Here is a 42,772-nt window from a genome sequence, read left to right on the forward strand (position 1 = left end):
CGGGCCCCGGCGCCAAAGCGGCTGGCGGGAGCGGTGCGTTGGCCGGCTTCGAGGCCCTGCTCGGCGCGCTGTTTCCGCAGGCCGACCCCGGCGCCGCTGGAACGCTGAATGCGCCGGCGACCGGCATGCCCGCCAACCCGGACGCCCTGGCCGCCGTCGTCGACAGCGACGACGAGGCGGATCCCACGCCGGAAGCGGCGCCGGAGGCCTCCGACGGCCAGCCCACCGTGGGCGACGCCGCCGTCGCGCTCGCCGCCAGCCTGTTGGCGGCCCAGCCGGCCACCGCAGAGACCCAGGTCACCGCGCCCAAGGACAACACCGCCGCTACCCCCCCGGCCTGGGGCCGCGACAAGGCGAAGGGCGCCCCCGCCGCGCCCGCGATCGTCAACGCCAACCCCAAGGCCGGACTGGCGGAGAAGGCCGAACTCGCAGCGGACGCCGGCGAGGAAGCCCAGGCCGCCGTCGAGACCACGTCGCCGCCCGCCCCGCCGGAACCCGCGCCCACACCGAGCGCGAAGCCAGCCGCGCCGGCGCCGGCCGCCACAAGCGCCGCGCCTCCGACGCCCGCCACCCAAGCTATCGAGACGCCGGACGCGCCGCCCGCCCCGGTCCTCGCTCACGCGCCCGTCGAACCCGCGCCGCTCGAGCCGATCCCGCCCGCGATCACGGCCGCGACGCTCCCCGCGCGGGCCGAGGTCGCGCCGGCCACGGCGGCGCCCGCCAAGCCGACCAAGGCCGAGCGCGCGAGGTCGGCGGCCGAAGCGTCCGCGCCGGCCTCCGACGTGAACAAGCCGCTCGAGGCCTCCGACAAGCCTGCGGGCGTGAAGCCCGCGCAGGGGGCCGCCAAGCCGTCCGACGCCGCGGTCGAGGCCGCCGACGCGAAACCCGAAGACACCAAGGCCGCGCCGGAGTCTCCCGACGCCGCCGTCCAGGGTGAAACCCGGGCCGCGAGCCAAGCCGCGACACCGGCCGCCGCTCAGGCCGCGCACGTCGTGCGCGGATCGCCTGAGACGGTGGCCAACCTCGCCGCCCAGATCCTCAAGAAGCTGGAAGGCAAGACCACCCGTTTCGACGTCGAACTCGACCCGCATGGCCTCGGCAAGGTGGACGTGCGTATCGAGATCGGCGCCCAGGGACGGATCACCGCCGGCATGGTGTTCGACAACCCGCAAGCCGCCGCCGACGTGAAGGCGCGGGCTGCGGACCTGCAGCGGGCCCTCGAGCAGGCGGGCTTCGACATCACGGGCGGGATGTCGTTCGACGTCGCGCAGGATCGCGGCCAGCAACAGCAGCAGCAGAACCAAGCCTGGCAGGACCAGGGCGAGACGAGCCGGGCCTTCCGGGGCCAGGCCTTCCGCGCCGCGCTCGAGACCGCAGGCGACGCGGCCGACGCCGCCAACCAGGGCGCCCTGCGCCTACGCCGGGGTGTGAACGCCGGCCTCGACGTGAGGATCTGACGCCATGGCCGTCGACGCAATCAATGGCACCAATGCCGGCGCCGCCAACGCGGGCCGCACCCGCCTGGCTGAGAACTTCGACACGTTCCTGACGCTGCTCACCACGCAGCTGAAGAACCAGGATCCGCTGTCGCCCATGGACTCGACCCAGTTCACCCAGCAGCTGGTGCAGATGACGGGCGTGGAGCAGCAACTCCTCACCAACGACCTGCTGACCAAGCTCGTGTCGAACACGGGCTCGGGCGTCTCCACCGCCGTCAGCCTGATCGGCAAGGACGTCCGCGCCGAGACCGACGTCGCCACGCTCAAGGGCGGCAAGGCCGAGTGGACCTACAAGCTCGACCGGGACGCCTCCGACGTGAAGATGGAGATCCTGGACGAGAAGGGCCGCGTGGTCCGCACGATGACGCCCTCCGAGAACAACAAAGCGGGCGAACACAAGCTGACCTGGGACGGCAAGGCCACCGGCGGCGCCGACGTGGCGGACGGGACCTACACCCTGAAGATCACCGCCAAGGACAGTCAGGGCTCCGCCGTCACCTCGTCGATCTACATGGACGGCAAGGTCACCGGGGTCGAACAGCAGGACGGCTCGACCTTCCTCACCATCAACGGCGCGCTCGTCTCCTGGGACAAGCTCGTCAGCATCCGCCAGCCGGAAGAACCCACCGAGACCGCAGACGCGGACAAGACGGGTGACGGCTCAACCAACAACTCGGACGACAAAACGTCGTCTCCAGCGGCGGCCTAAGGGGCCGGCCCGGCGCAGCACGCGCATCCGCTTCAGGAGAACGGAACTCAGTCATGTCCATCAATTCAGCCCTGCTCGCCGGCGTCTCTGGCCTCGTCGCCAACTCGTCGGCCCTCGCGGCCATCTCGGACAACATCGCGAACGTCAACACGGTCGCCTACAAGCGCAACCAGGTGAACTTCGCCAACGTGGTCACCGCCCAGGCGGTTTCCGGCAAGTATTCGGCCGGCGGCGTGCAGGGGGTGACGCGGCAGTTCGTCAGCACCCAGGGCCTGATCCAGGCGTCGGGCTCGTCCACCGACCTCGCCATCTCGGGCGACGGCTTCTTCGTGGTGACCAGCAAGGGCGCGCCCTTGACGGCCGCCGACGCGCGAGCGTTCACCCGCCAAGGCTCGTTCAGCGTCGACGCCGACGGATACCTGGTGAACGACAGCAAGCTCTACCTGCAGGGCTGGCCCGTCCAGTCGAATGGCACCTTCGTCACGCCCCCGTCCGACCTCACCGCCATGCAGTCGATCAACGTGAAGAACCTGGGCGCGGCGGTCTCGCCGACCACCACGATCGGCATCACGGCCAACCTCGACAAGGTCAACGCAACCGCGCCCGACCCGATCGACGTGAACATCGTCGACGCGGCCGGCGGCCGCCACACCCTGCGGCTGACCTTCACCCAGACGACGGTCAACAACTGGACCATGAACGTGGCCACCGTGCCCGCGGCCGACTCCACCGTGACGCCGATGGCGACGGTGCCGGTGACGTTCAACACCGACGGCTCGATCAACCAGATCAACGGCGGCTCGGCCAGCGCCTACAACGCGACCCTCACCTGGGCCGCGGCCCTGGGTCTGCCGGCCCAGACCATCGCGCTCGATCTCAGCAAGACCACCCAGTACGACGAGCCGAGTTCCACGACCCAGATCACCCAGAACGGCGCGGGCGCCGGCAACGTGGTGGCGATCGAGGTGGACGAGGACGGCATCGTTTCGGCCGTCTACGACAACAACCAGATCCGCAAGGTGGCCAAGGTCGGCATCGGCACGTTCTCGAACCCGGACGGCCTGGCCACGGTCAGCGGCAACGCCTACCGGCCGACGCGCGAAGCCGGTGAGCTGGTGATCAAGAACGCCGGCGTGGGCGGCGCGGGGAAGATCTCGCCCTCGAGCCTCGAAGCTTCGACGGTCGACCTGTCCGCTGAGTTCACGGGCCTGATCCAAACCCAGAAAGCCTATTCAGCTTCTTCGAAGATCATCACGACTGCAGACCAGATGCTGGAAGAACTTATCAACATCAAGCGCTAAACCTGACGGTTAACCGAACTGGAAACTTCTGCCTCAACTCAACTGTATTAAAATGGTACACGGGGGAGACGATGGTTAGTGGTTTCTTTACTAAGGCGATTCAGCGGCTGGTAAGAGCCGCTGGGTATGCTTCCCGTCGAACAGTGATGGTGAGGCGCTAGAAAGCCCATGCTTCAACAACAACAAACGCGCACGAACAGCCGCGGCGAGGCCTATGTGATCGGGCCGACGGGTGCGCCCCTGACCAAGAACGATCTTCCGCCGCCGAACACCGGCCGGTGGGTGATCCGCCGCAAGGCCGAGGTGGTCGCCGCTGTTCGCGGCGGGCTGATCACCCTGGAGGAGGCGCTCGAACGCTACTCGCTGACCAACGACGAGTTCCTGTCCTGGCAGCGCTCGATCGAGCGCCACGGCATGGCCGGCCTCCGCACCACGCGGCTGCAGCAGTACCGCTGACCGCCCTCTCCCGAAGAGGTCGGCATGAAACGCCGGCCGCGCCCACCTCCCCGGGCGCGGCCGGCTTTTCATTTTTCGGAACACGTTCGGCGAACCTGTCGTCCGCGCTCTAGGATAGCTTCCGCACCTGGATGGTGATGCGCTCGCGCTCGCCCGGCTTTCGCTCGACGAGCAGCCGCGCCACCTGGGCGTCGTCGTGGAAGGCGTAGCCCTTGATCGCGTCCAGCAGCGCCTTGGCCAGGTTGTCGAGGTCGAGCCACGGCGGCTCGCCAACATATTCCATGGCGATCTCCACCGCGTATTCGCCCCAGGCTGGACGCGACCCGCGCCAGGCCTTGCGGAAGAACTCGTAGATCAGCGGCTTGTAGTACTTCGCCTGGGTTGTGAGGCCGTCGACGCTCACCTCAAGCAGGCCATCGGCCTCGCGGGCGCGCACCTTGCCGTGCTGGGTCCAGTCGCTCATCGCCGCCCTCATAGCGGCGCGCGGCCTTGCAGTCTCGCGCCGCGGCGGTAAACGGTGGGCCGCCTTTCAGCCCTGGGGACTTTCGATGAGCGCGACCCGCACCGAGACCGACACCTTCGGCCCGATCGAGGTGGCCTCCGACCGTTACTGGGGCGCTCAGACCCAGCGCAGCTTGGGCAACTTCAAGATCGGCTGGGAAAAGCAGCCCAAGCCGGTGATCCGCGCCCTGGGCGTGGTCAAGCGCGCCGCTGCAGAGGCCAACCTGGAGCTCGGCAAGCTCGACCCTGAGATCGCCAGGTACATCGTCGCCGCCGCCCAGGAGGTGATCGACGGCAAGCTCGACGATCACTTCCCGCTGGTGGTCTGGCAGACCGGGTCCGGCACCCAGTCGAACATGAACGCCAACGAGGTGATCTCGAACCGCGCCATCGAGATGATGGGCGGCGTGATGGGGTCGAAGAAGCCCGTCCACCCGAACGACCACGTCAACATGAGCCAATCGTCGAACGACACCTATCCGACGGCCATGCACATCGCCGCCGCCGAGGAGGTGGCCCGCTCGGTGATGCCGGCGCTGGAGCATCTGCATGCGGCCCTGAAGAAGAAGTCCGACGAGTTCGCCCACATCATCAAGATCGGACGAACCCACACCCAGGACGCCACGCCGCTCACGCTAGGCCAGGAGTTCGGCGGCTATTCGCACCAGGTCGCCATGTCGGTGCGCCGGATCAAGGAGACGCTCTACGGCCTCTATGAACTGGCCCAGGGCGGCACCGCCGTCGGCACCGGCCTGAACGCGCCGATAGGCTTCGCCGAGAAGGTGGCCGAGAAGATCGCCGGCATCACCAAGCTGCCGTTCGTGACCGCGCCCAACAAGTTCGAGGCGCTGGCGGCCCATGACGCCATGGTCTTCAGCCACGGCGCCCTGACGGCCGCGGCCGGCGCCCTGTTCAAGATCGCCAACGACCTGCGCTTCCTGGGCTCGGGCCCGCGCGCCGGCCTGGGCGAACTGGCCCTGCCCGAGAACGAGCCCGGCTCCTCGATCATGCCCGGCAAGGTGAACCCCACCCAGGCCGAGGCCCTGACCATGGTCTGCGCCCACATCATGGGCAACCAGACGGCGATGGCGTTCGCCGGCAGCCAGGGCCACTTCGAGCTGAACGTCTTCAACCCGGTGATGGCCTACAACTTCCTGCAGTCGTGCCGTCTGCTCGCGGACGGCGCGGTCAGCTTCACCGACAACATGGTGGCCGGGACCGAGGCCCGCGAGGACAACATCAAGGCCAACCTCGAACGTTCGCTGATGCTGGTCACCGCCCTCAACGGCAAGCTGGGCTACGACAACTGCGCCAAGATCGCCAAGGCGGCCCACAAGAACGGCACCACGCTCCGCGAAGAAGCGGTCGGCGGCGGCTACCTCACGAACGAGGAGTTCGACGAGTGGGTGCGGCCGGAGAAGATGATCAGCCCGGGCTGAGCCCTTGGATCTCACGGCGTTCGCGCGTGACGGGGCCTTGCACCTCCCAGGGCTGTTCGACGCGACAGGCCTGGAACGCCTTCGCGCCCTGGCGGTCGTATGCCTGGCCGAGCCGGGCGACGTCTGGGCCTATTCGACGCCGATCCTTCACGCGTCCGACCGGGCCGCGCGGCCCGGCCGCCGCAGAGTCCTGCAAGTGGATTTCGCTGTGGATGACCTGCCCCACGGGCTGGCGTGGAGGGGCGTGGCCTGACGACTGACATTGACCCTGCCACCGAACCGGCGCGTGAAGGTACATGGCCAAGGAAACAGTCTACATCATCCAGTCCTACGTCGCCGGCCGGGGCAAGTCGCTGAAGGCGGAGCAACAGGTTGGCTGCAAGACCGCCGAGGAGGCGCGGCGCAAGGCCGAACGTCTGGGCCCGCTGCGCCCGGCCGTGGTCGCGTTCTCGGCCACCGCCGACACCGAACTGGGGGACTACGACGAGAACCCGGTCATCCTCTTCCGGTCCGGACCCCTCCCCTTCCCGTTCAACGAGGCCTGACTACTCCGCCGCGTAGACCACCGGATGGGCGTGCGCCCAGAGGTGCGCGCGATAGGCCTCGAAGCACTGTTCACCGCAGATCAGGCGCATCATGGCGCCCTCAGCGATGAACCGGGCGCAGGACGGGTCGGCTTCCACCAGCGGGATCAGCGCCTCGGCGTTCCAGGCCTTCGAGTGCTCGACGTCGAGGTGCGCATGGAGGGCGAAGTACTTGCGCTGCTCGGGCGCGACGCCGAGCCGCTTCAGGCCCTCGTCGACGCAGGCCACACGGGTCGGAGCGGTCAGCTCGACCACGCCCAGCGCGCCGATCGAATGGTAGACATAGCGTCGCGTGGTCGCGAAGGCCGTCATGGTGTTGGCCAGCGCGAGAGATTGCCACAGGGTGCCGTCGATGCTGGGGGTGAGCCCCAGACCCTCGACGGTGCGGTCCAGCATTGGGCCGTGCATCCCGCCTTCCTTGCCGCGCCCCATCTCGTCCCAGTAGTTGCGGGCCAGTTCCAGCTTGGGTCGGGCGGGCAGCTTCACCTGGGTCATGGCGACCAGATCGTCGAAACCCGCCTCGCCGGCGGCCTCCTGAGTTAGGAACCACTTGATCTGCTCCAGGCTCGCCCCGGTTTCCAGCCAGGCGAAAAGCTGGTCGTACTGGCCGGGTCCGGACAGCTTCAGATCCTCGAACCAGGCGATGAAGCCTTCCGGGTGCGTCGGGACGTCGGCGACCAGCGGCGCAAGGTCGGCGCGGAAGCCTTCGATGAAGGCGCCCTCGATCCGCATCATCCGGAAGTCGTTGTTCAGGTTGACCGACCAGTCGGGCGACGGGGTTTGGATCGCCAGGCGGCGATGGTTCCAGTGCGCGAGGCCCCGGTGCATGGCTTCGGCATCGGGAAACTCGGGCGAGAAGAGGCCCACACGGGCCAGGCGTTGCGCAGCAAACATCAAATGGCTCCCTCGGACGCGAAGGAGCGCGCGGCGGCCGGAGGGGTTCCCAGCCCTTAGCTAGGTTAAGCCCGCCGCATCACCGCGAAGTCGGCGAGATCCTGCAACGCCGGTCGCCAGCTGTTCGAGCCGTAGTCAGCGATGGCGGCCTTGGCGGTGTCCGCATAGCGCGCGGCCAGCGCCAGGGTGTCATCCAGGGCCCCTGTCTCGCGCATCAGGTCGCGGGCGTGATCGAGGTCGCCCTCCTCCTGCTCGCGCCGATCCACCGTGCGGACCCAGAAATCGCGTTCCGAGGCGCTGGTGCGGCGCATGGCCAGCAGGAGCGGCAGGGTGACCTTGCCTTCCCGGAAGTCGTCGCCCGGATTCTTGCCCAGGGTCTCGGCGTCGCCGGAATAGTCCAGGGCGTCGTCGATGAGCTGGAAGGCGAGGCCCAGATCCTGGCCGAACTTGCGCAGCGCCCGGCAGCGTTCCGGCGGCGCGCCAGCCGAAATAGCGCCGGCCTCGGCGGCGGCGGCGAACAGCTCAGCCGTCTTGGCCTTGATGATCTCGATGTAGACGTCTTGGGAGAGGTCGAGATCGTGGCTGCGCGTGAGCTGCAGCACCTCGCCCTCGGAGATCACCCGGCTGGCGCGGGCCAGGACCTCCAGCGCCGGCATCGAGCCTGCGCCGACCATCAACTCGAACGAGCGGGCGAACAGGAAGTCGCCGACCAGCACGCTGGCCGGGGCGCCCCAGATCAGGTGGGCGGCCACCCGGCCGCGGCGCAGCTGGGACGAGTCCACCACGTCGTCGTGCAACAGAGTGGCCGTGTGGATGAACTCCACCGCGGCCGCCAGCTTGAGGCAGGCGTCGTCCCGCGCGCCGCAGAGCCGGGCCGCCGCGATGGTCAAGAGCGGCCGCAGGCGCTTGGCCGAGCCCGCGATGAGGTGGTCGGCCAGCGCCGGGATCACCGGCACCGGGCTGTCCATGTGCTCGCGGATCAGGGCGTCCACCGCGCGCATGTCGGGCCCCGCGAGCTTCAGCAGCAGGTCCAGGGACGGGGGAGCGGCGATAGCCTGAGCGGCTTCCAAGGGAGGACTATTCCTGTATCAACCAAGCGGTCGGCCCCCGACCGTCCGCCATTCGCCGGGACAATGGTGACGCGACAGGGCACGGTCAAGCGAGACGACCGAACTCGTTCAGTCTCCTTCTACACCAAGGCCCGCCGGATGGATGCCCCCACTGAAGACCGCTTGCTGAACGGCCGTATCCGTTTGCGGCAACCGGCGCGGGGCTATCGGGCGGGTCTGGACGCGGCGCTGCTGGCGGCGGCCTGCGACGCGAAGCCGGGCGAACGGGTGATCGAAGCCGGCTGCGGACCGGGCGCGGCGATGCTGGCCGCCGCCACGCGACGGCCGGATACGACCTTCGTAGGGGTCGAACGCGAGGCCCAGGCCTTGGCCCTGGCCCAGGAGAACATCCTGCTGAACGGACTGTCGGCGCGGGTGACGGCCGTGGCGGGCGACGTGGCGCAGCGCTTCAAGGCCCTCGGACTGCCGACCTTCGACGCCGCCCTCGCCAACCCGCCCTTCTTCGATGATCCGGCCGCACTCCGCGGCCCCGCGCCGGAGAAGGCGGCGGCCTGGATGGCCGACGAAGGGCTGATGGCCTGGACCGAGTTCCTAGGCAAGGCGGTGCGCGAAGGCGGGACCATCACGGTGATCCATCGCGCAGACCGGCTGGCCGATCTCTTGGGGCTGTTGGCGCCCAAGGCGGGATCGTTCCAGATCCGGCCGATCCATCCGTTCGCCGACGCGCCGGCCAAGCGGGTCCTGGTCAGAGCCATCAAGACCGGCAAGGCCCCGTTGAAGCTGCTGCCGGCGCTCGTGCTGCACGACCGGGACGGCGGGAAGCATCGCCCCGAGGTCGAGGCCATCCTGCGCGGCGAAACGGCGCTGGGGTGGGACTAGCGCAGTTTGCCGGCGACCACCGGCGAGAGGGCGGAGCTGTCGGCCAGCAGGCGATCGACGAGGTCGAGCGGGATCTGGTCCGGTTTGCGGAAGCGGATGCAGCTCTTGCCGGCGTCCAACTTCGCCAGGGCCTCGGCGTGCATCGGATGCACCCGCGTCGAGAAGTAGAGCGAGACGTAGTGCTTCTGGCTGTTGAAGGCGAAGACCGGAGCCTGGTCGCCCGGCCGGACATAGGCGGGCATGCCGTAGCTCATCCGCTCGGCCTCGGCGCCGAAGTGCTTCACGGCGCAGGCGCGGACCGCCTCCAGCGCCGGTTTGCGGACCGGGTCGGTCTCGGCCATCCAGTCGTCGACGCTCGCGGCCGTGGACTGCACCATGGTCAGATCCCGAGGGTTTCCCGGCAGGACGGATCGACGATGTCCTGCTGCTCGGGATGCTTCTTCACCCAGGCCGACATGAAGGGGCAGGTGGGGATCACGGTCAGCCCGTTTTGTCGCGCGTAACCGAACGCCGCCACGGCCAGCGCGCCGGCGATGCCCTTCCCTGCGAAGGCGTCCGGCACCACCGTATGCGGCAGGATGATGTGGCCGGGCTTCAGCCGGTATTCGGCGAAGGCCGTCTCGCCGTCCAGGTTCACCTCGAAGCGGCTGGCGGCGGTGTTGTTGGTGACGGTGACGTCGGCCATGCGGAACTCCCTGCTCACCTCTTCTTGACGCGACGCAGGCCGCCCGCCAAGGTCCGCCGCGTTCCGGCGAGGCATTTCAGCAGAGGAGAGGTTCGTAATGTCGCCCATTGCCCGCGCAGCCGCTCGCTGCGCCGCCCCGCTGGCTGGCTAAACGCCAACATCCCCGACGATGGGGATGGTCCGCGGTCGGCGCCCACAGGGCCTCAAGGCCCACGGCTCCCGACACCAAGGACATCTCCGTTGCTGACCACAGCACTCACCGACTACGGCTGGAACGACCGGTTCCAGGCCGCCTTCGAACCTTTCGCCGCCCAGGGCCTGATCCCCGGCCGCATCGTCGTCCAGCAACGCGGCGGCTACCGTCTCGTGACCCCGGATGGCGAGATCGACGCCCGCGCCTCGGGCGTGCTCATGAAGACCGCCGCCGACGAGGACCGGCCGACCGCCGGCGACTGGGTGGCCGTCGAGGCGCGCCCCGGCGAGACCATGGGCCTGGTCCACCACGTCCTGCCACGTAGCACCGCCTTCATCCGCAAGGCTTCCGGCCCCCGCGGCGGCGCCCAGGTGGTGGCGGCCAATGTCGACGTCGCCTTCCTGGTCGCCTCGATGAACGCCGATCTCAACCTGCGCCGCCTCGAACGATACCTGGCCACGGCCTACGAGAGCGGCGCCGATCCGGTCATCGTGCTCACCAAGGCCGACCTGACCCCGGACCCGCACGCCGTCGCGGCCGAGGTCCAGACCATCGCGTTCGGCGCGCCGGTGCTGGCGATCTCGTCCAAGACCGGCCACGGCCTGGACGCGGTGGCGGCGCACCTGACGCCTGGCCGGACGGCCGTCCTGCTGGGTTCTTCCGGCGCCGGCAAGTCGACGCTGCTCAACGCCCTTGCCGGCGAGGAGAAGATGGCCACCGGGGAGATCCGCGAGGACGACGCACGGGGCCGCCACACGACCACCCACCGCGAACTGGTGCGGCTGCCTTCGGGCGGGCTGATCCTCGACACGCCGGGGATGCGCGAGCTGGGCCTCTGGGACGCGGAAGCCGGCGTCGCCACGGCCTTCGAGGATGTGGAGGCGCTGGCCGCCGACTGCCGCTTCAGCGACTGCAGCCATGCGCGCGAGCCGGGCTGCGCGGTGCGGGCGGCCATCGCCGCTGGCGACCTGCCGGAGGAACGTCTGCGGGCCTACGAGAAGCTGCAGGCCGAACTGGCCTACGAGCGGCGCAAGGAAGATCCCCGAGCGGCCCAGGAGAACCGGAAGCTGTGGGCCAGCCGCCATGAGGCCGGCCGCGCCCGCACGAAGCAGAAGTGGAGCGGGCCGGACGGCGGCGGATAGCCGAGGCGGCTTGGTGGGGCCGCACGGATTTTCGCCGGTCACCCCTTCCTCGCCGCCGAGCATGACGCGATGATCCCGGTGGAGCGGGCGGCGCAATGGACATCCTCGAAAGATCTGCGGAGCTGGACGCCCTGTTCTCGGCCGCCGCCCAGGCGCGCGAAGGCCGGGGCCAGCTTGTCCTGCTGAGCGGAGAGGCAGGTCTGGGAAAGACCTCGTTGATCGAGGAACTCACCAGGGCGCAGGAGCCTCGGCGCCGGCTCGCAGTGGGCCATTGCGAGCCGGTGGACGTGGCGGGGGCGTTCGGCCCCTTGCTGGAAGTCGCGCGGGGGCTGGGCGGCGGCCTGCCTTCGCTCTTCGCCGACGGAGACGCCCCGCCTAGCCTGCCGGACGTGCTGGAAGAGCTGCGCCGGCTCGCGCCCTCGCTCCTCGTCATCGAGGACGGGCATTGGGCCGACCAGTTCACCCTCGATTTCATCCGCTACATCGGGCGGCGGATCGAGCAGCTCCCAACCCTGGTGGTTGTCACCCATCGCGACGACGAGCTCGGCCAGGCGCATCCGCTTCGCGCCGTGCTGGGGGCGCTCGCGACCTCGCGATCGGTGTTGCGCCTGCGGCTCGAACCCCTGTCCGTCGCGGCCGTGCAGCAGCTCGCCGCCGGCACGGCGCACGACGGCGCGGCGGTCCACGCGCTGACGGACGGAAATCCGTTCTTCGTCCGGGAGGTCTTGCGAGAGCCGCACACCGCCTCGCTGCCCCGTGCTGTGCGAGACCTCGTCGCGGACCGCATGGCCCGGCTGGAGCCGTGCATCCAACGCCTGGTGCGATGGGTCGCGGTGGCCGGCCGCCTGCCGTTTCCATGGCTTGCGCGGGCTGGTGACACCGCCGCGGCGGATGTCGAGGCCGCGCAGGCCGCCGGTCTGCTGCGCTGGTCGGAGACCGATGTCGCCTGCCGCCACGACCTCACGCGCAGCGCCGTGCTGGAAGCCCTGAGCCCGGCGCAGCTCGCCAAGGTGCATGCGGAACTGCTCAGCGCCCTCCAGGAGGCCGAGGGCGTGGACCCCGCCCAGCTCGCGCAACACGCTATCGGCGCCGGCGCGACGGACGCGATCCTCCAGTACGCGCCGCCCGCGGCGCGGCTGGCCGCCGGTCGCGGGGCTCACCGGCAGGCGGTGGCGCTCTACGACGGCCTTCTCCAGCACACGCCGACCCAACCGCCCGAGACCCGGGCCGCGCGGCTCGAGGCCTATGCGCAGTCGCTGGCCGCGATCGACCAGCAACCCCGGGCGATCGAGGCCCTGAAGGAAGCGCACGGCCTCTACCGCGAGGCCGGAGAGGTCCGGAAGGCCGGCGCCTGCCTCGGCGCGCTCGCCCTCCCCTATTCCCGATCCGGCCAGAACGCGGAGGCCGAGCTCACCTGCCGCACCGCGATCGCCGAGCTGGAGCCCCTGGGCGACACTGCACAGCTGGCCGCGGTGCTGCGAATCCGAGCCCATCTCAGCATGCTGGACCGGGAAACCGGGCAGGCGCTGCATTTCGGACGCCGCGCGATCAGCATGGCCGGCGCCGTGGACGACCAGGCGACCCTGGCGGCCGCGCACATGACGGTGGGCACGGCGCTGCTGGTGGCCGACGATCTGCGCGGGCGTCGCCATATCGACCACGCCGTTCACCTCGCACGCACCTTAGGACGGCCCGACCTGGAGTCGATCGTGCAGGTGAACGCGGGAAGCGCGTACGGCGAACAGTACCGCTTTGCGGACGCCGAACCGTTCCTGGTCGAGGGTATCGCGCTGGCCGAGGCGCACGACCTCGACCAGAACGCCTGGTACCTGCGCGCCTGGCTGGCGCTAGTCCGCCTCGGACAGGGCAGGCTAGAGGAAGCCGTCACCCAGGCCCGAGAGGTCGTCGACGCCCCCGCCGTCTCGGCCGTGTCGCGGATGATGGCGCTGGTCGCGCTCGGCCGCGCCACGACGCGGCTGGGCGGCGATGGTGCGCCCTTCCTCGACGATGCGCTGGCCCAGGCCGAACTCACGGGAACCTTGCAGCGGCTCGCGCCGGTCCGGCTGGCGAGGGCGGAGGCCGCCTGGCTACGCGGGGACCTCGCGACCTGCCTGTCGGAGGCCGAGGCGGTCTGGAGCCTGGCGGTGCGCCACCGGCATCAGTGGATGGGCGGTGAGATGTTCTATTGGCGTCACGTCTGCGGGGCCCCACCCGAGGCGCCGGCTTGGATCGCGGCGCCCTATGCGCTGCAGGCCCAGGGCCGGTGGCGCGAAGCGGCCGAAGCTTGGGCCGAACTAGGATGCCCGTTCGAAGAGGCGCGCGCCCTCGCCGAGGGCGACGTCGAGGGCCAGCAGGCCGCGCTGCGGATCTACGACGACCTCGGGGCCGCCTCGGCCGCCGCCGCCCTGCGCCGGGCGCTGCGGCAGTCGGGGGTCCGGCAGGTGCCTCGCGGCCCACGTGGTCCGGCGCGCGAAAACGCGTGGGGTCTCACCGGCCGCCAGCAGGAGATCGCCGCGCTGCTCGCCGAGGGGCTGAGCAACAAGCACATCTCGCGCGCGCTGCGCATTTCGCCGAAGACCGTCGAAACGCATGTCTCCGCCATCCTCGCCAAGCTCGAGGTGGCCACCCGGCAGGACGCCCGCGACCGGCTTTCGACGCCGTCGGCGCCCTAGGAGCTCTCAGGGTCCCTGAGATGCCGCGCCCAATCTAAGGGATCATCCCCGATTTCCCGCCCCTCGGGGGGACGTATCTCGCGGTCATCGCAGCCCCGGCTGCACCCATGGAGACCCGAGATGAACCTCTACGCAATCCGCCGCCGCAGCGCCTGGGCGAACGCGGCCGAACTCGAAGCCGTCGCCGCCAAGTCGGCCGACATCGGCGACAACCAGATGGCCGACCAGGTCCGCTGGATCCGGTCCTACGTCGTCGCCGAACCCGACGGCCGGCTGGGCACGATCTGCATCTACGAAGCCGCCAGCGAGGCGAGCCTCCGCGAGCATGCGGCGCGCGTCGGCATGCCGGCCGAAGAGATCGATGGCCTGGCCGACACGGTCGTCATTCGTCCCGATCCGGCCCCGACGGCGAAGGCGGCCTGACCCCCAACCAAACCGCGCGACCGCAACACGTCGCGCCTCCTCCCATCGCCCCGGCAGGCGTCCTGCCTGCCGGGCCACCCTCCCATGAGACAAGCTATGAAAACCGTGATGCCCATCTTCGTGAGCTGCCTGGCCCTGGCGGCCGCGACCCAAGCCCGGGCCGAGGTCCAACAAGGCGTCGTGAGCGTCAGCTATGCCGACCTCGACCTCTCCCGCGCGGAAGGTCGCACCATGCTGGAGCACCGTGTCGGCCTGGCCGTCCGCAAGGTCTGCCCGACCCCGGCCGGCCCGCAACCGCTCGTCGTCGCCGACCGCCTGCGCGACTGCCAGGCCCAGGCGCGAAGCTCGGCGGCCGACCAGCTGATCGCCGTCTACGCCCGACAAGCCGCCATCGCGGGCCGCCCGATCCGCGCCGCCGCGCGGTGAGCACGGCCCATCACGCGGAGCAGCACGGGTCCCGGACCACGTCCGGGGCCCGCTGCCACGCGCCCCCATGACAAGGAGGACCAAGTGTCCCGCATCTTCACCCTGATCTATGGCGTCGTCTGCTACGCCCTGTTCCTCGCCGTGTTCGTCTATGCGATCGGCTTCGTCGTCGGCTTCGGCACGCCGACGAGCCTCGACGCGGCGCCCAACCGCCCGCTGACCGAAGCGCTGGGCATCGACCTCGGCCTCCTGGCTGCGTTCGCGGTCCAGCACAGCGGGATGGCGCGTCCGGCGTTCAAGCGCTGGTGGACCCGCATCGTGCCCGAGCCGGTCGAGCGCAGCACCTATGTTCTGGTCTCCTCGCTGGCGATGGCGGCCCTGTTCTGGTTCTGGTCGCCGATCGGCGGCGTGGTCTGGGAGACCGAGGGCGCGGTGCGCCTGAGCCTCCTGATCATCTACGGCCTGGGCTGGGCCCTGCTGCTGTACTCGACCTTCCTGATCGACCACTTCGACCTGTTCGGCCTGCGCCAGGTCTGGCGGCGGCTGAACGGGGACGGCTATATCCCGCCGAAGTTCTACACCCCGAGCCTCTACAAGCTGGTGCGTCATCCGCTCTACGTCGGTTGGCTGGTGATCTTCTGGGCCACGCCCACCATGACGGTGGCGCACCTGGTCTTCGCGGTGATGACGACGGCCTACATCCTGATCGCCATCCAACTGGAGGAGCGCGACCTAGTCGACGCGTTCGGCCAGACCTACGTCGACTATCGCCGGCGCACGCCGATGCTGGTTCCGCGCATGCCGCGGCCCCGGCGTCTCGTCACCAGCCGGTAGCATCCTGGAGGACAGGGCCGGCGGAACGTCCGCGCCCGGTCCTCCGCACACCGCGGCTCAGCGCAACTTCAGGAACCCCGGATCCCGGAACGGCTCGCCCGCGGTCATCCGCTCATGGAAGCCTTTGACCCGCGGGCCTGCTCCGCCCTCGCGCGGATCGTACACGGCGTCCTCGCCGAAGAACCGCAGCGTCAGCGTCCGGCGCCGCGCCCCTGCGTGGGTCGGCGCGCCGCCGTGCAGCAGCTTCGGATGGAAGATCACCAGATCCCCAGGCTCCACCGGCCACGCGACGATGTCCCACGCCTCGCGCGTCGCCTCCATGTCGGGCAGTCGCGGCAGGGAGTCGGATGGGTCGGCGCGGTGTCGTCCTCCAGGTCGAAACGGGAGCCATTGTAGAGCCGGCCGCGGTGCGACCCCTTCACGACCTCCAGCGAGTCTTCCCGCGCGCAGGGGTCGAAGGTGATCCAGGCGACCGCCAGGTGTTCTCCCGCCACGGCGAGATAGGACGAGTCCTGGTGCCAGGGCGTGCGGCGGGCCTCGCCGCCTTCCTTCAGGAACACCTGCTCGTACATGAACCAGACGTCCGGGGCGCCCCACAGGTCGGCCACGATCGCCGGGATCGGCGAGCTCTCGAGCATGGGCCGATAGCCGGTCAGGCAGTCGGGATTATAGAGGTCCTGGTAGAACGTCGCGTCGCTCGCCTGGCGGATGTTCGAGGCCAGCGGGCCGGGGTTGGCCAGGCTCCAGTCGTAGGCGGCCCGGGCCTGCGCCAGGGCCGTGGCGTCCAGCGCGCCGGGCAGGTGGACGACGCCATCTCGGGCATAGGCCTCGGCAGGGCTCACCGCGCGGTCCGGCGGGGCTTGCGTTCCGCGGCGACCGGTTGGCCAACCTGCTGTTCGATCTCGAGGATGAAGCCTTCGGCCATGGCGGCCTCCTGCAAGGCGCTTGCTCGTGATGGAAGGCTAAGTCGCGGAAATCGCGGCCGCAATCGTGCCCCCACGTCAACTGGGCGGTGCGTCAATCTGGAGGCGAATTATGAGCGCAGCCGACCCCGCCCTCGCCGCGTGGCGCAACCTGGTCGACCTGGACCGGCTGGCCGCCTGGATGGACGACCGCGGACTGGAGGCAGGGCCGATCGAGGCGGCCGAGCGGCCGCCGGGCGGCACGCAGAACATCCTGATCCGGTTCCGGCGCGGCGAGCGCTGGTTCATGCTGCGCCGCCCGCCGATGTCGCCGCGGATGAACGGCAGCGAGACCATGCGGCGCGAGGCCCGCGTGCTGGCGGCGCTCGCCGACACCGACGTGCCGCACCCGCGCCTGATCGCCGCCTGTCCGGAGGAGGACGTGCTGGGCGCGGCCTTCTACCTGATGGAGCCGATCGACGGCTTCAACCCGACTGTGGGCCTGCCGCCGCTGCACGCCGGCTCTTCGGAGGTGCGCCGCGAGATGGGCTTCGCGCTGGTGGACGGGATCGCGGCGCTGGGGCGGGTGGACCATGTGGCGCGCGGGCTCTCCGACCTGGGCAAGGCCGAGGGGTTCCTGGAGCGCCAGGTGGGCCGCTGGAAGAAGCAGCTCGACAGCTACGCCGAGTATGAAGGCTGGGCGGGCCCGGGTGAGATCCCCGGGATCGACGAGGTCGGCGCCTGGCTGGCCGCGCGGACGCCCACGAGCTTCAGGCCGGGGATCATCCACGGCGACTACCACCTGGCCAATGTTCTCTACCGGCCGGACGGGCCGCAGCTCGCGGCCATCGTCGACTGGGAGTTGACCACGATCGGCGATCCGCTGCTGGACCTCGGCTGGCTCATGGCCACCTGGCCCGAGACCGAAGGCGGCGAGGCGGGGAACGTCTCGGTGAAGCCCTGGAATGGCTTCCCCACCGCCGACCAACTGGTGGACCGCTATGGCGGCCAAACCGAGCGGGACCTGACCCGCATGCGGTGGTACGGCGTCCTGGCCTGTTACAAGCTGGGGATCATCCTGGAGGGCACCCACGCCCGCGCCGCGGCCGGCAAGGCCGAGCGGGCGACCGGCGAGGCGCTGCACAGCCAGACGCTCGGATTGTTCCGGCGCGCCTTGCGCTGGATTGACTAGGCGAAGGCTACCGCGCCAGCCAGCGAGCCGGCAGGCGGTATTCTGGGCGGCTCGGCCGCACGAGGTCGAGGCCGACCAGCAGGCCGAGGCCCGCGAACTTCAACAAGATCCGGATCAGGTACATGCGCCGCCTCCCAACTGTGACAGCAACGGCCAGCTACGACAGAGGTTGCGTCGAGTCGATGACAGCGGCGTGTCGCGAGGATCGGAAGCGTCACATTTCCCGTGGAGCGATATGAAAACGGCCCGGGATCGCTCCCAGGCCGTTCCAAAGTCTGGATCCTCGCGTCCGCGAGGATGAGTGGGCGGCTTCGCCGCGCGCTCAGTTGCGGGCGGTATCGACCAGCTTGTTCTTGGTGATCCAGGGCATCATGGCGCGCAGGCGCTGGCCGACTTCCTCGATCTGGTGTTCCGAACCGCGACGGCGGGTGGCCTTGAAGCTGGGCGCGCCCACCGCATTCTCCTGCATGAAGTCACGCACGAAGCGGCCCGACTGGATGTCCTCCAGCACCCGCTTCATCTCGGCCTTGGTCTCGGCCGTGACGATGCGCGGGCCGGTGACGTATTCGCCGTACTCGGCCGTGTTGGAGATCGAGTAGTTCATGTTGGCGATGCCGCCTTCGTAGATCAGGTCCACGATCAGCTTCACCTCGTGCAGGCACTCGAAGTAGGCCATCTCGGGGGCGTAGCCCGCCTCGACCAGCGTCTCGAAGCCGGCGCGGATCAGTTCGACCAGGCCGCCACACAGCACGGCCTGCTCGCCGAACAGGTCGGTCTCGCATTCCTCGCGGAAGTTGGTTTCGATGATGCCCGACCGGCCACCGCCGATCGCCGAGGCGTAGGCCAGGCCCAGGTCCATCGCGCCGCCGGTGGCGTCGTGGTGCACCGCGATCAGGCAGGGCACGCCGCCCCCCTTCTGGTACTCGCCGCGCACGGTGTGGCCCGGCCCCTTGGGGGCGACCATCAGCACGTCGACGGTGGACTTCGGCTCGATCAGGCCGAAGTGGACGTTCAGGCCGTGGGCGAACAGCAGGGCGGCGCCGTCGCGGATGTTGGGCGCGATCTCGGCGTTGTAGATGCCGCGCTGCAGCTCGTCGGGGGCCAGCACCATGAGCACGTCGGCCCACTTGGCCGCGTCGGCCACGGTCATGACCTTCAGGCCGTCGGCCTCGACCTTCTTCGCCGTGGCCGATCCGGCCTTCAGCGCCACGGCGACGTTCTTCGCGCCAGAGTCGACGAGGTTCAGCGCATGCGCCCGGCCCTGGCTGCCATAGCCTACGATGGCGATCTTCTTGTCCAGGATGCGGGAAATGTCGGCGTCGCGGTCGTAGTAGACGCGCATGATTGTTCTCCTAGGACAATGAAACCTGCTGCATCCGCGCAACGGCAGCGCAGCAAAGCCGGGGGTGTGAAGCGTTTTTTTGCGGGAAGGTCAAGGGAAGGCAGGGGAGACGCAGGGTCACAGTCGCACCCGCGCCATGCTGAGACTGTCCACATAGGCGCCGTCGCGCCAGGCATAGGCCCGGTGCACGCCCTCGCGTTCGAAGCCGAAGCGTTCGTAGAGCGCGATGGCGCGGTGGTTGTCCGTGTAGACGTTCAGTTCGAGCCGGCGGATGTTCCACCACTTCTCGGCCAGGTCGACGACAGCGGCCACCAGCGCCCGACCGGCCCCGCGGCCGGCATAGGCGTCGTGGACCGCCATGCCCAGTCCGGCCACATGGCTGCGCCGGTGCGGGCGGTCGCGATGCAGGCCGATGAAGCCCACGATCCGCCCCTCGATCAGCGCCACGAGGCCCGCGTCGTTCGGGCCATTTTCGGCGTGGCGCTTCTGGCGGGCGTCGACGGAGACGAAGGGTGGCTGCAGCGTGCCCCAGACCGCGCGCGGCTGGTTCAGCACATCGGCGACCGCGGGGATGTCGGCAGGCTCCATGGCGCGGATCGTTATGTCGGGTGGTGGGTCCATCGGTCCTTCTCCTGGGCGGGGACGGATGGGGCCTATGAAAAAGCCCCGTCCGGATCCCGGCGGGGCTGGTGTTCGGTCTGCGGTCGCTTCGATCCCTAGCGCACGACATTCCTCACCGGCCCGCCGGAGGCGGTCGGAAGAAGGTTTACGAGCTGGAGCGCGAACGAACGCATGGCGTCGCTGTACCATGCAGGACGTCTCGTCGGCCAGCCCGAACCGTGGCATTCGATTGCCATGATCGAACGCACCGCCACCTGCGCCTGCGGCCAGCTCACGGCGACCTGCCGGGGCGAGCCGGCCAAGGTGTCGCTGTGCCACTGCCCGGCCTGCCAGCGGCGCACCGGCGGGCCGTTTGGCGTGGCGGTGTTCTTCCCGCGCGAGGCGGTCAGCGTCGGCGGCGAGGCAAGCGTCTATCGCCGGCCGTCGGACAGCGGCTTCGACGTCGTCCACCGTTTTTGCCCCGCCTGCGGGTCGACGGTCTGGTGGGAGGCCCTGCGGATGCCGGAGCGTGTAGCCGTCGCCCTGGGCGCATTCGCCGATCCGGATTTCCCCGGCCCCTCACAGGCCGTGAACGGCGCGACGCGGCACCGCTGGCTGCCCGAGGGCCTGGGCTAATGCCGATCGAGGTGACGCAGAGCCTGTGGCTGGACGACGACGAGGTTCAGGTGCGCGCCGTCCGCGCGTCAGGACCCGGCGGGCAGCACGTAAACAAGGTCTCGACCGCCATCGAGCTGCGGTTCGACGTGCGCGGGTCGCCGGCGCTGCCGGAGCCGGTGCGGGCGCGGCTCTACAAGCTCTCCGGAAACCGCCTGACCATGGACGGCGTGCTGGTGCTGGTGGCGCAGGAGCACCGCAGCCAAGAGATGAACCGGCAGGCCGCCGTCGAGCGTCTGCTCGACCTCATCCGCGAGGCGGCTAAGCCCCCGCCGCCGCCGCGCAAGAAGACCCGGCCGACCTACGCCTCGAAACTCAAGCGCCTGGAAGGCAAGGCCAAGCGCTCGACCGTGAAGTCGATGCGTGGGCGGCCGCGGGGGGATGACTAAGCCTACTCCGCCTCGGTGATCTCAGCGGCGCCGACGTGCTTCTTGATGCTCTCGATCGCGTCCTTGGCCCCTGACTTCGAGGCGTAGCCTTCGGTCGAGAAGATGACTTCTGAGTTGTACTTGAACCGGACCCGGAACTCGCCGGCCTTGTCCTTGTAGATCTCGAACTTATGGGCCATGGGCCACCTCCTCGATGCTGCCCCCCGACGCGCACAGGTTAAGATGACGGTTCGGCCTTCGGTCAAGCCGCTTGCGTCCGGCAAGGCTGGCAAGCTTTGGACGCATTCGCCTATAAGATGATCATCATGCTCGCCCCCCGCCTTCCGATCCTCAGCGCCGCCTGCGCGGCCCTTCTCGTCTCGGCCTGCGCGCCCAGCCTGGGTCCGCCGCCGCCCGGCGGCTCCTCCCGGCCCCCGCCGCCCCCTCCGCCGCCGATGACCGGCAGCGTCAACTTCTCGGCGCAGGACTTCGCCTGGTCGCAGCGGCCGGGCGCCAACATCATTGCCGGCCGCGTGACCTATCGTCAGGGCGCCACGCGCTACACCTGCGCCGGGGCGGCGGTGGTGCTCACGCCGGAGACCCGCTGGTCCAGCCGCCGGATGGCGGCGCTGTACGGCTCAACCCAGGCGGCCGCCCTGCCCGCCGACGAGGTGCGCGCCCGCACGCCCAGCGCGCCGGCCGGCGACGCCGGGCCGTTCGTGAAGCGCACCACCTGCGACGACGCGGACCAGTTCGCGTTCGGAGGGCTGCCCGACGGCGCGTGGTACGCAATCACCGTGGTGAAGCCGGTGGTCGGCTCCGGCCAGACCGTGGCGCTGATGAAGCGCATCGTGGTCCGCGGCGGTCGCACGACGCCGCTCACCCTCTAGCAAAGACGCCCGCCGGTCTCCCGGCGGGCGCTCCCGGTCTCAGTGGACCTTGACGCGGCCGATCGACAGGCCGTTGTCGCCCGGGTGCACGTCGATGACGGCCCCGTCCTCCAGCTCTCCCGCCAATAGCTTCCGGGCGATCGGGTCGATCAGCTCCTTCTGGATGACCCGCTTCAGCGGCCGGGCCCCGTAGACGGGGTCGTAGCCGCGATCGCCCAGCCAATGCAGGGCCGCGTCGTCGAGCGACAGGTTCATCCGGCGGTCGGCCAGCAGCTTTTCCACCCGCTGGAGCTGGATGCGGACGATGCCGTCCATCTCCGAGCGGCCCAGGCGCTTGAACAGGATGATCTCGTCGATCCGGTTCAGGAACTCGGGCCGGAAGTGGTGGCGCACCACGTCCATCACCGCGGGTCGGGCGGCTTCCACATCCTCGCCGTCGTTGAGCTCGGCCAGGAACTGGGAGCCCAGGTTCGAGGTCATGATGATCAGCGTGTTCCGGAAGTCGACCGTGCGGCCCTGTCCGTCGGTCAGACGGCCGTCGTCCAGCACCTGCAGCAGCACGTTGAACACATCCGGGTGGGCCTTCTCGACCTCGTCGAACAGGACCACCTGGTACGGCCTGCGGCGGACCGCCTCGGTCAGCGCTCCGCCTTCGTCGTAGCCGACGTAGCCGGGAGGCGCGCCGATCATCCGGCTCACCGAGTGCTTCTCCATGTACTCACTCATGTCGAGGCGCGTGATCGCGTGCTCGTCCGAGAACATGAATTCCGCGAGGGCCTTGGTGAGCTCGGTCTTGCCGACCCCCGTCGGGCCCAGGAACAGGAACGAGCCGATGGGCCGGTTCGGATCCTGCAGGCCGGCGCGGGCGCGGCGCACGGCGTCCGAGACGGCGACCAGCGCCTCCTCCTGGCCGACCACACGCTTGCGCAGGCCATCCTCCATGCGCAGCAGCTTGTCGCGCTCGCCCTCCAGCATCTTCTCGACCGGAACGCCGGTCCAGCGGCTGACCACGGCGGCGATCTGCTCGGCGTCGACGACCTCTGGGGTCATCTGCTCGTCCTGGCCCTCGGCCGCCTCGGCGTCGGCCAGGCGCTTCTCCAGGTTGGGGATCTCGCCATAGGCGATCTCGGAGGCGCGCTGCAGGTCGCCCTGGCGCTGGGCGGCGACCAGTTCGGCCTTCAGCCGGTCCATGGCCTCACGGGCCTGGGCGGCGGACGACACCTTCTCCTTCTCGGCCTTCCAGCGTGCGGTCATCTCGGCCGACTGGCCTTCCAGGTCGTCGAGCTCCTCCTCCAGCTTCTCCAGCCGGGCCTTGGAGGCCGCGTCGGTCTCCTTCGACAGGGCCTCGCGCTCGATCTTCAGCTGCACGATGCGGCGGTCGATCTCGTCCAGTTCCTCGGGCTTGGAATCCACCGCCATGCGTACGCGGCTGGCGGCTTCGTCGACGAGGTCGATCGCCTTGTCCGGCAGGAATCGGTCGGTGATGTAGCGGTTCGAGAGCGTCGCGGCGGCCACGATCGCGCTGTCCGAGATGCGCACCCCATGGTGGACCTCGTACTTCTCTTTCAGGCCGCGGAGGATTGAGACGGTGTCTTCCACCGAGGGCTCGTCCACCATGACAGGCTGGAAGCGCCGGGCGAGCGCGGCGTCCTTCTCGACGTGCTTGCGGTACTCGTCGAGCGTGGTGGCGCCCACGCAGTGCAGCTCGCCGCGCGCGAGGGCCGGCTTCAGCAGGTTCGAGGCGTCCATGGCCCCGTCCGACTTCCCGGCGCCGACCAGGGTGTGCATCTCGTCGATGAACAGGATGATCGAGCCTTCGGCCGCCGTGACCTCGTTGAGCACGGCCTTCAGCCGCTCCTCGAACTCGCCGCGGTATTTTGCGCCGGCGATCAGGGCGCCCATGTCGAGCGAAAGCAGCTTGCGGTCCTTGAGGCCTTCGGGGACGTCGCCGTTGACGATCCGCTGGGCCAGACCCTCGACCACGGCGGTCTTGCCGACGCCGGGCTCACCGATCAGGACGGGGTTGTTCTTGGTCCGGCGGCTCAGCACCTGGATCGTGCGGCGAATCTCCTCGTCACGGCCGATCACCGGGTCCAGCTTGCCGTCCTTGGCGGCCTGGGTCAGGTCGCGGGCATAGCGCTTGAGCGCGTCGTAGCCTTCCTCGGCCGAGGCGCTGTCGGCGGTGCGGCCCTTGCGGACGGCCACGGCGGCGTCTTCCAGGCCCTTGGGCGTGACGCCCGCGTCCTTGAGCACCTTGGCCGCCTCGCCGCCTTCCTTGGCGATGGCGATCAGCAGGCGTTCGGTGGTGACGAAGGCGTCGCCCGCCGTCTTGGCGCCCTGCTCGGCCTCCGCGAACACGCGTGCCGTCTCGGGCTTCATGTAGAGCTGTCCCGAGCCGCCCTCGACCTTGGGCGTGCGGGCCAGCAGGGCCTCGACGGCCTTGTCGACCTCGGGCGGCCGGCCGCCCGCGCTCTGGATCAGCGAGGCAGTGAGGCCGTCGCGCTCCTCCAGCAGGACCTTCAGGATGTGCTCGGGCGCGAGCTGCTGATGCCGCCGCGCGAGCGCAAGGCTCTGGGCCGACTGGATCGCCTGCTTGGCGCGGTCGGAATAGATGTCGATGTTCATAGGTCCCCTCGATAGGCGGATTACCGACCCCCGCCTTGATCAAGCGCAGGCGTCGATGGACCCGATGTAGTGTGGCCGATTGGCAACACAAGGCGTCCCGGCGCGGAATTGCGTCGGTCGACCGGCCGACAGAAGCAACACCTTTGGATAGCTGCGGGTTCACGCCCCGCACACCTATCTGGGGCCATCATGCGCACCTTCGCCACCCTCCTCCTCGCCGGCGCGGCGGTCTCCGCCTTCGCTTCCTCCGCCCACGCGGCGGGCTTCTATTTGCAGGAGCAGTCGGTCCGCGGCGCGGGCCGGGCGTATTCCGGGGAAGTGGCAGATTCCGGCGTCCAGTCGCTGTGGTGGAACCCCGCCGCCATCGCCCGCTCGCCGCGCCAGGCCTATGTGGCCGCCCACGCGGTGCTTGTGGACGCTGACGTGGCCAACGCGGGCTCGACCATCACCTATCCGGGCGGAACGACGGCCCCCGTCAGCGGCGAGCCGCGGGCGTTCAAGCCGATCCAGGACGGCGTGGTCCCGAACTTCGCCATCGCCACGCCGATCGGCGACCGCTTCGCCATCGGCCTCTCGATGGCGGCGCCCTACAACTTCACCACCAAGTACCGCCGCAATGCCTGGGCCCGGTACGACGCCCTTGAGTCGCGGCTGAGCAGCGCCGACGTGCAACTCACGGGCGCGATGAAGGTGACCGATTGGCTGGACCTGGGCGCGGGCGTCAGCGCCGAGTACGCCGACGCAAAGCTGTCGACGGCCTCGCCGAACCTCTCGCCCCTGCTGCCTGATGGGCTTACCCAGCTCGGCGGCGATGGGTGGGACTTCGGCTGGACGGTGGGCGCGCAGGCGCACTTCGACCGCCTGACACTGGGCGCCAGCTACCGCTCCTCGATCGACCACAAGCTGAAGGGCGACGTCTTCGTGGGCGGGCTGCTGGGACCGCTCGCCGGCGGCAATGCGAACGCTCCGGCCTCGGCCAGCTTCTCGACGCCCTGGATCGCCACCGTCGGCGCGCGCTACGCCCTGACCGACCGGCTGACGCTCAACGGCCAGGTGCAGCGCGTGGGCTGGGGCGAGTTTGACGCCATCGACGTGAAGACGCCCGCCGGCCCGCAGGTCCTCGCACAGAACTACAACGACGTGACCTCCGGCGGGGTGGGCGTGGACTACGCCGTGAACGACCGCCTGACCCTCCGCGCCGGCGTTCAGTACGACCCCACGCCGACGCCGGACGACGAACGCACCGCCCGGGTGCCCGACGGCGACCGCTGGCTCTACGGCGCCGGCGCGAGCGCCAAGTTGAATGACCGACTGACCCTGGACGTCGCCGCCGCCTACATCGATTTCGCGCCCAGCAGCGTGCGGCACGACACGGTCTTCTACCCCGGCACGCCGGCGTCGGTGACCACGCGCCTCGACGGCCGGGTGAAGGGCCAGGGCTACATCATGTCGCTGGGCCTGACCTCGAGCTTCTAGTTCGCCGGGTTGTACTTCTCGACGAAGGCCATGGTGGCGGTGAGTGTCTGGAGCCGCGTGTCGCCGCGCGAGAGCCAGTGATCCTCGCCGTCCTGGACGATGAACTCGACGGGCTTGCCCGCGTCGCGCAAGGCGTCAGCCATGATGCGGCTTTGCTCCAACGGTACGACGGTGTCGTCCCGGCCGTGGATCAGCAGGAGCGGCGCGGCCGCCTCCCCAGCATGGGTGACCGGCGAGATGTCGGCCAGCGCCGGATCACCCAGCGCGCCGACGCCCATGAACCGCTTCCAGTATCGCTGCGCGCCCGGCGGTCCCCCGTCGACCATCCGGCGAAGGTCCGAGACGCCCGAGACCGCGACGGCGCAACGGTACACCCCTTGCTGCATCGTGGCGCCGGCCATGGCCGCATAGCCGCCGTAGCTGGCGCCGACGATGCAGACCCGCTTGGGATCGATCGTGCCCTGGCTGGCCAGATGCCGGATCCCGTCCGAGAGATCGGTCTGCATCTTGCGGCCCCATTGCCCGTAGCCGGCCTCCAGAAGGGGCTGCCCCAGTCCGGCGGAGCCTCGATAGTTCACCTGCAGAACCGCGTAGCCCCTTGAGGCCATGCCCTGGGCCCACCAGTCGAACCCCGGGGTATCCCGTACAGCGGGGCCGCCATGCGGGAAGACGATCAGGGGCAGGTCCTTCGCCGGCCTGTCGCGCGGCAATGTGAGGTAGCCGCTCAAGGGCAGTCCATCGGCTGCCTTGAACCGCACCGGAGTGCGGAATGCCACATCGGCGGCCTGCAACCCTGCGTACTGCCCGCCAATCCGCGTGAGTTGCCGGTTGGCCAGGTCGACGAGGACGAAGCTCGGGCCCTCCGTGGGGGAATCCGCAAGGATCACGATCTTCTTGCGGTCCAGCGACCAGGATTGCAGGCCCAGCACGGAACCGCTGAAGGCGTCGGCGACCGCCTTCCATGCCTCCGCATCGGCGGGGTCGTGGAAGACGTACGCGGCGTCGTCGCCAGCCAGGGCGTACTGGCCGATCAGGCGGCCGTCCACGGATCGCACGGTGGCCTGATCGTCGACCGCCGCCGCGATCTCGCGCACCGGCCCGCCATCCAGCGAAGCCTCCTTCCAGACCCAGCGGTCCTCCTCGTCACGGTCGGCGTAGAGGACGGAGGTCGCCGTCCGGCCCATGCCCAGCAGATAGGGGCGGTCGAGCAACGCGGTTTTGGACGCGAGGTCACGCCACCCATCCCCGGAACGGATCTTCAGGGCCCATTCGCCCGATCCTGGGTTGTAGAACTCGCGGGCCATGGGCTCGCCGTCGGCGTCGATGAGCCAGTTGATCGTGTCGGCCGCGCCCTGTTCGACGAGCCGGTTCACCCCGGTCGCGGGGTCGATCCGAAACAGGGATACGTACCCGCGCGGGCCGGAGAAGATGATTCCCCGAGCGAAGATGAAGGGCTTGCCGGCCACGATCCGAACCACCGGGAAGCCGATGATCGACTGAAAGTCCGCCTTCTTCGATGCGCCCATCAGCGGCCGGATCTTCTTGGCCTTCACGTCGATGACGTTGCCGAAGAACCATTCTCGCCGGCCGTCACGGATCGCGAACGAAGTCGCGGTCATGGACGTCGTGACCAGCAGGTGCTCTTCACCGGCCCATTGGACGTTGCGGATCTTCTGGTCGCCGACGAAGCCTCTCAGCAGGACCGTCTCGGTCGTCAGGTCCTGGACGATGATCGTGCGCTTTTCCCCGTCGGAGGTCACGATCGCCAGGGCGGATCCGCTGGGCGAGACGGTGGCCGCCTCGATCGACGGAAGCCTGCCGTACGCCTCCAGCGGCGCGGCGTGGACGGCGGCGCAGGCGCCCATCGCCACCGCGAGCGCGACGAGAAAGCGCTGGATACTCATGCCCCGACAGGCCCCCACCTGATGCAATCCGAGATTGCCGGGAAGCCGACCGCGCCGCAAGCGCGCGTCAGTTCAGATGGGACTTCTTCAGCGGCTCGGGCGGCAGAGGGGCGACCGGGACGCCGTCTTCCATGAGCTCGCGGACTTCCTTGGGCGAGGCCTGGCCATAGATGCCGCGATCCTCGGCCTTGCCTTCGTGGATGGCGCGGGCCTCCGCGGCGAAGGCGTCGCCGACGTCATCGAAGTTCTCCTCGACGTGCGCGCGGATGCGGCCGGCGGCCTCCATCATCATCTGCTGCATCTGGGCGGGCGCCACCTCGCGGACCGTGCGCTTCGTGCCCGCCACGGCCGGCGCCATGATCTGCTTGCGCACCTGCTTGGAGCCGCACATCGGGCATTCCAGCAGGCCGCGGCTCTGCTGATCATCAAAGTCCGTGGACGAGCCGAACCAGCCCTCGAATTCGTGGTCGTGGTCGCAGGCGAGGGCGTAGCGGATCATCGGTAGCGTTTCAGGGGCCTGTGAATGCCCGCGCGTTGGTCAGCACGGGGATGGCCGCCCGCGCCTTGGCAGGCGCGGCCGGATCGAGGTCGGCCAGAAGCACGCCGGGTTCGTCATGGTCAAGCTTTGCAATGACTTGGCCCCAGGGCTCCACGACCATGGAACGGCCCCAGGTGCCGCGGCCGTCCTCATGGAAACCGCCCTGGGCGGCGGCCAGGATGTACGATCCGGTCTCGATGGCGCGGGCGCGCATCAGCACCTCCCAGTGGGCCTCGCCGGTCGGGCGGGTGAACGCCGCCGGGATGGTGATGACCGTCGCGCCGGCGACCGCGAGCGCGCGGTGCAGGGCCGGGAAGCGCAGGTCGTAGCAGATCGTGAGGCCCAGCTTGGTCCCGTCCACATCGGCGACCACCGCCCGGTCGCCAGGCTCGTAGGTCTCGGACTCCCGCGCGGTCTCGCCGGTCGGCAGATCGACGTCGAACATGTGCAGCTTGTCGTAGGTGGCGGCGATCGCGCCCTCGGGATCGATCAAAACCTGGCGGTTGGCGACCTTGCCGTCCTCGCGCAGCACCAGGGCCGAGCCGATGACGATCCAGACACCGAGCTCCCGCGCCGCCTGGCGCAGGCCGTTCACCACCGGATCGTCGGCCAGCGAGGTGAGCTGCGGGAGCAGCGTCTCGCGATGCTTCTGCAGGATGTTGGCGCCCTCGGGCGTCACGATCAGCCGTGCGCCGCCGGCCGCGGCCTCGCGCACCAATGGCAGGACGTGGGCCAGCGCGGCGGCGTGGCTCGCAGGCGTACGGGTCTGGACCAGGGCGATCTTCATGAACGCCCTATACCCGAGCTAGGCCGCCTGCAGCAGCGGGTCGAGCCGGCCTTCGCGTTCCAGCGCCATCATGTCGTCGCAACCGCCGATGTGCCGGTCGCCCACGAAGATCTGCGGGAACGTGGCGCGGCCGCCCGAGCGCTGGATCATCTCCTGGCGCTTGTCGGGATCGAAGGCGGCCTCGATCTCAGTGAACTCGACGCCCTTCTGTTCCAGCAGCGTCAGCGCGCGGATGCAGTAGGGGCAGAACGGCTTGGTGTAGATGGTGACGGGTTGGCTCATGGCGCTCTAACGGAACACATCCTGGTTAAGGTTCATATGGTGAGTCCGGCGGCCGCCTGAACCCGCGCGACAACGGCCAAATCGACGCGGGCGGCGCCGGCGGCCTTCAGCGCCCGCGCGCAGCCTTCCGCCGTAGCGCCGGTCGTCAGCACGTCGTCGATCAGCAGGATGCGCAGGCCCTGCACCTTGCGCGGATCGGGCGCCTCGAAGGCGCCGGCGACGTTGCGTTTGCGGCCCGAACCTGACCGCCCTGCCTGGGTGGCGGTCGCGCGGCGACGGACCAGGGCGTCAGGCAGGTAGGGCGTCCCGGTCAGAGCGGCCAACGGCCTGGCGATCTCGGCGGCCTGGTTGTAGCGGCGATGCAGCAGGCGCAGGGGGTGAAGCGGCACCGGCACGATCGCGTCGGCCTCCTCGATCAGGTCGCGAGCCGTGCGCGAGATCCAGCGGGCCAGCATGGGGGCGAGGTCCAGGCGGTCGGCGTGTTTCAGCTTCAGGATCGGGTCGCGGGAGGTCTCGTCGTAGAGGCAGGCGGCCCGCGCGGCGTCGAAGGCGCGGGGCTTGGCCAGGCAGGCGGCGCATCGCGACCCGATGTCGAACTCGAACGGCGTCCCGCAGCCGTCGCAGACCGGGCCGTCGAGGAAGCGGATGCGGCTCCAGGCGTGGGCCGAGAAACCGCCCGCCAGCGGCCGCGGCCCGCCGTCCAGCGCCTGCGGCGGGAACAGCATGTCCAGCGCCATGCGCCAGGCGGTCTGCAGTCGGGGCTTCCAACTGGCGGCGAAATCGCCATCTTCCGCGGCCATGTCCGCGCCCCCGCTCCTCTTCGACCGCGTCCTGCACCGCAAGCGCCTGGACCGCGCGGCCCGGGCCTATGCGAACGCCGACTTCCTCCAGCGCCGGGCGGCCCATGATGTCGCCGAGCGCCTAGCCCCCATCCTGCGCACTTTCAGCTTGGCCGTCGACCTCTCCGCGCGGGCCGGCGCTTTCGCACAGGCGCTGGCCGAGGAGGCGCCGGGCCGGGTGGAAACCCTCATCGAGGCGGACCTCTCGCACCGCATGCTGGCGAACCGCGACGGCCTGCGCGTGGTGGCCGACGAGGAACGGCTGCCCTTCGCCGATGCCAGCCTGGACCTGATCGTCTCCACGCTGGGCCTACACTGGACCAACGACGTGGTCGGCGCGCTGATCCAGATCCGCCGCGCGCTGAAGGCCGACGGCCTGTTCATCGGGGCGTTCCTGGGTGGGACGACGCTGACCGAGCTGCGCCAGTCCCTCGTGGCCGCGGAGAGCGAGATCCTGGGCGGCGCCGGCAGCCGCGTCTCACCCTTCGCCGACGCCCAGGACGCCGCCAACCTGCTGCAGCGGGCCGGCTTCGTTCAGCCGGTCAGCGACATCGACAAGGTGACAGTCACCTACGAGCACCCCCTGAAGCTGCTCGCCGACCTCCGCCAGATGGGCGAGACCAGCGTGCTGGCCGACCGCCATCCCAAGCCGCTGACACGGGCGCTGCTGCAGCGGACGTTCGCGATCTATTCCGAGCGGTTCGGGGCCGAGGATGGACGGATCCCGGCCACCTTCGAAATCCTCACCCTCACCGGCTGGGCGCCGCCCGGGTAAGACTCCGTCAACCATCTGGCCGCGACACTGGCGCGGGGGGCTCCTGCCAGCGGGAGTCCAGATGATCGTGAACAAAGTCAAGCTTCTAGCCCTTGCCGCCACGGTGGCGCTCGCAGGCTGCGCCACCGGCTCCGCGCCGAGCAGGACGCCGCCGAAGAAGGGGCCGTACATCGGCATCGACGGGGGGCTGGCCAGCCGGGCCAGCGCCTTCGAGGCCTATACGCGCCGCGCCTCGGCCATCGATCCATCCTTCTCCGGCCCCGGTGAGATCGCCGAGCGGCTGCGCACCGGGGCAGGCTACGAACCCAGGGAACTGGAAGCGGGCATGATCGCCTATGCCGCCCTGGCCGCCATGCAGGAGCCAACCTTCGTGGCCGGGGTGAAGGCCAAGGGGCGCGCCGTGTCGGGCCGGCTGGTCGCCGATCCGTCCGCGGCGCTGGACCTGCCGGGCGGCGCCGCCGCGGCGCAGCGGGCGAACGCCGCCCTGGCCCGACGCGGCGAGGCGCTCGCCGACGCCGGCGCGCGGGTGAAGAAGGCCTCCTACAGCGTGCAGCACCAGGCTTGGTCGAAGGCCCGCCTGACGAACGGGCCCGCGCGCCTGGCGGCGGTGAAGCAGGCTGCCGGCTACCGGCCCGAGGCCGCCGACCGCGCGCGCCTGACGGCGGCGATCACCGAGGGCGGCCGTCGCGGCGGTCCGAGCCCGGTTGTGGCGCGAGGCGTGGCCTTGGCGGCGCTTACGGTGCTGGGTCAGGATGGCCAGGGCCGCTCGCTGCTGAGCGAGATGAAGAGCGGCCAGTGCCTGCGCATCGCCAAGCTCAACTACCACCAGTGCCTGGCGGCCGCCGGAACGCACTACGAGGACATCTACTGCCTGGGCGTCCACGCCATGAGCGATCCGGGCCAATGCGTGGTCGACGCGACCAAGCCCGCCAAGTCGATGCGCCGGGCCAGCCTGGACTAATCCTTTATCCAGACACCGACACGGCCTTTGCCGCCGGCGGCGACACAAGCCCCTGCGCGGCAGGCGATGGCGTGGAAGGCCTCCTGATCGGTCTGCTTCCAGGTCTTTCCCCCATCGGCGCTGACCGAGGTCCCGCGCGGTCCGACGGCGATCAGCGTCCGGGCGTCGAGCCTTGCGACGCCTTCCAGCAGGCGCGGCGTTCCCGCATGCGGCGGCGAGATCCAGGCGCCGTCGCCGAGGGCGATCGAGGGGCCGGGCGCGAACTCGTCCTTATAGTCGCCACCCACCACCGCGGCGCGCCCACGTCCCAGCGCGACTCCGCCGAACAGACCCGCGGTCTGGCTCGCGACCAGCGGCGTGTCCGAGACGGTCCAATGCTTGCCGTCGTCAACCGAGCGGTGGACGCGGCCCTTGGCCAGTCCGCCGGAAACGATCCAGATCTCGCGGCCAGGTCCGAGGAACAGCGCCGAGTTGCTGGCCGCGAACGCCGCCTCGCCCGTCTCGACCGCCGGCCCCGCGAGACGCTTCCAGGTACGCCCGCCATCGCGGGTGCGCAGCAGGAACCAGCGACCGTCGATCGGGTCGCCGAGCACGAAGCCGTTGCGCCCGTCGCGGAAGGACACCGTGTCGAGGAAGGCGCCCGGCAAACGGGTTTCGAACGCGAGCGTCCAGCTCTTGCCTGCGTCGGCCGTGCGAAACAGCTTCGCCTGGCCGGCCGGGCCGTCGCCCGCGCTCATCAGGACCACCGTCCTCTGGCCGAGGGCGGCCATGCCCCGGAAGTCAAGCGCCGCCCCCTCGGGCGGCGCGTTGAAGCGCCAGGTCGCACCGCGATCCGTCGACGTGGCGTAGGTCCCCTTCAACCCCGAGACGTGCAGGCCGCCCGCGGCGTCGATCGCGGCCGCGCGCAGCGTGACCTCCCGAGGTAGGCTGACCAGCGTCCAGGCCGCCTGGGCCGGAAGGGGAGCGAGCAGCGCCGCCAGCGCCAGCAGGATCCGCAGCATGCTCAGTCGCCCAGCAGGTGCAGCGCCACCTCGCGGCGGTGCGGCCGGCGGCGGTGTTCGAAGAGATAGACTCCCTGCCAGGTCCCCAGCGCCAGCCGACCGTCGATCAGCGGGATCGAGAGCTGCACGCCGGTCAGCGCGGCGCGCAGGTGGGCGGGCATGTCGTCCGGCCCCTCGTCCTGGTGGCGATAGGCGGCGCTTTCGGGCGCGACCGCGGCGACCCAGTCCTCCAGGTCGCGGCGCACGTCCGGGTCGGCGTTCTCCTGGATCGTCAGCGACGCCGAGGTGTGGCGACAGAAGAGGGTGAGCAAGCCCGTCGCCATCCCCTGCCCCTGGGCCCAGCCCGCCACCTCTCGGGTGATCTCGAACAGCCCCTGGCCCGGCGTCTGGAAGCTGAGGGTCCGGGCCGCCTGGCGCATCAGATCAGGTCCCGAAGCCACGCCACCAGCGGCGCGTCGGCCGGCGGCATCGGATAGCTGTCGAGGTCGATCGGCTTCACCCAGGCCATGGCCTTGTGCTCGCGGTTGGTCACGATGCCCTCCCAGCGCCGGACGAGGTAGAGCGGCATCAGCAGGTGAAAGTCCTCGTATTCGTGGCTCGCGAAGACGAAGGGCGCGAGGCAGGCGTGGCTCACCTTGATGCCCAGTTCCTCCTCGAGCTCGCGGATCAGGCAGGCCTCGGGCGTCTCGCCGGCCTCGACCTTGCCGCCCGGGAACTCCCAGAGGCCGGCAAGCTGCTTGCCCTCGGGCCGCTGGCAGATCAGCACCCGTCCGTCGATGTCCACCAGGGCCGCCGCGGCGACCAGGAGCATGCGCTTTTCGCTCATGGCGCGTGCTTCCCACGCCCTGCGGCCAAAAGGCAACTGCCGGGTGCATTCGTCCCCCGTGGGTTGACTTCACACTCGCAAACCCCGATGTGCAGCTCGCGCTCGTCCTGAGCGCTATCTGCGTTCCAGCCGCGTGGGGCCTCGTTTAGAGGCTCAGCCTGTCGAGCGCCGTGAGGCTTTCTCACCCGATGCGCCCATCACGCGGGGCGCCTCCCCAAAGACCGGCGCCTGGCGACCCGCGGAAGACCCGCGACGGTCGTGTTCGGCGCATACGCGAAAGACTGTCTTTTGACCCAATTCACTGACCTTGGCCTGGCCAAGCCGCTGCTCAAGGCGCTGGCCGACGAGGGCTACACCCAGCCGACGCCGATCCAGGCGCAGGCCATTCCCGGCGTCATGTCCGGCAAGGACCTGCTGGGCATCGCCCAGACCGGCACCGGCAAGACCGCCGCCTTCGCCCTGCCGATCCTGCATCGCCTGGCCGAGAACCGTAAACCCGCCCCGCGCCGCAGCGCCCGGGTGCTCGTTCTGGCCCCGACCCGCGAGCTCGCGACCCAGATCGGCGAGAGCTTCAAGTCGTACGGCAAGCACATGGGCGTCAGCGTCGCCGTGATCTTCGGCGGCGTGAAGTACGGCGGCCAGATGCGCGCCATGGCCCCCGGCGTCGACATCCTCGTCGCCACGCCCGGCCGCCTGCTCGACCACCTCGGCGAAAAGTCGATGACCCTGGAGGGTGTCGAGATCCTGGTGCTCGACGAAGCCGACCAGATGCTGGACATGGGCTTCATCGTCCCCATCCGGAAGATCATCAAGTTCGTGCCGCGCGTGCGGCAGAACCTGTTCTTCTCGGCGACCATGCCGAGCGAGATCGAGAAGCTCTCGGCGGAAATCCTCAACCCCAACCCGCTGAAGGTCTCGGTGACCCCGCAGGCCACCACGGTCGAGCGGATCAACCAGCGCGTCCTTTTCGTCGAGCAGCAGCGCAAGCGCGCCCTGCTGGCCGAGCTGTTCGACGACGGCGGCTTCAAGCGCGTGATCGTCTTCACCCGCACCAAGCGCGGCGCCGACCGCGTGGCGCGCGGGCTGGAGCAGTCGGGCGTCGAGGCCGTCTCGATCCACGGCGACAAGAGCCAGGGCCAGCGCGAACGTGCCCTCGCCGCCTTCAAGGCCGGTGAGGTCCGCGCCCTGGTGGCCACCGACATCGCCGCCCGCGGCATCGACATCGACGCGGTCAGCCACGTCGTCCAGTACGAGCTGCCCAACGTGCCGGAAGCCTACGTGCACCGGATCGGCCGTACCGCCCGCGCCGGCAAGGACGGCTCGGCCGTGGCGTTCTGCGCCGACGACGAGCGCAACCTGCTGAAGGACATCGAGAAGGTGACCCGCCAGCGGATCCCCAGCTTCGATCGCCGCAACGACAAGCACCTGGGCGCGGCGACCGCGGCCATGCCCGATCCCGGCGGCAAGGCTGAGCGGCCGGACACCCGCGGCGGTCGCGGCGCCCAGCCGCACCGCGGCGGCCACCAGCCGAAGCGCAACCGCAACCATGCCGACGCGAAGCCGAGCCACCGCCCGGAAGGCCGTCCCGACAACCGCCCTCAACGCGCGGAAGGCGACGCCAAGCCGGCCTTCAAGGGCCCCAGCCGCCGACGCGGCGGCGGTGGCGGCCCTCCGGGTGGCCGCTCCTCGGGCGGCGGCGACCGTAAGCCGACGGGCGTCTGGTCGAACCGCTAACGGACGTCCTTCTCCCCTTGTGGGGGTAAGGTGTCGGCGGGGGCTGACGGATGAGGGGTCGCTCGGCATGCCCGGCGGCCCCTTCTTCGTGCCGGTTTCCCGCCAGCGCCGCGCAACAGCTCATCGGTCTCGCTGTGCGAGCCTCCGTCTCCCGCAGGGGAGAAGGGCGAGTGTGGCTTGGACCCCCGCGCGGAACGCTCTAGACGGGCGCTGCTCATGCCGCCCACGCTCCGCGACACCACCGCAGCCGCCCTCCGCGTCGTCCGGCGCTGGCCGCCCGTCCATTGGGTGGTCCACCAGGTCGCGCTGCAGGTGATCAAGACGCGGTGGGGCGAGCGGTTCGTCCGCAGCGTGGTTGGCCCCGAGGCGCAGACCGACAAGGAATACCGCGCCTGGGTCGCGGCCTACGACACACTGAGCGACGAGGATCGCGACGCGATCCGCAACCACATCGATCGGTTCGCCGAGCGCCCGACCATCTCGGTCGTGATGGCCGCCTACAGGTCCGATCCCTACCTGCTGCACGAGGCGGTCGCCTCGGTGCTGACCCAGCTCTATCCGCACTGGGAGCTGTGCATCGCCGATGACGGCTCGCCTGGCGAGGCGACCTGGACGGCGCTGACCGAACTGGCGGCACAGGACGCCCGGATCAAGTTGGTCCGCCGCGAGGCCAACGGCGGCATCGCGGCGGCGACCAACTCGGCGCTCGCCCTGGCCACCGGCGAGTTCGTGGCCTTCCTCGACCACGACGACCTGCTGGCCGAACGGGCGCTCTACGAGGTCGCGGCCGAGCTCGATCGCTGGCCGCTCGCCGACCTGGTCTTTTCCGACGAGGACAAGATCGACGAGAAGGGCCGCCGCTCCCAGCCGCACCACAAGACCGACTGGAACGCTGAGCTGATGGCCGGCGTGAATGCGGTGAACCACCTGACCGTGATCCGCCGCGATCTGCTGACGTCGCTGGGCGGCCTGCGCGACGGCCTCGATGGCGCCCAGGACCACGATCTGGTGCTGCGCGCGGCCGAGCGGGCGACCCCGGCCCGCATCCGCCACATCCCGTGGGTGCTCTACCACTGGCGCTGGCAGGGCAAACAAGGCTCCTTCTCCCGCGCTCGCGCCGCCGAATGCGCCGCCGCCGCCGCGCAGGCCGTGAGTGAACACCTTGCCCGCACAGGACAGGTCGGGACCGTCGAAGAGCTGGACGTGACCGCCCGCTGGTTGCGGGTGCGCCGCCCCCTGCCCGATCCGAAGCCCTTGGTCAGCGTGATCATGCCGACCCGCGACCGGGCCGACCTGGTGGCCCAGGCCGCCGACGGGGTGCTCAACGGCACAGCCTATGCGCCGCTGGAGCTGCTGATCGTCGACAACGGCAGCGAAGAACCGGCCACCCTCGCCCTATTCCAACGCCTGAAGACCGACCCCCGCGTGCGGATCATACCTGCCCCCGGGCCCTTCAACTTCTCGGGCCTCAACAACCGCGCCGCCGCCCAGGCCAAGGGTGAGATACTGGTCCTGCTCAACAACGACATCTCGATGATCCGCGCGGACTGGCTGGACGAGATGGTGAGCCAGGCGATCCGACCGACCGTCGGCGCCGTCGGGGCCAAGCTCTACTACCCGGACGGGACGCTGCAGCACGCCGGCGTGGTGCTAGGCGTGGGCGACGTGCCACAGAAGGTCGCCGGCCATCTCTACGCGGGCGCGGGGGCGAACCACGCGGGCTATCAGGGCCACCTGCGGCTCACCCGCAATGTCTCGGCCGTCACCGCCGCCTGCCTGACGATTCGCAAGGACGTCTACGACAGCGTCGGCGGCATGGACGAGGCGCACCTCGCCGTGGCCTTCAACGATGTCGACCTGTGCCTCAAGGTGCGCGCCGCCGGCTACGACATCGTCTGGACGCCGTTCGTCGAGTTGGTCCACCACGAAAGCGCCAGCCGCGGCTCGGACTTGGCCCCCGAGAAAGTCGCCAGGTTCGAGGCCGAGGTCTGCGTCATGCGCGAACGCTGGGGTCCCGTCCTGGACGCCGACCCCTTCTACGGGCCAGTCTTCGACAAGCGCTACGCCAACTACCGGCTGGGCGACCCGCCGGGCCGCGTCGCGCCGTGGCTCAGGACCGATAGTCGCCGTTGATCTCGACGTACCGCTTGGTGAGATCGCAGGTCCAGACGGTGGAGCTGGCGCGGCCCATGCCCACGTCGACGCTGACTTCGAGCTCCTGCTTCTTCATGTAGGCGCTCATCTTGGCCTCGTCATAGCTGCCCGCGATCAGCCCGTCCTGCGCTGCCCAGTGGGGACCGAACTTCACGCTCATCGAGTCGCGGTCGACCGGCTCGTCAGCCTTGCCCACCGCCATGACGATCCGGCCCCAGTTGGCGTCCTCGCCGGCGAAGGCGGTCTTCACCAACGGGCTGTCGGCGATCGACTTGGCGATCTTGCGGGCCGACGCGGCCGTCTCGGCGCCCGAGACCGTGATCTTGATGAACTTGGTGGCCCCCTCGCCATCGCGCACCAGCTGGTGGGCCAGGTTCATCAGCACCTGCTCCAGCTTGTCACGGAAGTCGGCCAGCCGCCGGTCTCCGGCGCGGCTGATCTTCGGCGCGCCCGACTGGCCTGTGGCGAACAGCAGCAGGGTGTCGTTGGTCGAGCGATCGCCGTCTACCGTCACCGCGTTGAAGGTGTTGCGGGTGTAGAGGTTGCAGAGGTTTTGCAGCGCGCCCGGCGAGATCGCCGCGTCGGTGACGACGAAAGCCAGCATGGTGGCCATGTCGGGCGCGATCATGCCCGAGCCCTTGCAGATCCCGCCGATCCGCACCGTCACCCCGTCGATGTCGGCCTCGGCATAGGCGCCCTTCGGGAAGGTGTCGGTGGTCATGATGGCGCGCGCCGCCCCGCCCCAGCCGTCCTCGGTCAGGTGGTGCTCCAGGTCGGGCAGGCGGGCGGTGATCTTGGCGTCGTCCAGCAGCACGCCGATCACGCCGGTCGAGGCCACCATCACGTCGCGCTGGCGGCAGTCGAAGCGCTTGCCCACGGCCGAGGCCACGCGGCGCACGGCGTCGGCGCCGGGCCGGCCGGTGAAGGAGTTGGCGCAGCCGGCATTGACCACCAGGGCCCGGACGCCCTCGCCCTTGGTCGCCTCCAGGTGCCGCTTACACCAATCGACCGGCGCCGAGCCCACCCCGTGGCGGGTGAAAACGCCGGCGCAGCTCGCGCCCTCCGGAAAGCTGAAGACCAGCAGGTCGTCGCGCTCGTGCTTGTAGAAGCCGGCCCGGCCCGTCGCCATCGTCAGGCCGCGGATCGGCTGCATGCGCGGAAACGGCACGGCCAGCGGCGAGACCGGCATGGCCGACTTGTCGACCTTGCCCGTAAGCGGCACGGCCGCCGGCGGCGCGGCGGCGCGGTCGTCGAAGGCGCGCGCGGCCTTATCGGCGCGCTTCAACCCGGCGCGCTTCAGGGCGCTGGTCAGGGGATCGAGCGCGCGCTCCACCGCCTGGCCGACCACCTCCACCGGCTTGGCGGACTTGGCGGGGGCGGCCTTCGTCGCGGGCTTGCTGGGCTTGCGGCTCATTTGGCGGCTCCCTTCTGGGGCGTGGCGGCGGGGACGGATTCGGCGGGCAGCCGCGGTGCGACCTTGGGTGCGTCCGCCGGCGGAACGGGCTTCGGCCCGCCGGCTTCAGGCTTGATCAGGGCCTCGACCTTGGCCTTGGCGCGCAGCTTCTCCAGCAGGTCGCGGATCCGGTCGTAGGTGAGGAAACGGACGATCTGAGGGCGGGCCGCGTCCAGCGCGATCGGCTGCTCCTGGCGGACGTCCTCGATCTTGAGCAGCGCGAAGCCGTTCTGCACGGGGATCGGCCCGACGAGCTGGCCCGGCTTCGCCCCCTTCAGGGCGGCGTCATAGGCCTCTGGCATGACGTCGGTGGTGAAATAACCCAGGTCGCCGCCGTTGAAGCGCGTCGACGCATCGCGCGAACGTTCCATGGCCAGCGCCTCGAAGTTGGCGCCGGCGATCAGCAGCTTCTTCGCCTGCTCCACCTCGGCCGCGGTCGCCAGCACGATCTGGCGGGCGCGGATTTCCTCCGAGCGCCGGGCCAGCTTCTGCTGCTCTTCGTAGAGGCCGCGGATATTATCCTCAGTGACGGCGTCGGCGACCGTGGTCTCGACCAGCATGTCACCCATCACCCGGTCCTGGGCGGCGGTCAGGCGGCGCTGCGCCAGCGGATCCTTGTCCAGCTTGCGGCGCTGGGCCTCGGCCGCGAGCAGCTTCTGGTCGATCACCTGATCCATCATCTGGCGGAACAGTTCCGACGTCGGATCCAGCGGCTCCCCCTCGCCGATCAGACCCTGGGCGACGGCCTCGCGCTTCACGTCCGAGGCCCAGACGGTCTTGCCGTCCACCTTGGCCACCGCCTTGTCGCCTCGCTCTGGCGGGGTGGTGCTGTCCCCGGCGCGGTCGCACGCGGCCAGGCTCAGCGCCAGCGCGACGGCGATCGTTGCGGTGCGAAGCAGGCGAGCGGCCATCATCGTTTCCTTGCCACGCAGCGACCCGCGCGCCGCCCGTCCCTAGCCATTTCCCCTCGGGGATGCAAAGGTTGCGGCCGAGTATTGCGGGCCCCGACCGAGGGCTCAAAAATCCATTCGTTGGGAGGACTATTCCAGATGCGTGAAGCCGTCGTCGTTTCCTATGCCCGTACCGGCCTGGCCAAATCCGGCCGTGGCGGGTTCAACATGACCCCCACGGTGTCGATGGCGGCGCACGCCGTGAAGCATGCGGTGGCCAAGGCAGGCGTGGCCGGCGGCGACGTCGAGGACGTGTTCATGGGCAACGTGGCCCACGGCGGCGGCAACATCGCGCGTCAGGCGGGCCTGCTTGCCGGCCTGCCGGTGACCGCCTCGGGCGTGACCGTGAACCGCTTCTGCTCGTCGGGCCTGCAGACCATCGCCATGGCGGCGAACCACGTCCGCAACGACGGCGCGCCCGTCGTGGTGGCGGGGGGCGTCGAGTCCATCTCGATGCCCAACATGGGCGCCGGCAAGGACAACTTCGATCCCGAGCTGACCCGCATGCACCCGGCGATCTTCATGGCGATGATCGACACCGCCGACATCGTGGCCGCCCGCTACAACGTCAGCCGCGAATCCCAGGACGAGTACTCGCTGGAGAGCCAGCGCCGTATGGCCGCCGCGCAGCAGTCGCAGAAGTTCGCCGACGAAATCGTCCCGATGAAGACCAAGATGAAGACGGTCAACAAGGAGACGAAGGAAGAGACCGTCGTCGACTACGTGGTCGACCGTGACGAGTGCAACCGCCCCGACACCACGCTCGAGGGCCTCCAGAAGCTCCAGCCGGTCATGGGCGAGGGCAAGTTCATCACCGCCGGCAACGCTAGCCAGCTCTCGGACGGCGCGGCGGCCGTGGTGATCATGGAAGGCAAGGAAGCCGAGCGCCGCGGCCTGAACCCGCTGGGCGTGTTCAAGGGCTGGGCCGTCGCCGGCTGCGAGCCCGACGAAATGGGCATCGGCCCGGTGTTCGCCATCCCGCGCCTGCTGGAACGCCACGGCCTGAAGGTGGACGACATCGACCTGTGGGAGCTGAACGAGGCCTTCGCCAGCCAGTGCCTCTACAGCCGCGACAAGCTCGGCATCGACCCCGAGAAGTACAACGTCAACGGCGGCTCCATCGCCATCGGCCACCCCTTCGGCATGACCGGCGCCCGCCTCGCCGGCCACGTCCTGCAGGAAGGTAAGCGCCGGGGCGCCAAGCACGTGGTCGTCTCCATGTGCATCGGCGGCGGCATGGGCGGCGCGGGCCTGTTCGAGGTGTTCTAACTTCGTCCCTCCCTTAATTGGGAGGGACAGATCGCGCAGCGATCAGGGTGGGGGATGCAGGTCCAAGCGCGGAGCTTGACCCACACTTCCCCACCCGTCTCGCTTCGCTCGCCATCCTCCCCATTGCGGGGAGGGAGAATTTGGCCCTCCCTCGTGGGAGGGCCTTTTCGTTTGCGCTCAGGCCCTCGTCGCCTCGAACGTCCAGATCCGGTCGGCCTGTCTCGGTCCGCGCGCGGGGTCGTATCCGCCGCAGACCGTGACCTCTCCGAACCCAGCCGCCTCCAGCGCCAGCTTGAACTCGTCCAGGCCCCAGTAGCGCTGGGCCATCAGGTCGATCTGGGTTTCGACCAGCGTTCCGTCGCGCCAGCGCTCGTAGCGGTAGGTGGTCTCGGCCCGCTGACGCATGAGGTCGGTGGCCGTGCGGATCCCCTCGCAGGTCAGCAGGTCACCGTTCGGCGCGGCCCAGCGCCGTCGGTCGGGCTGGCCGCCCGTAAGAAAGTTCAGGCCCTGCAGGTCGATCACCAGCACCCCGCCCGGCTCCAGGTGATCCCGGAAGCGCCGCAGCACGGCCATGGCGATGGCGAAGTCGTCGATCAGGGTGAACGACCCCACCGGGATCAGTATGGCGCCGAACCGGCGGTCGTAGGCGAAGTCCTCATAGCGTTGCCGCCTGAGATCGGGCGCGAACCCTGCCTCGGCGCAGCGGGTCCGGCATCGGTCCAGCATCTCTGCGCTGGGATCGAAGCCGCTCACATCCAGCCCAGCCTGGAGGAACGGGACCAGCGTCCGCCCCGACCCGCAGGCCGGCTCCAGGATCGGGCGTCCGAACCCCCTGAACCGCTCCAGGTGGAATCGGGTGTCCGGCAGCGCGAAATAGGGCTTGTCGAGGTCGTAGATCTCGGCCGCCATGGAGCCATAGCGGTTCGTCCCATTGCGGGGCGTTGTCGTGTCTGAGGGCATGAAGGCCTCTGGAATGTAGAGGGGGCGCGCAGGGCTTCCCCTGGCGCGTCGCGTGGCCGGCGGTGTCCGCGGCGCTTATGAGCGACTAGGCCTTCATAGTGCGACCAAGCTACGCGCCTCGCGGGAACGGTCAACCCGCGACAGGTGCGCCGCGTTGACTTGAGCGGGGGCAGTCCTTAAGTCACCCACGCCCCAAAAGAGCGCCATTTTCCTGGCTGGCGAAGGGCCATATCGCCGCCAAACGGATACCTCACTTGAGCATTTTCCAACGGTTCTTCGGTTCTTCCAACGACCGCAAGGTCAAGGGCATGACCGCCCGCGTCGCCAAGATCACGGCGCTGGAACCCGCCATGCAGGCGCTTTCGGACGATCAGCTGCGCGCGAAGACCGCTGAGTTCAAGGAGCGCATCGCCAAGGGCGCGACCCTGGACAGCATCCTGGAGGAGGCCTTCGCCGTGGTGGTGACTCTTATACACATCTGACGCTGCCGACGACTCCGCGAGAGTGTAGATCTCGGTGGTCGCCGTATCATTAAAAAAGGGGGGGGGGGGGGGGGGGGGGG

The 42,772-nt window shown here is 69.7% G+C and carries 45 protein-coding genes and 1 pseudogene; 24 read left to right on the top strand and 22 right to left on the bottom strand.

From position 1 onward, the window contains the following. From ACODSY_RS24800 to sciP, 4 genes are all read left to right on the top strand, one after another. On the top strand, window positions 1-1,457 hold a 1,457-nt coding region (locus ACODSY_RS24800), incomplete at its 5' end, for a flagellar hook-length control protein FliK (protein WP_488954580.1). Window positions 1,458-1,461: 4 nt separating this feature from the next. Then, complete coding sequence (locus tag ACODSY_RS24805) at window positions 1,462-2,208, top strand: flagellar hook assembly protein FlgD (protein ID WP_488954581.1); 747 nt, start codon at window positions 1,462-1,464, stop codon at window positions 2,206-2,208. Between the two features lie 53 nt (window positions 2,209-2,261). Then, window positions 2,262-3,509, top strand: a complete 1,248-nt coding sequence (locus ACODSY_RS24810; RefSeq protein ID WP_488954582.1) for a flagellar hook protein FlgE — start codon at window positions 2,262-2,264, stop codon at window positions 3,507-3,509. Between the two features lie 168 nt (window positions 3,510-3,677). Beyond that, on the top strand, window positions 3,678-3,965 hold the full coding sequence (gene sciP / locus ACODSY_RS24815; RefSeq protein ID WP_068877195.1) for a CtrA inhibitor SciP: 288 nt from the start codon (window positions 3,678-3,680) through the stop codon (window positions 3,963-3,965). Window positions 3,966-4,074: 109 nt separating this feature from the next. Here sciP and ACODSY_RS24820 read toward each other — a convergent pair whose 3' ends face one another. Then, window positions 4,075-4,440 carry a RusA family crossover junction endodeoxyribonuclease gene (locus ACODSY_RS24820; RefSeq protein WP_488954583.1) on the bottom strand — a complete coding sequence of 122 codons (366 nt, stop codon included), beginning with the start codon at window positions 4,438-4,440 and terminating at the stop codon, window positions 4,075-4,077. 73 nt (window positions 4,441-4,513) lie between these two features. Here ACODSY_RS24820 and fumC point away from each other — a divergent pair, with 73 nt between their 5' ends. The 3 genes from fumC to ACODSY_RS24835 are packed head-to-tail and all read left to right on the top strand — an operon-like array spanning window position 4,514 to window position 6,450. Next, entirely contained in the window at window positions 4,514-5,905 is a 1,392-nt protein-coding gene (gene fumC, locus ACODSY_RS24825) for a class II fumarate hydratase (RefSeq protein ID WP_488954584.1), read from the top strand. A 4-nt stretch (window positions 5,906-5,909) separates the two neighbouring features. Continuing rightward, complete coding sequence (locus ACODSY_RS24830; protein ID WP_488954585.1) at window positions 5,910-6,158, top strand: hypothetical protein; 249 nt, start codon at window positions 5,910-5,912, stop codon at window positions 6,156-6,158. Window positions 6,159-6,201: 43 nt separating this feature from the next. Next, complete coding sequence (locus ACODSY_RS24835; protein ID WP_488954586.1) at window positions 6,202-6,450, top strand: hypothetical protein; 249 nt, start codon at window positions 6,202-6,204, stop codon at window positions 6,448-6,450. Here ACODSY_RS24835 and ACODSY_RS24840 read toward each other — a convergent pair whose 3' ends face one another. Then, complete coding sequence (locus ACODSY_RS24840; RefSeq protein ID WP_488954587.1) at window positions 6,451-7,383, bottom strand: iron-containing redox enzyme family protein; 933 nt, start codon at window positions 7,381-7,383, stop codon at window positions 6,451-6,453. A gap of 65 nt (window positions 7,384-7,448) precedes the next feature. Next, window positions 7,449-8,417 (bottom strand): polyprenyl synthetase family protein, encoded by a 969-nt coding sequence (locus ACODSY_RS24845; protein ID WP_488954624.1) that lies wholly within the window; start codon window positions 8,415-8,417, stop codon window positions 7,449-7,451. Between the two features lie 174 nt (window positions 8,418-8,591). Here ACODSY_RS24845 and ACODSY_RS24850 point away from each other — a divergent pair, with 174 nt between their 5' ends. After that, a complete protein-coding gene (locus tag ACODSY_RS24850) occupies window positions 8,592-9,332 on the top strand; it encodes a tRNA1(Val) (adenine(37)-N6)-methyltransferase (RefSeq protein ID WP_488954588.1) in 741 nt (246 codons plus the stop codon). On the opposite strand, the gene ACODSY_RS24855 is transcribed toward ACODSY_RS24850, so the two are convergent. After that, window positions 9,329-9,709: an iron chaperone gene (locus ACODSY_RS24855; protein ID WP_488954589.1), complete on the bottom strand. Its 381-nt coding sequence runs from the start codon at window positions 9,707-9,709 to the stop codon at window positions 9,329-9,331. The genes ACODSY_RS24850 and ACODSY_RS24855 overlap by 4 nt on opposite strands. 2 nt (window positions 9,710-9,711) lie before the next feature. After that, window positions 9,712-10,017 (bottom strand): GNAT family N-acetyltransferase, encoded by a 306-nt coding sequence (locus ACODSY_RS24860; RefSeq protein ID WP_488954590.1) that lies wholly within the window; start codon window positions 10,015-10,017, stop codon window positions 9,712-9,714. 240 nt (window positions 10,018-10,257) lie between these two features. Here ACODSY_RS24860 and rsgA point away from each other — a divergent pair, with 240 nt between their 5' ends. From rsgA to mddA, 5 genes are all read left to right on the top strand, one after another. After that, window positions 10,258-11,352 carry a ribosome small subunit-dependent GTPase A gene (gene rsgA, locus ACODSY_RS24865; protein WP_488954591.1) on the top strand — a complete coding sequence of 365 codons (1,095 nt, stop codon included), beginning with the start codon at window positions 10,258-10,260 and terminating at the stop codon, window positions 11,350-11,352. Window positions 11,353-11,447: 95 nt separating this feature from the next. After that, window positions 11,448-14,024, top strand: coding sequence for an ATP-binding protein (locus ACODSY_RS24870; RefSeq protein WP_488954592.1), 2,577 nt, complete (start codon window positions 11,448-11,450; stop codon window positions 14,022-14,024). Between the two features lie 120 nt (window positions 14,025-14,144). Further along, entirely contained in the window at window positions 14,145-14,447 is a 303-nt protein-coding gene (locus tag ACODSY_RS24875) for a nickel-binding protein (protein ID WP_488954593.1), read from the top strand. Between the two features lie 108 nt (window positions 14,448-14,555). Continuing rightward, window positions 14,556-14,873, top strand: a complete 318-nt coding sequence (locus tag ACODSY_RS24880; RefSeq protein WP_488954594.1) for a UrcA family protein — start codon at window positions 14,556-14,558, stop codon at window positions 14,871-14,873. Window positions 14,874-14,957: 84 nt separating this feature from the next. Beyond that, complete coding sequence (gene mddA, locus ACODSY_RS24885) at window positions 14,958-15,707, top strand: methanethiol S-methyltransferase (protein WP_488954595.1); 750 nt, start codon at window positions 14,958-14,960, stop codon at window positions 15,705-15,707. Window positions 15,708-15,764: 57 nt separating this feature from the next. On the opposite strand, the gene ACODSY_RS24890 is transcribed toward mddA, so the two are convergent. Together ACODSY_RS24890 and ACODSY_RS24895 are read right to left on the bottom strand one after the other, a co-directional pair. Then, a complete protein-coding gene (locus tag ACODSY_RS24890) occupies window positions 15,765-16,028 on the bottom strand; it encodes a phytanoyl-CoA dioxygenase family protein (protein ID WP_488954597.1) in 264 nt (87 codons plus the stop codon). Continuing rightward, a complete protein-coding gene (locus tag ACODSY_RS24895; protein ID WP_488954598.1) occupies window positions 15,965-16,549 on the bottom strand; it encodes a phytanoyl-CoA dioxygenase family protein in 585 nt (194 codons plus the stop codon). The genes ACODSY_RS24890 and ACODSY_RS24895 overlap by 64 nt, the downstream gene beginning before the upstream one ends. 193 nt (window positions 16,550-16,742) lie before the next feature. Between ACODSY_RS24895 and ACODSY_RS24900 the strand changes: the two genes are divergently transcribed. Then, window positions 16,743-17,801 (top strand): phosphotransferase family protein, encoded by a 1,059-nt coding sequence (locus ACODSY_RS24900; RefSeq protein ID WP_488954599.1) that lies wholly within the window; start codon window positions 16,743-16,745, stop codon window positions 17,799-17,801. 322 nt (window positions 17,802-18,123) lie between these two features. Here ACODSY_RS24900 and ilvC read toward each other — a convergent pair whose 3' ends face one another. Both ilvC and ACODSY_RS24910 read right to left on the bottom strand, forming a co-directional pair. After that, window positions 18,124-19,143 (bottom strand): ketol-acid reductoisomerase, encoded by a 1,020-nt coding sequence (gene ilvC, locus ACODSY_RS24905; protein WP_488954600.1) that lies wholly within the window; start codon window positions 19,141-19,143, stop codon window positions 18,124-18,126. Window positions 19,144-19,260: 117 nt separating this feature from the next. Next, window positions 19,261-19,764 carry a GNAT family N-acetyltransferase gene (locus ACODSY_RS24910; RefSeq protein ID WP_488954601.1) on the bottom strand — a complete coding sequence of 168 codons (504 nt, stop codon included), beginning with the start codon at window positions 19,762-19,764 and terminating at the stop codon, window positions 19,261-19,263. Window positions 19,765-19,998: 234 nt separating this feature from the next. Here ACODSY_RS24910 and ACODSY_RS24915 point away from each other — a divergent pair, with 234 nt between their 5' ends. Together ACODSY_RS24915 and arfB are read left to right on the top strand one after the other, a co-directional pair. Beyond that, entirely contained in the window at window positions 19,999-20,379 is a 381-nt protein-coding gene (locus ACODSY_RS24915; protein ID WP_488954602.1) for a GFA family protein, read from the top strand. Continuing rightward, window positions 20,379-20,807, top strand: a complete 429-nt coding sequence (gene arfB, locus ACODSY_RS24920; protein ID WP_488954603.1) for an alternative ribosome rescue aminoacyl-tRNA hydrolase ArfB — start codon at window positions 20,379-20,381, stop codon at window positions 20,805-20,807. The genes ACODSY_RS24915 and arfB overlap by 1 nt, the downstream gene beginning before the upstream one ends. A gap of 2 nt (window positions 20,808-20,809) precedes the next feature. Here arfB and ACODSY_RS24925 read toward each other — a convergent pair whose 3' ends face one another. Beyond that, on the bottom strand, window positions 20,810-20,986 hold the full coding sequence (locus ACODSY_RS24925) for a YegP family protein (RefSeq protein ID WP_488954604.1): 177 nt from the start codon (window positions 20,984-20,986) through the stop codon (window positions 20,810-20,812). Window positions 20,987-21,103: 117 nt separating this feature from the next. Here ACODSY_RS24925 and ACODSY_RS24930 point away from each other — a divergent pair, with 117 nt between their 5' ends. Continuing rightward, entirely contained in the window at window positions 21,104-21,676 is a 573-nt protein-coding gene (locus ACODSY_RS24930) for a hypothetical protein (protein ID WP_488954605.1), read from the top strand. A gap of 39 nt (window positions 21,677-21,715) precedes the next feature. Here ACODSY_RS24930 and clpB read toward each other — a convergent pair whose 3' ends face one another. Next, entirely contained in the window at window positions 21,716-24,301 is a 2,586-nt protein-coding gene (gene clpB / locus ACODSY_RS24935) for an ATP-dependent chaperone ClpB (RefSeq protein WP_488954606.1), read from the bottom strand. Window positions 24,302-24,490: 189 nt separating this feature from the next. Between clpB and ACODSY_RS24940 the strand changes: the two genes are divergently transcribed. Next, the gene (locus ACODSY_RS24940) at window positions 24,491-25,777 is read left to right on the top strand and encodes an OmpP1/FadL family transporter (RefSeq protein WP_488954607.1); all 1,287 of its coding nucleotides are present in this window, start codon (window positions 24,491-24,493) and stop codon (window positions 25,775-25,777) included. Here ACODSY_RS24940 and ACODSY_RS24945 read toward each other — a convergent pair. The 5 genes from ACODSY_RS24945 to ACODSY_RS24965 all read right to left on the bottom strand — a co-directional run bounded on the left by ACODSY_RS24945 (window position 25,774) and on the right by ACODSY_RS24965 (window position 30,088). Then, window positions 25,774-27,681, bottom strand: coding sequence for an alpha/beta hydrolase family protein (locus tag ACODSY_RS24945; RefSeq protein WP_488954608.1), 1,908 nt, complete (start codon window positions 27,679-27,681; stop codon window positions 25,774-25,776). The genes ACODSY_RS24940 and ACODSY_RS24945 overlap by 4 nt on opposite strands. 67 nt (window positions 27,682-27,748) lie before the next feature. Continuing rightward, on the bottom strand, window positions 27,749-28,180 hold the full coding sequence (locus ACODSY_RS24950) for a DUF1178 family protein (protein ID WP_488954609.1): 432 nt from the start codon (window positions 28,178-28,180) through the stop codon (window positions 27,749-27,751). A 10-nt stretch (window positions 28,181-28,190) separates the two neighbouring features. Beyond that, the gene (locus ACODSY_RS24955; protein WP_488954610.1) at window positions 28,191-29,006 is read right to left on the bottom strand and encodes a carbon-nitrogen hydrolase family protein; all 816 of its coding nucleotides are present in this window, start codon (window positions 29,004-29,006) and stop codon (window positions 28,191-28,193) included. A gap of 18 nt (window positions 29,007-29,024) precedes the next feature. Then, entirely contained in the window at window positions 29,025-29,288 is a 264-nt protein-coding gene (grxC, locus tag ACODSY_RS24960; protein WP_488954611.1) for a glutaredoxin 3, read from the bottom strand. Between the two features lie 32 nt (window positions 29,289-29,320). Continuing rightward, window positions 29,321-30,088, bottom strand: coding sequence for a ComF family protein (locus ACODSY_RS24965; protein ID WP_488954612.1), 768 nt, complete (start codon window positions 30,086-30,088; stop codon window positions 29,321-29,323). Between ACODSY_RS24965 and ACODSY_RS24970 the strand changes: the two genes are divergently transcribed. Beyond that, complete coding sequence (locus tag ACODSY_RS24970) at window positions 30,087-30,902, top strand: methyltransferase domain-containing protein (protein WP_488954613.1); 816 nt, start codon at window positions 30,087-30,089, stop codon at window positions 30,900-30,902. The two genes, ACODSY_RS24965 and ACODSY_RS24970, sit on opposite strands and share 2 nt — an antisense overlap. Window positions 30,903-30,963: 61 nt before the next feature. Further along, window positions 30,964-31,863: a hypothetical protein gene (locus ACODSY_RS24975; protein WP_488954614.1), complete on the top strand. Its 900-nt coding sequence runs from the start codon at window positions 30,964-30,966 to the stop codon at window positions 31,861-31,863. On the opposite strand, the gene ACODSY_RS24980 is transcribed toward ACODSY_RS24975, so the two are convergent. Genes ACODSY_RS24980 through mutT form a run of 3 tightly spaced genes read right to left on the bottom strand, consistent with a single transcriptional unit; the run spans window position 31,860 to window position 33,690 of the window. Further along, window positions 31,860-32,864, bottom strand: a complete 1,005-nt coding sequence (locus tag ACODSY_RS24980; RefSeq protein ID WP_488954615.1) for a hypothetical protein — start codon at window positions 32,862-32,864, stop codon at window positions 31,860-31,862. The two genes, ACODSY_RS24975 and ACODSY_RS24980, sit on opposite strands and share 4 nt — an antisense overlap. Before the next feature lie 2 nt (window positions 32,865-32,866). Further along, complete coding sequence (locus ACODSY_RS24985; RefSeq protein ID WP_488954616.1) at window positions 32,867-33,283, bottom strand: secondary thiamine-phosphate synthase enzyme YjbQ; 417 nt, start codon at window positions 33,281-33,283, stop codon at window positions 32,867-32,869. Further along, window positions 33,283-33,690 (bottom strand): 8-oxo-dGTP diphosphatase MutT, encoded by a 408-nt coding sequence (gene mutT / locus ACODSY_RS24990; protein WP_488954617.1) that lies wholly within the window; start codon window positions 33,688-33,690, stop codon window positions 33,283-33,285. Before mutT ends, ACODSY_RS24985 begins: the two co-directional genes overlap by 1 nt. A gap of 288 nt (window positions 33,691-33,978) precedes the next feature. Here mutT and ACODSY_RS24995 point away from each other — a divergent pair, with 288 nt between their 5' ends. Both ACODSY_RS24995 and ACODSY_RS25000 read left to right on the top strand, forming a co-directional pair. After that, the gene (locus tag ACODSY_RS24995; protein WP_488954618.1) at window positions 33,979-35,424 is read left to right on the top strand and encodes a DEAD/DEAH box helicase; all 1,446 of its coding nucleotides are present in this window, start codon (window positions 33,979-33,981) and stop codon (window positions 35,422-35,424) included. Window positions 35,425-35,640: 216 nt separating this feature from the next. Beyond that, window positions 35,641-37,557: a glycosyltransferase family 2 protein gene (locus tag ACODSY_RS25000; RefSeq protein ID WP_488954619.1), complete on the top strand. Its 1,917-nt coding sequence runs from the start codon at window positions 35,641-35,643 to the stop codon at window positions 37,555-37,557. Here ACODSY_RS25000 and argJ read toward each other — a convergent pair. Continuing rightward, on the bottom strand, window positions 37,535-38,992 hold the full coding sequence (argJ, locus tag ACODSY_RS25005) for a bifunctional glutamate N-acetyltransferase/amino-acid acetyltransferase ArgJ (RefSeq protein ID WP_488954620.1): 1,458 nt from the start codon (window positions 38,990-38,992) through the stop codon (window positions 37,535-37,537). The genes ACODSY_RS25000 and argJ overlap by 23 nt on opposite strands. Continuing rightward, window positions 38,989-39,945, bottom strand: coding sequence for a peptidylprolyl isomerase (locus tag ACODSY_RS25010; RefSeq protein WP_488954621.1), 957 nt, complete (start codon window positions 39,943-39,945; stop codon window positions 38,989-38,991). Before ACODSY_RS25010 ends, argJ begins: the two co-directional genes overlap by 4 nt. Before the next feature lie 135 nt (window positions 39,946-40,080). Here ACODSY_RS25010 and ACODSY_RS25015 point away from each other — a divergent pair, with 135 nt between their 5' ends. Next, window positions 40,081-41,250 (top strand): acetyl-CoA C-acyltransferase, encoded by a 1,170-nt coding sequence (locus tag ACODSY_RS25015; RefSeq protein WP_488954622.1) that lies wholly within the window; start codon window positions 40,081-40,083, stop codon window positions 41,248-41,250. Window positions 41,251-41,427: 177 nt separating this feature from the next. On the opposite strand, the gene ACODSY_RS25020 is transcribed toward ACODSY_RS25015, so the two are convergent. After that, on the bottom strand, window positions 41,428-42,210 hold the full coding sequence (locus ACODSY_RS25020) for a class I SAM-dependent methyltransferase (RefSeq protein WP_488954623.1): 783 nt from the start codon (window positions 42,208-42,210) through the stop codon (window positions 41,428-41,430). A gap of 254 nt (window positions 42,211-42,464) precedes the next feature. Between ACODSY_RS25020 and ACODSY_RS25025 the strand changes: the two are divergent. Next, window positions 42,465-42,671 (top strand): annotated as a pseudogene (locus tag ACODSY_RS25025) (hypothetical protein); the annotation flags it as partial. Window positions 42,672-42,772 lie beyond the last annotated feature (101 nt).

The sequence above is a fragment of the Phenylobacterium sp. FG114 genome (assembly GCF_057809855.1).

Coding starts and splice junctions, on each gene's coding strand:
- ACODSY_RS24805 (WP_488954581.1), top strand. CDS start 1,462: ATGGCCGTCGACGCAATCAATGGCACCAATGCCGGCGCCGCCAACGCG.
- ACODSY_RS24810 (WP_488954582.1), top strand. CDS start 2,262: ATGTCCATCAATTCAGCCCTGCTCGCCGGCGTCTCTGGCCTCGTCGCC.
- sciP (WP_068877195.1), top strand. CDS start 3,678: ATGCTTCAACAACAACAAACGCGCACGAACAGCCGCGGCGAGGCCTAT.
- ACODSY_RS24820 (WP_488954583.1), bottom strand. CDS start 4,440: ATGAGGGCGGCGATGAGCGACTGGACCCAGCACGGCAAGGTGCGCGCC.
- fumC (WP_488954584.1), top strand. CDS start 4,514: ATGAGCGCGACCCGCACCGAGACCGACACCTTCGGCCCGATCGAGGTG.
- ACODSY_RS24835 (WP_488954586.1), top strand. CDS start 6,202: ATGGCCAAGGAAACAGTCTACATCATCCAGTCCTACGTCGCCGGCCGG.
- ACODSY_RS24840 (WP_488954587.1), bottom strand. CDS start 7,383: ATGTTTGCTGCGCAACGCCTGGCCCGTGTGGGCCTCTTCTCGCCCGAG.
- ACODSY_RS24850 (WP_488954588.1), top strand. CDS start 8,592: ATGGATGCCCCCACTGAAGACCGCTTGCTGAACGGCCGTATCCGTTTG.
- ACODSY_RS24855 (WP_488954589.1), bottom strand. CDS start 9,709: ATGGTGCAGTCCACGGCCGCGAGCGTCGACGACTGGATGGCCGAGACC.
- ACODSY_RS24860 (WP_488954590.1), bottom strand. CDS start 10,017: ATGGCCGACGTCACCGTCACCAACAACACCGCCGCCAGCCGCTTCGAG.
- ACODSY_RS24870 (WP_488954592.1), top strand. CDS start 11,448: ATGGACATCCTCGAAAGATCTGCGGAGCTGGACGCCCTGTTCTCGGCC.
- ACODSY_RS24875 (WP_488954593.1), top strand. CDS start 14,145: ATGAACCTCTACGCAATCCGCCGCCGCAGCGCCTGGGCGAACGCGGCC.
- ACODSY_RS24880 (WP_488954594.1), top strand. CDS start 14,556: ATGCCCATCTTCGTGAGCTGCCTGGCCCTGGCGGCCGCGACCCAAGCC.
- ACODSY_RS24890 (WP_488954597.1), bottom strand. CDS start 16,028: ATGGAGGCGACGCGCGAGGCGTGGGACATCGTCGCGTGGCCGGTGGAG.
- ACODSY_RS24900 (WP_488954599.1), top strand. CDS start 16,743: ATGAGCGCAGCCGACCCCGCCCTCGCCGCGTGGCGCAACCTGGTCGAC.
- ilvC (WP_488954600.1), bottom strand. CDS start 19,143: ATGCGCGTCTACTACGACCGCGACGCCGACATTTCCCGCATCCTGGAC.
- ACODSY_RS24910 (WP_488954601.1), bottom strand. CDS start 19,764: ATGGACCCACCACCCGACATAACGATCCGCGCCATGGAGCCTGCCGAC.
- ACODSY_RS24915 (WP_488954602.1), top strand. CDS start 19,999: ATGATCGAACGCACCGCCACCTGCGCCTGCGGCCAGCTCACGGCGACC.
- arfB (WP_488954603.1), top strand. CDS start 20,379: ATGCCGATCGAGGTGACGCAGAGCCTGTGGCTGGACGACGACGAGGTT.
- ACODSY_RS24925 (WP_488954604.1), bottom strand. CDS start 20,986: ATGGCCCATAAGTTCGAGATCTACAAGGACAAGGCCGGCGAGTTCCGG.
- ACODSY_RS24930 (WP_488954605.1), top strand. CDS start 21,104: ATGATCATCATGCTCGCCCCCCGCCTTCCGATCCTCAGCGCCGCCTGC.
- clpB (WP_488954606.1), bottom strand. CDS start 24,301: ATGAACATCGACATCTATTCCGACCGCGCCAAGCAGGCGATCCAGTCG.
- ACODSY_RS24940 (WP_488954607.1), top strand. CDS start 24,491: ATGCGCACCTTCGCCACCCTCCTCCTCGCCGGCGCGGCGGTCTCCGCC.
- ACODSY_RS24945 (WP_488954608.1), bottom strand. CDS start 27,681: ATGAGTATCCAGCGCTTTCTCGTCGCGCTCGCGGTGGCGATGGGCGCC.
- ACODSY_RS24950 (WP_488954609.1), bottom strand. CDS start 28,180: ATGATCCGCTACGCCCTCGCCTGCGACCACGACCACGAATTCGAGGGC.
- ACODSY_RS24955 (WP_488954610.1), bottom strand. CDS start 29,006: ATGAAGATCGCCCTGGTCCAGACCCGTACGCCTGCGAGCCACGCCGCC.
- grxC (WP_488954611.1), bottom strand. CDS start 29,288: ATGAGCCAACCCGTCACCATCTACACCAAGCCGTTCTGCCCCTACTGC.
- ACODSY_RS24970 (WP_488954613.1), top strand. CDS start 30,087: ATGTCCGCGCCCCCGCTCCTCTTCGACCGCGTCCTGCACCGCAAGCGC.
- ACODSY_RS24965 (WP_488954612.1), bottom strand. CDS start 30,088: ATGGCCGCGGAAGATGGCGATTTCGCCGCCAGTTGGAAGCCCCGACTG.
- ACODSY_RS24975 (WP_488954614.1), top strand. CDS start 30,964: ATGATCGTGAACAAAGTCAAGCTTCTAGCCCTTGCCGCCACGGTGGCG.
- ACODSY_RS24980 (WP_488954615.1), bottom strand. CDS start 32,864: ATGCTGCGGATCCTGCTGGCGCTGGCGGCGCTGCTCGCTCCCCTTCCG.
- ACODSY_RS24985 (WP_488954616.1), bottom strand. CDS start 33,283: ATGCGCCAGGCGGCCCGGACCCTCAGCTTCCAGACGCCGGGCCAGGGG.
- mutT (WP_488954617.1), bottom strand. CDS start 33,690: ATGAGCGAAAAGCGCATGCTCCTGGTCGCCGCGGCGGCCCTGGTGGAC.
- ACODSY_RS25000 (WP_488954619.1), top strand. CDS start 35,641: ATGCCGCCCACGCTCCGCGACACCACCGCAGCCGCCCTCCGCGTCGTC.
- argJ (WP_488954620.1), bottom strand. CDS start 38,992: ATGAGCCGCAAGCCCAGCAAGCCCGCGACGAAGGCCGCCCCCGCCAAG.
- ACODSY_RS25010 (WP_488954621.1), bottom strand. CDS start 39,945: ATGATGGCCGCTCGCCTGCTTCGCACCGCAACGATCGCCGTCGCGCTG.
- ACODSY_RS25015 (WP_488954622.1), top strand. CDS start 40,081: ATGCGTGAAGCCGTCGTCGTTTCCTATGCCCGTACCGGCCTGGCCAAA.
- ACODSY_RS25020 (WP_488954623.1), bottom strand. CDS start 42,210: ATGCCCTCAGACACGACAACGCCCCGCAATGGGACGAACCGCTATGGC.